At 72.5% G+C, this 57,528-nt stretch carries 50 protein-coding genes, 1 tRNA gene, 3 rRNA genes and 1 pseudogene (1 of these 55 only partly in view); 19 read left to right on the top strand and 36 right to left on the bottom strand.

Translation table 11 applies throughout. The features are described from left to right. The 3 genes in view from ATL51_RS01695 to ATL51_RS01685 are tightly spaced (each overlapping or abutting the next) and all read right to left on the bottom strand, a layout consistent with a single transcriptional unit that may run on beyond the window. On the bottom strand, positions 1–628 hold the 5' portion of the coding sequence (locus ATL51_RS01695) for a type I restriction endonuclease subunit R (RefSeq protein ID WP_208622883.1). Its footprint begins 1,673 nt before the window's first position; the window shows 628 of its 2,301 coding nt (coding positions 1–628); it begins with the start codon at positions 626–628; the stop codon falls past the left edge of the window. Then, positions 625–1,851: a restriction endonuclease subunit S gene (locus ATL51_RS01690; protein ID WP_100877427.1), complete on the bottom strand. Its 1,227-nt coding sequence runs from the start codon at positions 1,849–1,851 to the stop codon at positions 625–627. The genes ATL51_RS01695 and ATL51_RS01690 overlap by 4 nt, the downstream gene beginning before the upstream one ends. After that, positions 1,848–3,422, bottom strand: coding sequence for a type I restriction-modification system subunit M (locus ATL51_RS01685; RefSeq protein ID WP_100877426.1), 1,575 nt, complete (start codon positions 3,420–3,422; stop codon positions 1,848–1,850). Before ATL51_RS01685 ends, ATL51_RS01690 begins: the two co-directional genes overlap by 4 nt. 502 nt (positions 3,423–3,924) lie before the next feature. Here ATL51_RS01685 and ATL51_RS01680 point away from each other — a divergent pair. Then, positions 3,925–4,485, top strand: a complete 561-nt coding sequence (locus ATL51_RS01680) for an HD domain-containing protein (protein ID WP_100880405.1) — start codon at positions 3,925–3,927, stop codon at positions 4,483–4,485. Here the strand turns inward: ATL51_RS01680 and ATL51_RS01675 are convergent. Both ATL51_RS01675 and ATL51_RS01670 read right to left on the bottom strand, forming a co-directional pair. Further along, positions 4,478–4,951, bottom strand: coding sequence for an NUDIX hydrolase (locus ATL51_RS01675; protein WP_073575195.1), 474 nt, complete (start codon positions 4,949–4,951; stop codon positions 4,478–4,480). The two genes, ATL51_RS01680 and ATL51_RS01675, sit on opposite strands and share 8 nt — an antisense overlap. 20 nt (positions 4,952–4,971) lie before the next feature. After that, on the bottom strand, positions 4,972–5,715 hold the full coding sequence (locus tag ATL51_RS01670; RefSeq protein WP_100877425.1) for a helix-turn-helix domain-containing protein: 744 nt from the start codon (positions 5,713–5,715) through the stop codon (positions 4,972–4,974). 146 nt (positions 5,716–5,861) lie between these two features. On the opposite strand from ATL51_RS01670, the gene ATL51_RS01665 reads away from it, so the two are divergent. The 11 genes from ATL51_RS01665 (at position 5,862) to ATL51_RS01615 (ending at position 12,742) form a co-directional block, all read left to right on the top strand. Then, positions 5,862–6,254 (top strand): hypothetical protein, encoded by a 393-nt coding sequence (locus ATL51_RS01665; RefSeq protein ID WP_167409939.1) that lies wholly within the window; start codon positions 5,862–5,864, stop codon positions 6,252–6,254. A gap of 285 nt (positions 6,255–6,539) precedes the next feature. Next, entirely contained in the window at positions 6,540–6,728 is a 189-nt protein-coding gene (locus ATL51_RS01660) for a hypothetical protein (protein ID WP_073575198.1), read from the top strand. A 3-nt stretch (positions 6,729–6,731) separates the two neighbouring features. After that, a complete protein-coding gene (locus ATL51_RS01655) occupies positions 6,732–7,070 on the top strand; it encodes a hypothetical protein (protein ID WP_100877424.1) in 339 nt (112 codons plus the stop codon). Position 7,071: 1 nt separating this feature from the next. Continuing rightward, entirely contained in the window at positions 7,072–7,260 is a 189-nt protein-coding gene (locus tag ATL51_RS01650) for a hypothetical protein (RefSeq protein WP_100877423.1), read from the top strand. A 95-nt stretch (positions 7,261–7,355) separates the two neighbouring features. Next, a complete protein-coding gene (locus ATL51_RS01645) occupies positions 7,356–8,783 on the top strand; it encodes an FtsK/SpoIIIE domain-containing protein (protein WP_100877422.1) in 1,428 nt (475 codons plus the stop codon). Beyond that, positions 8,783–8,998 carry a hypothetical protein gene (locus tag ATL51_RS01640; RefSeq protein ID WP_100877421.1) on the top strand — a complete coding sequence of 72 codons (216 nt, stop codon included), beginning with the start codon at positions 8,783–8,785 and terminating at the stop codon, positions 8,996–8,998. Before ATL51_RS01645 ends, ATL51_RS01640 begins: the two co-directional genes overlap by 1 nt. After that, positions 8,995–9,651: a hypothetical protein gene (locus ATL51_RS01635; protein ID WP_301548842.1), complete on the top strand. Its 657-nt coding sequence runs from the start codon at positions 8,995–8,997 to the stop codon at positions 9,649–9,651. Before ATL51_RS01640 ends, ATL51_RS01635 begins: the two co-directional genes overlap by 4 nt. A 93-nt stretch (positions 9,652–9,744) precedes the next feature. Continuing rightward, positions 9,745–11,115: a replication initiator gene (locus tag ATL51_RS01630; RefSeq protein ID WP_100877419.1), complete on the top strand. Its 1,371-nt coding sequence runs from the start codon at positions 9,745–9,747 to the stop codon at positions 11,113–11,115. Beyond that, a complete protein-coding gene (locus tag ATL51_RS01625; RefSeq protein ID WP_073575205.1) occupies positions 11,112–11,321 on the top strand; it encodes a helix-turn-helix domain-containing protein in 210 nt (69 codons plus the stop codon). Before ATL51_RS01630 ends, ATL51_RS01625 begins: the two co-directional genes overlap by 4 nt. Then, positions 11,318–12,454: a site-specific integrase gene (locus tag ATL51_RS01620; protein WP_100877418.1), complete on the top strand. Its 1,137-nt coding sequence runs from the start codon at positions 11,318–11,320 to the stop codon at positions 12,452–12,454. The genes ATL51_RS01625 and ATL51_RS01620 overlap by 4 nt, the downstream gene beginning before the upstream one ends. Positions 12,455–12,511: 57 nt before the next feature. Continuing rightward, on the top strand, positions 12,512–12,742 hold the full coding sequence (locus ATL51_RS01615) for a hypothetical protein (RefSeq protein ID WP_157818188.1): 231 nt from the start codon (positions 12,512–12,514) through the stop codon (positions 12,740–12,742). Positions 12,743–12,933: 191 nt separating this feature from the next. Here the strand turns inward: ATL51_RS01615 and ATL51_RS01610 are convergent. The 18 genes and pseudogenes from ATL51_RS01610 to ATL51_RS01525 form a co-directional block, all read right to left on the bottom strand. Next, positions 12,934–13,007, bottom strand: a tRNA-Pro gene (locus ATL51_RS01610). Between the two features lie 27 nt (positions 13,008–13,034). Next, a complete protein-coding gene (locus ATL51_RS01605; protein WP_301548841.1) occupies positions 13,035–13,742 on the bottom strand; it encodes a LuxR C-terminal-related transcriptional regulator in 708 nt (235 codons plus the stop codon). 44 nt (positions 13,743–13,786) lie between these two features. Further along, positions 13,787–14,560: a DUF5995 family protein gene (locus ATL51_RS01600; protein ID WP_100877415.1), complete on the bottom strand. Its 774-nt coding sequence runs from the start codon at positions 14,558–14,560 to the stop codon at positions 13,787–13,789. Positions 14,561–14,633: 73 nt separating this feature from the next. Beyond that, positions 14,634–17,543: a helix-turn-helix transcriptional regulator gene (locus tag ATL51_RS01595; RefSeq protein ID WP_157818187.1), complete on the bottom strand. Its 2,910-nt coding sequence runs from the start codon at positions 17,541–17,543 to the stop codon at positions 14,634–14,636. A gap of 26 nt (positions 17,544–17,569) precedes the next feature. Next, a complete protein-coding gene (locus tag ATL51_RS27930) occupies positions 17,570–17,803 on the bottom strand; it encodes a hypothetical protein (protein ID WP_157818186.1) in 234 nt (77 codons plus the stop codon). 59 nt (positions 17,804–17,862) lie between these two features. After that, positions 17,863–18,837 (bottom strand): quinone oxidoreductase family protein, encoded by a 975-nt coding sequence (locus ATL51_RS01590; protein WP_301548840.1) that lies wholly within the window; start codon positions 18,835–18,837, stop codon positions 17,863–17,865. Beyond that, positions 18,837–20,249 (bottom strand): ribosome biogenesis GTPase Der, encoded by a 1,413-nt coding sequence (gene der / locus ATL51_RS01585; protein ID WP_100880403.1) that lies wholly within the window; start codon positions 20,247–20,249, stop codon positions 18,837–18,839. Before der ends, ATL51_RS01590 begins: the two co-directional genes overlap by 1 nt. 83 nt (positions 20,250–20,332) lie before the next feature. Then, on the bottom strand, positions 20,333–21,028 hold the full coding sequence (locus ATL51_RS01580) for a lysophospholipid acyltransferase family protein (protein ID WP_073575211.1): 696 nt from the start codon (positions 21,026–21,028) through the stop codon (positions 20,333–20,335). Further along, positions 21,025–21,762 (bottom strand): (d)CMP kinase, encoded by a 738-nt coding sequence (gene cmk, locus ATL51_RS01575; RefSeq protein WP_167409938.1) that lies wholly within the window; start codon positions 21,760–21,762, stop codon positions 21,025–21,027. Before cmk ends, ATL51_RS01580 begins: the two co-directional genes overlap by 4 nt. Positions 21,763–21,801: 39 nt before the next feature. Next, positions 21,802–22,164 (bottom strand): chorismate mutase, encoded by a 363-nt coding sequence (gene aroH, locus ATL51_RS01570; RefSeq protein ID WP_073575213.1) that lies wholly within the window; start codon positions 22,162–22,164, stop codon positions 21,802–21,804. Next, positions 22,164–22,925 carry a pseudouridine synthase gene (locus ATL51_RS01565; RefSeq protein WP_100877411.1) on the bottom strand — a complete coding sequence of 254 codons (762 nt, stop codon included), beginning with the start codon at positions 22,923–22,925 and terminating at the stop codon, positions 22,164–22,166. The genes aroH and ATL51_RS01565 overlap by 1 nt, the downstream gene beginning before the upstream one ends. Positions 22,926–22,930: 5 nt before the next feature. After that, a complete protein-coding gene (gene scpB / locus ATL51_RS29205; RefSeq protein WP_100880402.1) occupies positions 22,931–23,779 on the bottom strand; it encodes an SMC-Scp complex subunit ScpB in 849 nt (282 codons plus the stop codon). A 799-nt stretch (positions 23,780–24,578) separates the two neighbouring features. Next, positions 24,579–25,442: pseudogene (locus tag ATL51_RS29200) on the bottom strand (segregation and condensation protein A); the annotation flags it as partial. A 2-nt stretch (positions 25,443–25,444) separates the two neighbouring features. Continuing rightward, entirely contained in the window at positions 25,445–26,338 is an 894-nt protein-coding gene (locus ATL51_RS01545) for a ParA family protein (RefSeq protein WP_100877410.1), read from the bottom strand. A 190-nt stretch (positions 26,339–26,528) separates the two neighbouring features. Further along, positions 26,529–27,200, bottom strand: coding sequence for a DUF4097 family beta strand repeat-containing protein (locus tag ATL51_RS01540; RefSeq protein WP_157818185.1), 672 nt, complete (start codon positions 27,198–27,200; stop codon positions 26,529–26,531). 127 nt (positions 27,201–27,327) lie between these two features. After that, positions 27,328–28,197 carry a type IV toxin-antitoxin system AbiEi family antitoxin domain-containing protein gene (locus ATL51_RS01535; RefSeq protein ID WP_100877408.1) on the bottom strand — a complete coding sequence of 290 codons (870 nt, stop codon included), beginning with the start codon at positions 28,195–28,197 and terminating at the stop codon, positions 27,328–27,330. A gap of 130 nt (positions 28,198–28,327) precedes the next feature. Then, positions 28,328–29,242: a site-specific tyrosine recombinase XerD gene (locus tag ATL51_RS01530; protein WP_392567391.1), complete on the bottom strand. Its 915-nt coding sequence runs from the start codon at positions 29,240–29,242 to the stop codon at positions 28,328–28,330. A gap of 11 nt (positions 29,243–29,253) precedes the next feature. Then, positions 29,254–30,246: an LLM class F420-dependent oxidoreductase gene (locus tag ATL51_RS01525; RefSeq protein WP_100877407.1), complete on the bottom strand. Its 993-nt coding sequence runs from the start codon at positions 30,244–30,246 to the stop codon at positions 29,254–29,256. Between the two features lie 141 nt (positions 30,247–30,387). Here ATL51_RS01525 and ATL51_RS01520 point away from each other — a divergent pair, with 141 nt between their 5' ends. The 7 genes from ATL51_RS01520 to ATL51_RS01490 all read left to right on the top strand — a co-directional run bounded on the left by ATL51_RS01520 (position 30,388) and on the right by ATL51_RS01490 (position 39,303). After that, on the top strand, positions 30,388–31,725 hold the full coding sequence (locus tag ATL51_RS01520; protein WP_073575220.1) for a purine-cytosine permease family protein: 1,338 nt from the start codon (positions 30,388–30,390) through the stop codon (positions 31,723–31,725). Positions 31,726–31,793: 68 nt separating this feature from the next. After that, a complete protein-coding gene (locus ATL51_RS01515; protein ID WP_100877406.1) occupies positions 31,794–33,386 on the top strand; it encodes a hydantoinase/oxoprolinase family protein in 1,593 nt (530 codons plus the stop codon). A 5-nt stretch (positions 33,387–33,391) separates the two neighbouring features. Beyond that, a complete protein-coding gene (locus ATL51_RS01510; protein ID WP_100880401.1) occupies positions 33,392–34,459 on the top strand; it encodes a DUF917 domain-containing protein in 1,068 nt (355 codons plus the stop codon). Beyond that, entirely contained in the window at positions 34,456–35,589 is a 1,134-nt protein-coding gene (locus ATL51_RS01505) for a DUF917 domain-containing protein (RefSeq protein WP_073575223.1), read from the top strand. Before ATL51_RS01510 ends, ATL51_RS01505 begins: the two co-directional genes overlap by 4 nt. Positions 35,590–35,607: 18 nt before the next feature. After that, positions 35,608–36,747, top strand: coding sequence for a DUF917 domain-containing protein (locus tag ATL51_RS01500; protein ID WP_157818184.1), 1,140 nt, complete (start codon positions 35,608–35,610; stop codon positions 36,745–36,747). Next, positions 36,744–38,231, top strand: coding sequence for a PucR family transcriptional regulator (locus ATL51_RS01495; protein WP_100877404.1), 1,488 nt, complete (start codon positions 36,744–36,746; stop codon positions 38,229–38,231). The genes ATL51_RS01500 and ATL51_RS01495 overlap by 4 nt, the downstream gene beginning before the upstream one ends. A 19-nt stretch (positions 38,232–38,250) precedes the next feature. After that, positions 38,251–39,303, top strand: coding sequence for an NINE protein (locus ATL51_RS01490; RefSeq protein WP_100877403.1), 1,053 nt, complete (start codon positions 38,251–38,253; stop codon positions 39,301–39,303). 152 nt (positions 39,304–39,455) lie between these two features. Here the strand turns inward: ATL51_RS01490 and ATL51_RS01485 are convergent, their stop codons facing one another. The 13 genes from ATL51_RS01485 to ATL51_RS01425 all read right to left on the bottom strand — a co-directional run. Continuing rightward, entirely contained in the window at positions 39,456–40,088 is a 633-nt protein-coding gene (locus ATL51_RS01485; protein WP_073575225.1) for an NUDIX domain-containing protein, read from the bottom strand. A gap of 169 nt (positions 40,089–40,257) precedes the next feature. Further along, positions 40,258–42,036, bottom strand: coding sequence for a CTP synthase (locus ATL51_RS01480; protein WP_100877402.1), 1,779 nt, complete (start codon positions 42,034–42,036; stop codon positions 40,258–40,260). A 22-nt stretch (positions 42,037–42,058) separates the two neighbouring features. After that, on the bottom strand, positions 42,059–42,982 hold the full coding sequence (locus ATL51_RS01475) for a copper transporter (RefSeq protein ID WP_100877401.1): 924 nt from the start codon (positions 42,980–42,982) through the stop codon (positions 42,059–42,061). Then, positions 42,979–44,166 (bottom strand): putative cytokinetic ring protein SteA, encoded by a 1,188-nt coding sequence (steA, locus tag ATL51_RS01470; RefSeq protein ID WP_100877400.1) that lies wholly within the window; start codon positions 44,164–44,166, stop codon positions 42,979–42,981. Before steA ends, ATL51_RS01475 begins: the two co-directional genes overlap by 4 nt. Positions 44,167–44,339: 173 nt before the next feature. Next, positions 44,340–46,364, bottom strand: coding sequence for a DNA repair protein RecN (gene recN, locus ATL51_RS01465; protein ID WP_100877399.1), 2,025 nt, complete (start codon positions 46,362–46,364; stop codon positions 44,340–44,342). 90 nt (positions 46,365–46,454) lie between these two features. Beyond that, positions 46,455–47,381, bottom strand: coding sequence for an NAD kinase (locus ATL51_RS01460; RefSeq protein ID WP_100877398.1), 927 nt, complete (start codon positions 47,379–47,381; stop codon positions 46,455–46,457). Then, entirely contained in the window at positions 47,378–48,211 is an 834-nt protein-coding gene (locus ATL51_RS01455) for a TlyA family RNA methyltransferase (protein ID WP_100877397.1), read from the bottom strand. Before ATL51_RS01455 ends, ATL51_RS01460 begins: the two co-directional genes overlap by 4 nt. Positions 48,212–48,213: 2 nt before the next feature. Beyond that, positions 48,214–48,420, bottom strand: a complete 207-nt coding sequence (locus ATL51_RS01450; protein ID WP_062402852.1) for a hypothetical protein — start codon at positions 48,418–48,420, stop codon at positions 48,214–48,216. Between the two features lie 70 nt (positions 48,421–48,490). Further along, positions 48,491–49,498: an HAD-IIA family hydrolase gene (locus ATL51_RS01445; RefSeq protein WP_100877396.1), complete on the bottom strand. Its 1,008-nt coding sequence runs from the start codon at positions 49,496–49,498 to the stop codon at positions 48,491–48,493. Continuing rightward, positions 49,495–52,482, bottom strand: coding sequence for a hypothetical protein (locus ATL51_RS28805; protein ID WP_100877395.1), 2,988 nt, complete (start codon positions 52,480–52,482; stop codon positions 49,495–49,497). The genes ATL51_RS01445 and ATL51_RS28805 overlap by 4 nt, the downstream gene beginning before the upstream one ends. A 157-nt stretch (positions 52,483–52,639) precedes the next feature. Then, positions 52,640–52,756 (bottom strand): 5S ribosomal RNA (rrf, locus tag ATL51_RS01435). A 143-nt stretch (positions 52,757–52,899) separates the two neighbouring features. Next, positions 52,900–55,982, bottom strand: a 23S ribosomal RNA gene (locus tag ATL51_RS01430). 303 nt (positions 55,983–56,285) lie between these two features. Then, a 16S ribosomal RNA gene (locus tag ATL51_RS01425) occupies positions 56,286–57,528 on the bottom strand; the annotation flags it as partial.

Raw genomic sequence — 57,528 nt, 5'->3', positions numbered from 1 at the left:
AGAGCTGCACGTACTCGAACAGGCCTGAGCTGGCCCAGAAACTGTCACGCTGATAGCGGTCGATCTGGTTGAACGCCTCACGGATGTCGACGCCTCGCCGCTTGAGCTCGATGTGCACCAGTGGCAGGCCGTTGACGAGCACGGTCACGTCGTAGCGGTTCGAGCGCCGTGAGCCGCCCTCGCCCCGGCCGACCTCGTACTGGTTGATGACCTGGAGGCGGTTGTTGTGGATGTGCTTCTTGTCGAGCAACGAGATGTTCTTGGTGGTGCCATCGTCACGCTTCAGGATCTGGACGTGGTCCTCCTGGATACGCACCGTTTTTTCCACGATGCCCTCGTTGGTTCCGGCGATCTTCTCGGAAAAGAACTGCTTCCACTCGTTCTCTGAGAACGTAATCCGGTTCAGCAGCTCGAGTTGGGTGCGCAGGTTGGCGATGAGCTGCGCCTCGGTCGTGATAGGCAGGTAGTCATACGCCTGGTCCTGTAGGAGCTTGATGAACTCGCGTTCGAGGTCGGCCTCGGACTGATATGCCGGTTCGCGCGCCGTGTCTGGCATGAACTCTGCGACGACCGTGCTCTCGGAGGAGACGGAGATCGGCTCGTAGCGGACGGCAGAAGACTCGCTCACCCGGCGGCCTCCTTGAAGGTCAGGAGCTTGTCGCGGTAATACTCGAACTGCTGTCGGCGAGTTTCGCGCTCCGCGTCGAGGGTTTCGGCCAAGTCCTCCACCAGGGGGGCCAGGCGGTCGAGGATCCGCGCGATTCGCTCTTGCTCGGGAAGTGGAGGCAGGGGGAACGCAAGGCCGGTGACCTGCCCCTTGCTGAGATGGGTCTGGTCAGAGCCATTGTCGTACTTCAAAAGGCCCGGATTGCGATTCAGTACATGGAACAGGAATCTTGGCGCGACGCGGCCTGTGTCGCGAACTCGAATGCGCGCAATTCGTTGATTGATCGCATACGCCGCGTCTCGGTCAACGAAGAAAGTCCGAGCCAATGCGCGGCCGTTCGGCAGGTCGCTTAGCACGAGCGCTGTGTCGCCGACCGATGCGGGGGTGAGCACGTCCTTCAGTTGCACGAATCGATTCGCCTCTCCGTTGCGCGAGATAAATCGCGCAGTCACCAGAGGGACATCGCCTTCATCCGATACTAGCCGCTCGTGCGCCTTACCGTTTGTGTACTCGGCGATCTCGCCGAGAGTCGACCATTCGATGTCCTGATCAAAGCTCAGAAGCCTGTCGCGGTAGTGGCTAGCCTGGACTCTCCGTCCCTCGCGCTCTGCCTCAAGCGCAGCCCCAAGGTCGGCTTCGAGCCTCGCGAAAGCATCTAGCAACGCCGCGATCTCACGCTGTACCACGAGCGGCGGCACCGGAATCCGCCACTCGAAGAACGCCTTCGAGTTAACCGCTGCCATCGAGCCATCCGTGCGGACGCAGGCCCGGCGGATTCGCTCGCTGTCAGCCCGCAGCACCCAGAAGACATAGCGGGCGTCGATACCATCGATCGGAGTCAGCAGGCGTAGATCCTGGTTCATCGATGTGGCGATGCCGATGTACCCAATCGGCAGGAAGCGCCGCAGGACGTTCGAACGCATAACTACCGCGATCGACGGGCCAGTGACCAATCGGAGCGAGGTTTCCCTCAACGCCGCCTCACTGACTAGCCCGCGGATTTCGCTGCCACCCGTCGCGCTGATGTCCATCGAGGTCACCCACGGGACGGTGCCGCGCTCCCAATATTTTGGGTTGCCCTTCGAGGGCGTAATTCCTCCCGTCCAGGTTCCGAGTTCGGCCAGCGTCCTGTATTCAACGCCATCGGGTACGTGCTGCTTTATATAGTTGGCGAGCCGACTCACGGGCTGTCGCCCTCCACCCCGGCAATGATCACGTCGATCTGCTCCCGAAGCATTTGTTGCCGAGCCACGATCTGAGCAAGATCGGCGGTCAACGACGTGATGTCCACCGCAACCCGCGAGTCTTCGTTCGCAACAAAGGACGACACCGAGAGGTTATAGTCATTGGCCTTGATCTCTTCGTGCGAGGCCAGTTTGGCGAAGCGGTCGTTGTCATGCCTGGCACTGAAAGCGTCGAGGATCTTCTGCTGGTGGTCCACTGTGAGCTTGTTCTTGATGCCGATGCGTGTGAACTCGGCCGAAGCGTCGATGAACAGCACCGAGCTGTCCTTCTTGGACTTCTTGAGCACCAGGATGCAGGTGGCGATGGTCGTGCCGAAGAAGAGGTCCGGAGGCAACTGGATGACCGCGTCGACGTAGTTGTTGTCGATCAGGTACTGGCGGATCTTCTTCTCCGCTCCGCGCCGGTAGAGCGCTCCTGGGAACTCGACGATGGCTGCGGTACCGTTGACGGCAAGCCAACTGAGCATGTGCATCGTGAACGCCAGGTCCGCTTTGGACTTCGGCGCGAGCACACCGGCCGGCGCGTAGCGCGGGTCGTTGATCAGGAGTGGGTTGGCATCACCTTCCCACCTGACCGAGTACGGCGGGTTGGACACGATCGCTTCGAAGGGCTCGTCGTCCCAATAGGCGGGCTCAAGCAGCGTGTCGCCGTGCGCGATGTCGAACTTCTCGTAGTTCACATCGTGAAGGAACATGTTGATGCGCGCCAGGTTGTAGGTGGTCAGGTTGATCTCCTGACCGAAGAAGCCCTGGCGGACGTTGTCCTTGCCGAGCACCTTGGCGAACTTCAGCAGCAGTGAACCCGAGCCACAGGCGGGGTCGTAGACCTTGTTGACGGCGGTCTTGCCGACGACCGTTATCCGTGCCAGGAGTTCCGAGACCTCCTGCGGGGTGAAGAACTCGCCTCCGGACTTGCCGGCGCTGGAGGCGTACATGGTCATCAGGTACTCGTAGGCGTCGCCGAAGGCGTCGATCGTGTGCTCGGTGAACTCACTGCCGAGGTTGAGATCGCCAATCGCGTCGAGCAGCTTTACGAGCTTTTCGTTGCGGCGCGCCACCGTGTTGCCCAACTTGGCGCTGTTGACATCGAGGTCGTCGAACAGGCCCTTGAGGTCGTCTTCGCTCGCGGTACCCATCGCGGAGCCTTCGATGTTCTTGAACACGCGGGCTAGCGTCTCGTTCAGGTTCTCATCGGCTGCGGCACAAGCCCGAACGTTGGCGAACAGCTCGCTGGGCAGAATGTAGAAGCCCTTCTCGTCGACCGTGTCCTTGCGGCCGAACTCAGCGTCCTTATCGCCTAGCAGGCGGTAGTCGAAGTCGGCGTCCCCCGCCTCGCGCTCTAGGCGGTTGAGGTAGGCGGTGAGGTTTTCGGAGATAAAGCGGTAGAACAGGATGCCGAGGACGTAGCTCTTGAAGTCCCAGCCGTCGACGCTGCCGCGCAGGTCGTTGGCGATGCGCCAGATGGTTTTGTGGAGCTCCGCGCGCTGCGTCTCCTTGGTTGGACTCGCCATCAGCGGCGTCCTCGGCGCGCGACATCGGCATCGCTAATCAATCGTCCCTGCAGGCTGCTCATGCCGACCGTCCGTTCTGTCTTGATTCGCCCCCTGCTGGCAAGCTGAGCGCAGGGCTGTCGCGCAGGTCACTTTAGAAGCAGGCGCCGACAAGATCGGGGCTGACCCACCCTCGCACCGTGCGAGTTGGGGCACCCGTCGGCTGCCGGGCGTTCCAGGCACGTAGAAGCTGCGCTAACGGGGACGTCGGCCGTTGTCTCACTCGACGCGTGGCCACCTGATGGCGGCTCGGGAGTGCAGCCGCGCGCCGCGCGGGGACCGGCCGGAGGCCGCACGCCCCGCGCGAGCGCCTGCGGCTGCATCGGACACAGCGCCGCGCGGCGCCCGCAGGGCGCCGCCTTGATGATGCATGGAGAGTTTCGACACCGGCGCGCTTTGGCTCCAGGTCTCGGCTCGCCGAGTGGCCGAGATCGGCTGGTGGGACGGGCATAGAGTTGTCGTGATGCCTGAGACGCCGACGCCCGGTGAGGCCCGTTCCCTCGCCCGACAGCTCCTCGAACCGCTGCACCGCCGCTGGGCCCACGTCCAGGCCGTGGCGGAGAAGGCACTCGAGCTGTCTCCTGCGGTCGACGAGCAGGATCGCGAGCTGCTGGTCGTCGCGGCGTGGCTGCACGACATCGGCTACTCCCCCGACGTCCGCGACACAGGCAGCCACCAGATCGACGGCGCCGCCTACCTGGAGCGCATGGGCTACCCGGACCGCCTGTGCGCCCTTGTCGCCCACCACTCCGCGGCCTCCTACGAGGTGGCTCACCGCGGCCTCGCCGACCGCCTGGCCTACTGGGAGTGCGAGCGGTCCCCGGTCTCCGATGCGCTCTGGACCGCGGACATGACGACCGGCCCCGCTGGGCAGCGGATGGGCTACCCGGAGCGCCTGGAGGAGATCCTGGAGCGCTACGAGCCGGACTCGGTGGTGGCGCGGGCGATGACGGCGGCACGGACGTCGATCGAGATCGCGATCGACGAGACGATGATCCGGCTGGAGCGGGCCAAGTTCAGTTGATCTGAGGGGTGGGGTCGCCGCGTAGCGCGTCGTCGATCCGCCGGCGCATGGACGGGTGGATCGTGAGGCCGTCGATGTCGGCGGGCTCGACCCACTTGGCGGCCTTGGTCTCGGTGCCGTCCTCGCGCAGCGTGCCTCCGGTGGGGCGGGCGTGGAAGCACACGGAGAACTGCTGGCGGACCTCGCCGTCGTCGTAGGCCATGACGTGGCCGGGGTCGGTGTAGATCCCGACGAGCCCGGTGATCTCGACCGACAGCCCGGTCTCCTCGGCGACCTCGCGCACGGCTGCGTCGGCGATCGACTCCCCCAGGTCCATGCCGCCGCCGGGCAGGGCCCACTTGTCGTTGTCGATCTTGTGGATCATGAGCAGCCGCCCGCGGTCGTCGCGTACGGCGGCGGTGGTCGACGGGACGATGCTGTTCGCCTGCGGGGCGTCGGGGTCGTGGAAGTAGTCGATGCGGCCCATGACTCAAGCATGGCGCACGTTCACTTCTCGATGGGCGTTCCCGAGTCCCAGACCTCCTCGAACGAGCGCATGAAGTGCTCCCACATCCGTCCACCAGGGACACGGCGCAGGTGCATGACCGGGGAGTGTCCGGCCGGGGCACCGTAGGCGTGGCCGTTGACGAGCAGGTCCTGGTCGAACCGGAACAGCGAGTTGTAGAGCGTCGTGCCGTGGGTGCGGACCTCGATGCCGGGCAGCCCGACGACGTCGCGCAGGTAGCGCCGGTGGAGCTGGATGCGTCCCTCCAGGCCGCCGCTGGTGCCCTCCTCCTCGGCACGCAGGCGGACCGCGTCGGAGGTCTCGTCGCCGATCAGGAAGCGGCAGCGCACGCCCTCGCGGGACTTGGTACGCAGCACTTCGGTGATCTCGTGCTGCTCGAACAGGAACGACCCGGCGTAGGTCAGGATGTCCATCGCCTCGCGGGCGGAGCCGTAGAGCTGCTGCCAGGTGTCGTGCGGGACCGACGCCCGGGTCGGGTGGAGCTCCAGGAGCTCGGCGACGCTCGCGGACTGGGTCACCCGCTGTCCCAGGATCTCCGGCCAGAGGTACGCCTCGTCGACCTCCAGGGCGCCGGCCACCGCGACCCGGTGCGTGCGGTGCGGCAGGCGTCCCTTGGTGATCCAGCGTTCGACCGTCTTCGGGTCCACGCCGATGCGCTCAGCCAGTCCGGTGGGGTGCAGGCGGGCCGCGACGATCGAGCCACGGAGCCGTTCGTTCGTGGTCATGGGACCTCCTGGGACGGTCGACCACAGCAGGGACGATTTTAGCGTCCCTAAAACGTCCTGTCACGTCCCGTGTTGGCGGTGCCGACGTCCCCCGTGGTCCAGGTCTCATAGATCTACGCCAACGACGAGACGAAGGGGCGCAAACGATGAAGAACCTCCCGGTGGTGCTGGACGGCTACAAGCTCACGGTGGTGGAACCGCCCGCACCCAAGACGCGCGAGGACGCCAACGGCGCGCAGATCCCGGTGACCGACCGGGACGGCGTCGCGCAGTTCGTGGTGTCGCTGTTCGCCAAGCTCCAGGTCGGTCCCGGTGAGCGGTCGCCGAAGGGCGAGGAGATCAAGGTGACGCTGACGACCGACCCGGGCAACGACTTCCCGGAGGACAGCCGGGTCCAGCTCATCGACCCGCGGATCAACCCGTACTCGATCGAGTCGGGCGACGGCCGCACGGTGTCGGGCATCGCGTTCAAGGCGCTGGGGCTGCGTCCGGCGCACCCGATGCCCGTGCGGCGCGGCAAGGATAACGAGAGCGAGTAGCAGTACTCGCCGCAATTCTGAGCGGCGTAGTTCTTCCCGCCGGACCGGTTCCGGCAAATCCGAGCAATTCCGCGATGGGGACACCTGTGTCTCCGATCAGGGGTGATCGCCGGTGATGTGTGGCGAATGCAGCGGTAGCCGCGCCTGCGACGTGTGCGAGGGCTACGGCGACTCGACCGACGGTGTCGAGTGCGAGGCGTGCAGCGGCTCCGGGGCCTGCCCGGGCTGCTTCGGAGAAGGCGAGACCAGCGACGCCCGGTCGCCGGTCGGGACGGAGGCACAGCGATGAACACGACCACCACGAACCGGCCGCGGGTGACCGCGGGAGTCGGCCGACTCGTCCGGCGCCTGGAGCACGAGCGGCGGACCTGGATCCGTTCCTACGGCTCGGAGGTCGCGACCGAGCAGGCATGGCGGGCCGGTGTCGCGGAGGGCCTGCGACTGGCGCAGGTCGCGATCCGCAAGGGGGTCTGACCGATGGCGCTCAACCTCGGACCCCGCGACCGGCTCAGGACCCTGCCCAAGGTCAACCGGCGCGCACTGCGCAAGTACGGCGAGTTCTGGCGGGCGCTGCAGCTCGTCGGGGACGCCCTCGCCGACGCCGAGAAGGTCGCCGCGAAGGCCACCGACGCCAAGGCCCGAAGGAACGGCAAGGGCAGCTCGGCGAAGGCCGGCGCCGACGGACGGCACTGGTCGGTCGCCTCCCCCGACGAGATCTCCGCGTCGGCGAAGAAGGCACACAGCTCGCTGCGGGTCATGGCCTCGTCGGCGCAGAAGTGGGAGGCCGAGCTGGTCTCCCGGGAGTGGAGGAAGTGACGTGACCAAGGCAGTCGACCGGACCGTGGACGAGCTGGACGCGGCGATGCGGGAGCTGAAGCGCTCGCTGCACGGCATCCCGTACCGCACGGGCGGATTCAAGAACACCCACGACAACCTCGCCCGCGACGTCGCGCACCTGACGGTGCAGCTCGACTCGGCACGCGGCGCATTGCGCGAACAGAAATGACCACCTGGGTGGTGGGACGCCCGCCGATCTGATTCTTGGCGGAAACACCGGCGGGCGTCCCGCTACCCGACTCGAACTCGTGAGGACCGGTAGCAATGAACAAGCGTAGTAGCACTGCAACCCGCATCAACGGCCCGGCCCGCCACCACGCGGGACGCGCCACCCGTCCGCCGGGCCGCGAGGTCCAGGCCGCCGCGTGGCTGCTCCGACACCCGGGCTTCGTCCTGGCGCCGCTGCTCGGACTCGGCCTGGCCGCGACCTTCGGCCCGCTCGGCGCCGGGCTCACCGTGACTGCCGCGGCCGCCGCCGTCCTCGTGTGGTGGCGGGTCCACCCGGCGACCTTCGACCGGTTCGCCGCCCCGCGGCTGCGGTCCTCGTGGCGCCGCTGGACGGTCTACCGCGGCCGACGCTGGGCCCAGCTCATGTCCGACACGGGACTGACCCGCGAGCACCGCCACACCGGAGACCAGCTCGTCCCCCGCGTCCTGCGGGTCCGCTCCTCCTCGCCGTCGATCGACACCGTCTACGTCCGCATGGTCCGCGGTCAGGACGTCGCCTACTGGCAGGAGAAGGCATCGGTCCTCTGGGAGGCGCTGATCGCCCACCGGGTCGCGATCACCCGGCACCGGCCGGGAGTCGTCGCGATCGTCATCGAATGGGAGCTGCCGTTCACCCGCACCATCCCGGCACCCGACATCCCCGAGACCGTCGACGACGTCGACCTGCGGGCGCTGGAGATCGGCGACAACGAGCACGGCCAGCCCTTCACCGCCTCCGTCGTCGACGGGCACCGCCTGGTCGCCGGCCGCACGGGCTCGGGCAAGGGGTCGGTCTTGTGGGGCACGCTGCGCTCCCTCGGTCCGTGTCTGCGCGACGGCGTCGCCCGGGTCTGGATGGTCGACCTCAAGGGCGGGGTGGAGACCGAGCAGGGCGCCCCGCTGTTCCACCGCTACGCCACCACAATGGGCGAGGCGCTGGAGCTGCTGACCGAGTTCCGCGACGCTATGCGCGACCGGCAGGACTGGATGCGCGACAACAACATCCGCCGCTGCACCCCATCGGTCGAGACACCGGTCGAGCTGCTGGTCATCGACGAGATGGCCATGCTCACCGCCTACGGCGACCGCGCGGGCGTCCGCGACGCCCTCCGGCTGCTCGCCGAGATCATGACCCAGGGCCGGGCGTCGCTGTTCACGGTGCAGGGCTACCTCCAGGAGCCCTCCAAGGACGTCCTCGACGTCCGCGAGCTGTTCACCCAACGGATCTGCCTGGCCGTCACCGCGGCCAGCCACGTCGACATGGTCCTCGGCGAAGGTGCCCGCGAGCGCGGAGCGCTGGCCGACGAGATCCCCGGCGACGACCGGCACGCCGGTGTCGGGTTCGTCATCGACCACGGCTCCCGCCTGCCCGTCCGCTTCCGCGCCGCCTACGTCACCGACGACGACATCGCCGAGCTGGTGCAGCGCTGCGCACCCCGCGACGCGCAGGTCATCGAGCTGACCGGGGATCGGGGCGCCGCCTGATGGGCGCCACCACCGCATGGGCCCTGCGCACCTGGGCCAAGCTGACCCTGCTGTTCGCCCTGATCGTCGGCGGCACCTGGCTCTACCTCGGCACCGCCTCCGGCTGGTTCTGGATCGCCACCGGCGGAGCCGTCGTCGCCGAGTGGTACGTCATCCGCCAGCTCGCCCGCGAGTGGTCCTGGGAAGCCCGCGCCACCTGGTGGTGGTCGGCATGACCGGCACCGTGCAGGACGCGCTGTTCGGGGACCCGGTCACCGTCGAGATCGACGACCACGGCCCGGCCGCCACACAGGACCCCCGCGAGGTCGCCCGCATCGTCGCCGCCGCCCAGGAGCCCGGCTTCCTGGTCGTCGAGCGCACCGGACACGTCCTGCGCGCCGACCCGGCCCGCCCCGGCTGCGCCGACGCCGTGTCCCGCCACGACGGGGACACCGTGGTCCAGCTCCTCGACACCGGGCACCTCCGGCTCAGGGGCACCCACCACGTCCACCACAACGGCTCCGAAGGCCCGGCCCGCTCCGTGCTGGTACCGAAGGCGACCCGCGACATGGTGAGCCGCTGGGACCACCTCCGCCCGATCCCGGAGCGCGCACCGGCGGCCAAGCCGAAGAAGGCGCCGCAGCGCTCCACCGGGGTGATCGGTGTCGACGTCGTCGAACCGGGCAAGGCCCTGGTCATCCTCGGCACCACGGGCGCGGGCGGGACCGTCCTGCGCGACGACGGCCGTTACCGGGTCGAGAACGACCACGGAACCCTCGTCGGCCACGCGTCCAGCTACCGGGCCGCCGCACGGCTCCTCGCCCGCTACCACGGCTTCACGCCGGGGCCGGTCGACATCGAGCACGAGCACCGCACCTACCGCCGCTGAGCAGTCCCACGCTCCGGCCCGGCTCCGCCGCGTGAGACCAGCTCCCGGCGGGCCGGTGCCACCCCACGACCACATCCCGGGAGGGATGCCGCCATGACGGCTACCACGACCACCCAGCACGAGCACGAGCTGTCACACCTGCTCCGATCCTCCGGCTTCCAGACCTGGCGCCGCGAGGTCACCGCCATCGGCGGCTGCGCCGCCCCCATCCACCTCACCGGCTCGTCGCGGATCTACGACCGCGCCACCGGCACCGTCCTCACCGAACGCGACGGCGACATCCTCGCCCCCTGCGGCAACCGACGCGCCTCGGTCTGCCCCGCGTGCTCGGACCGCTACGCCTCCGACGCCTACCACCTCATCCGCTCCGGCATGGCAGGCGGCAAAGGCGTCCCCGACACCGCCGCCGCACACCCGCGGGTGTTCGCCACGCTCACCGCACCGTCGTTCGGTCCCGTCCACACCCGACGGATCACCGCCCGCGGGCTCGTCATCCCCTGCCGCTGCGGGGACAAGCACCACCGCGACGACCCGCGCGTCGGGACCGCGCTCGACCCCGACACCTACAACTACGTCGGCGCCGTCCTGTGGCAGGCCCACGTAGGAAAACTGTGGGACCGGTTCGCAATCCGGCTGCGCCGCACCCTCGCCGCGATGCTCGGCATCAAGGTCCGCGACTTCCGCGACCACGCCCGCCTGTCCTACGCCAAGGTCGCCGAGTACCAACGCCGCGGACTCGTCCACTTCCACGCCGTCGTCCGCCTCGACGGCCCCGACGGTCCGTGGACCACCCCACCCGCCGGCCTCACCGCCGACGGGCTCAACGCCGCGATCCGGGACGCTGCGCGCACCGTCTCACTCGTCGTCGACCGGCCCGACGGCGTCCCGCTGGCACTCGCGTGGGGCTCGCAGGTCGACGTCCGCCCCATCACCTCCACCACCGCAGCCACGCTGGAGAACGACGACGGCGAGATCACCGACTCAGCCCTGGCCGCCTACGTCGCCAAGTACGCCACCAAGGGCACCGGCAAGTCCGAAGCCACCGACCGACCCATCCGCGACATCGCCCACGTCCGCCACCTCGACATCACCGCGCACCACCGACGGCTCATCGAGACCGCGTGGGAGCTCGGCGGACGCGAGGAGTACGAGGACCTGAATCTGCGCCGGTGGGCACACATGCTCGGGTTCCGCGGCCACTTCCTCACCAAGTCCCGCGCCTACTCCACGACCTTCGGTGCGATCCGCGGCGACCGACGCACCTACCGGCTCGGGGAGACCTTGGCCGCACTCGACACCCCGGCCGAGCCCGGGTCAGTGCTGATGGTCAACGACTGGGCCGTCGTCCACATCGGACACCGCAACGACGCCGAACGAGAGATCGCACTCGGCATCGCCGAACGACGACGCGAGCAACGCCGCACCAGTAGCACCCAGCCCACCGAGTACGGGAGGACGTCATGACCGGCAAGGAACTGCACCGCGTGACCGACGCGATGGTTGTTCTCTCCCTGAGCCGCAGCGTGATCTACGAGCAGCTCCGCAGTGGCCGCCTCCGGTCTGTCCGCGTGGGGCGGACCCGGCTCATCCCGGCGTCGGCGATCGCCGAGTACATCGCTCTCCTGGAGCGTGAAGCCGCCGACACCGACGACTACCGGGCCGCGTCGTGACCGCCCGGAGGAGCCGTGGGGAGGGCGGTCTGCACTGGGACGAGTCCCGTCAACGCTGGATCGCCACCGCCACGCTCGGGTTCGACGGCAGAGGGAAGCGGATCACCCGCAAGGCCAGCGGGACCACCAAGACCGCGGCGAAGGCCAAGCTGCGCGGGATCCTGCGGGACCACGAGGACGGCACCACAGTCTCTCCCGGGAGCTACACGGTCCGGGAAGCGGTGCACGACTGGTTGGCATTCGGGCTGTCGGGCCGCGCGCCGTCGACGGTGTCGAACTACCGGACGATCGCCGAGACCCACATCGTCGGCCAGCTCGGAGCGCGACGGCTGCGCGACCTGACCGCCGACGACGTCGACCGGTGGATGCGGGCGGAAGCACGCACGGTCAGCACTCGCACGGTCCGGCTCATGCACTCGCTGCTCAACCGTGCGGTGACGCACGCGATGGCCCGGGACAAGGTGAAGCGCAACGTCGTCTCGATCTGCACTCCCCCGGCCGGTCGCACGGGCCGCCCGTCCAAGTCCCTCACCCTGGAACAGGAGACCGCGCTTCTCCAGGCCGCCGACGCCAGTCCGTTGCGGGCCTACATCGTCCTCTCGCTTCTCACCGGGGCTCGGACCGAGGAACTGCGTGCACTGCGCTGGGGAGACGTGGACCTCGACGGGGCTCCGAACGCGACTCCCCCGCTCCCGCCGTCGATCTCCGTCGTCAGATCGGTGCGGATCGGTGGGGACACCAAGACGCGGAGGTCCCGCCGTCGCCTCGGGATGCCGCAGCGCTGCGTCACCGTGCTCCGTGACCACGCGATCCGACCCGGAGCTGACAGCGCGCCCGACTCGCTGGTCTTCGCCACCAGAACCGGATCGGAGATGGACGCGCACAACGTCCGCCGATCGTTCCGCAAGGTCGCTGCCGCCGCCGGCCTGAACGCGGCCGAGTGGACCCCCCGGGAGATGCGGCACAGCTTCGTCTCGCTGCTCTCGGACTCCGGAATGCCACTGGAGCACATCTCGCGGCTGGTCGGGCACAGCGGGACTGCCATCACCGAGGCTGTCTACCGGCAGCAGCTCCGGCCCGTTCTCGAACACGGCGCTACTGCGATGGACGACATCTTCCCAGTCAGTGGCTGATTGCTGCTCCGGTCGCAGATCCCGAAAGTGTCAGAGGCGAGTGCGACGCTCCGGGTCATGAGCGATGAACCGTGGGACGGGTACCGTGTAGTCGAGGTCGGATCGGGCGCTGTCGCCTTCCGCGTGCGAGGCAGCCGGCTGATCGACGTGCAGTCGGGGCAGCCGAGTTTCCGCATCCGGGACGAACGAGTCATCGACATCCAGTCGGGGCAGTTGCGGTTTCGGATCCGGGATGAGCGCATGGTCGACGTCAGCAGCGGGCAGCTGGTCTACCGGCTCCGACATTGACGATGGCACCTCGGGGCCCGCGTCGACGGGTAGACACTCACTTAGTCACTCAGTCGAGACCGGAACATCAGGCTCACGTCCGATGAATAGCAAAGGCTAGACACGGCGGGGTGACTCCGTCCGGATAAAACTGCAGGTCAAACACATAAGGGCCGGTATCCGAAGCCTTCGGATACCGGCCCTTGTGCCTGTCGGGACGACAGGATTTGAACCTGCGACCCCTTGACCCCCAGTCAAGTGCGCTACCAAGCTGCGCCACGTCCCGGCCACCCCTCGCGGGGCACGTGGAACCTTACCGTACCCACGGCAGCGTCCCACCGGGGGTGTCGTCCGTGGCGTCGACGCTGCGTACGAGCGCGACGGCCTCCAGCTGCGACCCGACGTCGAGCTTCGCGAGCACTGCCCTGACCTGCGTACGGACCGTCGGGAGCGACACGACGAAGTGCTCGGCGATGGCGTGCGCCCGCACCCCGCCGGCGAGCAGTTCGAGGACCTCCCGCTCGCGGCGGGTCAGGGTCGCGATGCGTCCGCGGACGGCGCGCTGACGGCGGTCCCACTCGACGTAGCGCTGCACGAGCTCGTCGCGGTGGGTGGTGTGCAGCAGCGACCGCCCGACGCGGGCCTCCCGGATCGCGACGACCAGTGCGGGCATCGAGGCCGTCTTCGACACCCAGGTGAAGCCGCCCTGGTGCAGGGCCGCGCCGATCCGGGTGGGGCTGGAGCTGCCCGAGAGCACGAGAACCCGCCACCCCTGGGCGCGCAGCCCCGGGATGAGCGGGATGGTGTCGATCCGGCGGCCCTCGGCGTCGCGTCCGACGTCCAGGTCGAGGACCAGCAGTCCGGGCTCGACCCCGGCGACGGCGCGGTGCACGTCGACGTGCGAGTGCGCGGGGCGGAACGAGGCCGGTTCGCCCTCCGCGCGCAGGGCCAGCGCCAACGACGACCCGACGAGCTCGTGGTCGTCGATGATCAGCACCGTCCCGAGCGGTGCGACCGCCACCGTCCGAGGGTGTGACACCCGCCCGCCCCCCACTCGGGCGGGTGTCACGTCAGGGCTCCCAGCGTGAGCAGGCCACGCCCCAGGAGCGCGGTCCGGCGGTCGAGCGCCGCGACCTCGTTCTCGTACTCCATCGGCCGGGAGCGGAGCTCCCACAGCTCGAGGGCCTGCCGCCAGGCGACGTCACGGGCCAGCACCACCGGGACGTCGGCGACGCAGCCGAGCAGCTGCTCGGACAGCGAGGTCTCGCCGGGGTCCTTCCGGTCGAAGCCGTCGAGCAGGCGGACCATGTGCAGCGAGAACACGTCGTTCACGGCCCGGTAGTCGGCCCGCTCGGCCGGGCCGGGGGTACCGCGCCCGAGGACCGTGCAGGTACGCACGACCGCGGGCGCCAGATCGAAGTTGACGTGCGCGTTCACCCCGACCACCGCGTACTCCGCCGGGGAGATCCGGTCGTGGTGGCGGCGTTCCAGCAGCACCCCCCAGGACCGCGGCGGGGTCCCCCCGGTCGCCTCGGCGTACAGGGCCCGGAAGTAGCGGCGGGCGAACTCGACGTCGAGCCGGACCAGGAAGTCCCGGTCGGCGAACAGGTCGTCGTCGAGCTGGTCCCGGATGCCGCGGGTGATGCGCAGGTAGAGCCGGTTGAACGAGGCGACGCCGTCGCCGGGTCCGTACTCGCACTCGACGATCTCCTGGAGGTGCTCCAGGTGCGCGACGACGCCGTCGATCGTCTCCGGTGGCGTCGCGAGCAGCGTCGCGACGCGCGCCCGGCCCGCCGGGGCCGTCCCCTCGCCGGAGGGCGTCTCGATGGTGGCCGTCATCGTCGCCTCCGTGTCGCTCGATCCGGTGATCAGCCTGGTCGAGCGTGCCCGGCGACGGTATAGGGCGAATGACCTAGATGTCGGTGCGGTGCTCGCGGAGGACGGCCGCGGCGCTGGTGCGGTTGGTGACGTCGAGCTTGGCGAAGACCGAGGCGAGGTGGGCGCCGACCGTCTTCGGGGTGATGAACAGCCGGGCCGCGATCTGCTTGTTGGTGGCGCCGTCGGCGAGGACCTCCAGCACCTCCCGCTCCCGGTCGGTGAGCCGGGCCAGCGGACCGTCCACGGCGACCGGGGCGCGGCCGTCCGTCGCGACCGCGGCGAGCTCGGGCACCTCGATCCGGGCCCGGTGGGCGACCTCGGCGATCTCGGTGAGCAGCGGACCGGCCCGCAGGCCCGCGGCGAGCCGGGCGGCGCGGCGCAGGTCCGCGATGCCATCCTCGGTGCGGCGGCCCGCCAGCAGCGCCTCGGCGCTGCGCAGCCGGGCGTAGGAGCCCGGGTAGGGCTGGCCGAGGCCGTCCAGCAGGTCGGCGACGCCTCGCCAGGTGCCCGGGTCGGACCCCGCGGTGGTCCGGGCGTCCTCGGCGGAGCACATGGCCTCGTAGCCCGCGATGACCCCGCGCAGCGCGGGGGCGGAGCGGTCCCCGCGGTCGACGAGGTCGCGCCGGTGGCGGCGCAGCCGTCGCAGCCCGCTGGCGTCGGGGGGACGTCCGGCGAGGACCGCCTGGGCGTGCGCGCGGGCACCGTGCCAGAGCAGCGGCGCGACCGCGAAGACGTCGTCGACACCGGACTCGACGACGTCGAGCCCCTTCCCGACGTGGGCGAACGCCAGCTCCGGGTTGCCCCGCCACATCTCCAGCCCGGCGCGCAGGATCAGCAGCGGCAACCGCTGCTTGGGCAGGCCCGCCGACCCGGCGATCAGCTCGGCAGCGGTGAGGTCGACGTCGGAGCCGTCGAGGTCGCCACGGCCCATCCGCAGCCGGGCGCGGGCCAGGCGCAGCTCCAGCATCTGCGCCCCGGACGGGGCGGCCGACCATGCCGTCGCCACCTCCCGCTCGGCCTCGTCCCAGGCACCGGCGCGGAACAGCCCGTTCGCCGCCACCACCCGCAGCGACACCGACGAGGTCCGGCCCAGCCCCAGCCCGGCCATCCGCTCGGCTCCCGCCCGGGCCGCGGCGACGCCGTCGTCCAGGGCGTTGAGCGGGCCGGTCAGCAGCTCCGCGCGCCGGGCCAGGCACTCCCCCAGCGTCTCCGGGTCGCCGTCGGCCTCGGCGACGGCGACGGCCTCGGTCAGCGCGTCGAGTCCGGCGGCGCCGTCGCGGGAGTGCGCGGCACCGAACCCGAGCGTCGCCAGTACCGACGCCAGTGCCCGCGGCTCCCCCACCCGGCGTGCCGCGACCAGCGCGTCCTCGGCGACGGCGCGGGCACCGGCGTAGTCGGCCCGGTCGAGCAGCGCGGCCGCGTAGCCGGCGAGGACCTCGGCGCGACCGGCGACGGCGGTGTCGGCCGGGTCGTCGCCGGCGGGCAGGGTGGCGACGGCACGCCGGTGGGCCTCCTCGGCCTCGGCCAGCTGGCCCGCCGCGCCGAGGTAGCGCCCGAGCCGGGAGCGCAGCACCGCCTGCTCGGTGCCGGTGGCAGCGTCGGGCTCGCCGAGCCGTTCGGCGAGCAGCGCCACGGCCGAGTCGTGGTCGCCCGCCAGGGCCGCCGCGGACGCGGCCCGCTCCAGGTAACGGCTGCGGTCGCGGACGGCGTCGGGGACCGGCAGCGTCGCCGCCCGGAGCCAGTGCCGGTGCGCCTCGGCGTAGCCGCGCAGCCGTTCGGCCTCCTGTGCCGCCTCGAGGGTCGCCTCCAGCGCCTCGTCCGGGCGCCCGGCGAGCTGCCAGTGGTGGGCCAGGCGGGCCGCCGACCCGGGGACGCGGTGGCCGCCGTGCAGCGCGGTGGCGTAGCGGACGTGCAGCTCGACCCGCTCGGCGGGGAGCAGGTCGGCGGAGACGACCTCGGTCATCAGGCCGTGCCGCAGCGTGTAGCCGTCGGCACCAGCGACGACGACGAACCCGGCGTCGGCCGCCTCCCGCACGGCCGCGGCCAGCTCCGGCCCGTCGACGTCGACGACGGCGGCCAGCAGCGTGTGCTCGACCTCCCCGACCCCGGCCGCCACGGCCCGCACGACCTCCACCGCCCCCGTCGACAGCCCGGCGGCTCCCGCCCGCACCAGCTCGCGGACGGTCTGCGGCACGCCCCGCGGGTCCCCGTCGAGCACGGCACGCACGGTCTCGCGGGCCAGGAACACGTTCCCGCCGGAGTGTCGCCACACCAGGTCCTCGATGTCGTGGCGCCCCGGTGCCCACTGCGCGACCAGCTCGGCCAGCTCGTGCCGGGGCAGCGGTTCCACCCGGGCGAAGCGCACGCCGCGGTGGCGGCGCAGCTCCCCGGTGAGCCCGAGCAGGTCGATCGGGACGCCACCGGCCGGGTCGTCGCGGTAGGTGCCGACCAGCAGCACCGGCGACGACGACAGCGCCGCCAGCAGGTAGGCGAACAGGTCGCGGGTGGAGCGGTCGGCGCGGTGCAGGTCGTCGACGACGAGCACCACCGGACCCCGGCGGGCCGCCCGCTCGACGACGGCGGCCAGCTCGCCCAGCATCTCGACCCGTCCGGCCGGCCCGTCGGCGCGGTCCAGCCTCGACAGGGCGGCCGCGCACTCCCGGCCCAGCGCGCCGCGGGTGCGGGACTGCTCTCGCAGCGCGGACACGACAGGCCAGAACGGCGGGGCGTCGGCGATGTCGAGCGCGCGGCCGGACAGCACGACCGCGCCGCCGCTCGTCGCGGTGCGGCCGAACTCCGACACCAGCCGGGTCTTGCCGACCCCCGCGTCGCCGCCGAGGAGCACGGCCGAGGCCCCGCCGGCGACGGCGTCACGCAGCGCATCGGCGAGCAGGTCCAGCTCCGCGACTCGGCCGTGGAACACCTCGGCCGGGGTCTCCCTCACGCCCGGCCACGATAGTGACGGTGTCGTCACCGTTCCAGGGGTCCTGCGGCGAGGGTGCGCCGGGCGAGCAGGATCGACAACCAGGCGTGGATGCGGGCGTCGGGTTCGCAGCCCCGGCCGTCCCACGGGTGCAGCAGGTCGGCGTACCAGGAGGCCTCGGTGCGGGCGTCGACGACGAGCTCGTCGCCACCGCACAGGGCCAGCGCCATCTCGCAGGCGGCACGCACACGCCACACCCAGAGCCGCTCGAACACCGTCACCCCGACACCGTCACACCCGGGCACTCGTCGGGCCGGCGCCGCTGGTTACAGGCGCGGCGTCACGACCCGGCGACCTCGATCACGACCTTGCCGACCGCCCCGCCGGACCGCAGGTGTGCGACGGCGCCGGGGGCGTCGTCCAGCGACACGACCCGGTCGACGGTGGCGCGCACCCGGCCCGCGCCGACCAGGCCGAGGACCGGCGTCAGCGCGGCGGCCACGGCGGCCCGCTCCTCGGCGGTGCGGACGCTGAAGGTGGTCCCGATCAGGCGGAGCCTGCGGAAGGACAGGGTGTTCAGGTCCAGCGTCGCCGACGGCCCGGCGAGCCGGCCGATCTGCACGACGGTCCCGCCGATCCGCACGGCGGGCAGGGCGGCGGCCAGGTAATCGCCGCCGACGAGGTCCAGCACGACGTCGACGGGCCCGTCGACGTCGCCCAGCGCGTCGACCCCGACGAGCGGGACCGCCCCGGCGTCGACGAGCGCGGCGCGCTTGGCGGGCGAGGTCGTCGTCGCGAGGACCGGTGCGGCCCCCAGCGCGGCGGCGAGCCGGATCGCGACCTGCCCGACCCCCGTACTGCCGCCGAGCACCAGCACGGCGCCGCCGTCGGTGCCGAACCCGGCCTGGGTGACCAGCGCGTCGTGCGCGGTCTCCAGCGCGACCGGCAGCGCGGCGGCGTCGGTCCAGGACAGGCCGGACGGGACCGGCAGGGCGCGGCGGGCGTCGACGACGGCGTACTCGGCGAACGCGGCGGGAGCGGACGCGAACACCCGGTCCCCCGGCCCGCGGCCCGGGGCACCGGTGACGCCCGGACCGGCGTCGACGACCTCACCGGCGAGCTCCATGCCCGCGGTGAACGAGCCGTCGTCGTCGGCGTGCGGGACGGGATAGCCGCCGCCCAGCGCCAGCAGGTCGGCCCGGTTCACCCCGGCCGCCCGGACCCGCACGAGCAGCTCCCCCGGGCCCGGGACCGGGGTGTCGATCTCGTCGACCTCCCAGGTCCGGGCACCGGGACGGCCGCGCAGGGCCCGCATCACTTCTTCCGGGGGCGCTTCTCGCGGACCCGGACCGAGACGCGGATCGGCGTGCCGCCGAACCCGAACTCCTCGCGCAGCCGACGCTCGACGAAGCGCCGGTAGCCCGCCTCGAGGAACCCGCTGGTGAACAGCACGAACGTCGGCGGGCGGGTCTGCGCCTGCGTCGCGAACATGATCTTCGGCTGCTTCCCGCCGCGGACCGGCGGCGGGGTCGCGGCGACGAGGTCGTTGAGCCACTGGTTGAGCCGCCCGGTCGGCACCCGGGTGTCCCAGGACTCCAGCGCGCGGTTCAGCGCGGGCGCGATCCGCTGGGTCGACCGCCCGGTCAGCGCGGACACGTTGACCCGCTCCGCCCAGCGCACGCTGATCAGGTCGCGCTCCAGCTCACGGGTGAGCTGGTGGCGGCGCTCCTCGTCGACCTTGTCCCACTTGTTGAACAGGATCACCAGGGCGCGCCCGGACTCCACCACCATCGTCAGGACCCGCTGGTCCTGCTCGGCGATCGGTTCGGAGGCGTCGATCAGCACCAGCGCGACCTCGGCGGACTCGATCGCGGAGCTCGTCCGCAGCGAGGCGTAGTACTCCATGCCCGAGGCCATCTTGACCCGCTTGCGCAGGCCGGCGGTGTCGACGAAGCGGAACACCTGGCCGTCGAGCTCGACCAGGGAGTCGACCGGGTCGACGGTGGTGCCCGCGACGTCGTGGACGACCGACCGCTCCTCGCCCGCCAGCTTGTTCAGCAGGCTGGACTTGCCGACGTTCGGCTTGCCGACGAGCGCGACGCGGCGCGGACCGCCCCCGGAAGCGCCGAAGTCGTCACGCGGGGTCTCGGGGAGGATCTCCAGGATCGCGTCGAGCAGGTCACCCGAGCCGCGACCGTGCAGACCCGACACCGGGTGCGGCTCGCCGAGCCCGAGCCGCCACAGGTCGGCGGTGTCGGAGGTGAGCCGGTCGTCGTCGACCTTGGTGGCGCACAGCATCACCGGCACCTCGGCGCGGCGCAGGACCCGCGCGACGGCCTGGTCGGTCGCGGTGGCGCCGACCGAGGCGTCGACGACGAGCAGCACCGCGTCGGCGAGGCGCATCGCGGTCTCGGCCTGCTTCGCGACGAACCCCTGCAGGCCGGCGGCGTCGGGCTCCCAGCCACCGGTGTCCATCAGCTTGAACCGGCGGCCGTTCCACAGCGCGTCGTAGACGACGCGGTCACGGGTCACCCCCGGCACGTCCTGCACGACCGCCTCGCGACGGCCCAGCATGCGGTTGACCAGGGTCGACTTGCCGACGTTCGGGCGGCCGACGACGGCCAGGGTCGGGGTCGCCAGCGTCTCGTCGGGGTCGATCCCCGCGGTGACGACGCCCTCCTCGTCGACGGCCACGAACTCCGTCGGGTCCAGCCCGAGCCGGTCCATCTCGGCCCGGTCGGCCGCGTCACCGATCTCGACACCGCTGCGGTACGCCCCGCCGAGGCTCGTTCCGCGTTCGCTGCTCTCGCTCACTGCTCTCTCACGTCCCCGGCCGCGTCGGGCCGTGTCACTTGCCTGTGTTCGTTGTCCAGTTCGCGGACCAGTGTCCGCAGGGCCTCCGTGACCTCGGTGGTCGCGGCGGCCAGGCCGTTCCGTCCCGGCGCCGTCGGCGCCGGCAGCGGGTCGCCGACCAGCACGTCCACCCGGGGGCGGAGGCGGCGGGCCGCACCCGCCGGGCGGTGCGTGCCGCGCACCGCCACCGGGAGCAGCGGCGCCGATGCCGAGCGGGCCAGCCAGGCCGCGCCCTGCCGGGCCCTGCCGATGTCGCTGCCGACCTCGCCGGTGCCGCGGGTGCCCTCCGGGAAGACGGCGACCATGCCGCCGTCGCGCAGGACCTCCAGCAGGGTCGTCAGCGGCCGCCGGTCGACGACGTCCCGCCGCACCGGCACCTGCCCCAACCACCGCAGCAGCGTCCCCACGATCCCCGAGAACATCTCCGCCTTCACGAGGAACACCACGCGGCGCCCGAACATGCCGAACAGCAGCGGTCCGTCGACGAACGCGCTGTGGTTCGCGACGAGCACCACCGGGCCGGTCGCCGGGATCCGCTCCCGGTGCCGGATCCGCACCCGGAAGAACGGGACCCACAGCCAGGTGCCGATCCAGCGGCCGAGGTCGTGCAGCCACCCGAGAGCGTGCTCCGGCAGCGCACGCGCCCGGCTCACCCGTCCAGCCCCCGCGCGGAGACGAGCTCGCGCAGCTTCGCCAGCACGGCGTCCGCCGACAGGCGGTCGGTGTCGAGCACCAGCGCGTCCGCCGCCGCGTAGAGCGGCGAGACCCGGCGCGACGAGTCGAGCCGGTCCCGCCGTTCGACGTCGGCGAGGGTGACGTGCAGGTCGGCCTTGCGGCCCGCCTTCTCGTCCTGCCGCCCGCGCCGCGCCGCGCGGACCTCCGGCGACGCCGTCAGGTAGACCTTGAGGGGCGCGTCCGGAACCACGACGGTACCGATGTCGCGCCCCTCGACGACCATCCCGCCGCCGCCCCCGACGGCCGCGCGGATCAGGGCGTGCTGGCGGGCGACCATCTCGGCCCGGACCTGCGGCACCGCGGAGACGGCCGAGACGAACCCGGTCACCTCGGGGCCGCGGATCGGGCCGGAGACGTCCTCGCCGTCGAGGGTGATCGTCGGGGCGACCGGGTCGGTGCCCGACTCCAGACGGGCCCCGATGGCGGCGCGGGCGATCTCGTCCTCCGTCGCACCCTCGCCCAGGCCGGCGCGCAGCGCGGCCAGCGTCGCGGCGCGGTACATGGCCCCGGTGTCCAGATAGGCCGCCGAGCAGGCCTGCGCCAGCCGTCGGGAGACGGTCGACTTGCCCGTCCCGGACGGACCGTCCATCGCGACGACGCCCCGCAAGGCCACCTTGTTCCCCCACCGTGTTCGAGTTGCTGCGTCCGGCATTGTCGCCGGTCGGCCCCCGCCACGACGGGGCGGGGTGTCCTACTGGGGCAGATCGGTGCGCAGCGCCCGCGCCCCGTGCAGGTAGACGTGCCGCATCGCCGAGCGCGGCTTCGGGGTGTCGACGTGGGCGAGCAGCCGCAGCACCCGCGGCAGCGCGCCGGGCACCGCCATCTCGGTGGCGCACATCAGCGGCACGTCGGTCAGCCCGAGCAGCCGTGCCGCGTACGCCGGGAACTCGGCGGTGAGGTCCGGGGTGGCGGTGAACCAGATCGAGATGATGTCGTCGGAGCGCAGCTCGTTGCGCTCCAGGACCGCGGTGACCAGCTCGGCGGAGCGGTCGAGGATCTCCTGCCGGTCGTCGGCGTCGACCTGGGTCGCGCCCCGCAGGGCCCGCACGGCCATCAGAGACCGACCGCCTTGTACAGCGAGCCCACCTCGACGCGGTCGAGGGGCCGCAGCTTGCCGGGACGCTGGTTGCCCAGGGCGACCGAGCCGACGTGGGTCCGCACCAGACGCAGCACCGGGTGGCCGACCTCCGAGAGCATCCGACGCACGATGTGCTTGCGCCCCTCGTGCAGGACCAGCTGCACCGTGGCGCGGCCGGGGACGGCGTCGACGAGCTTGAACGCGTCGACGCGGGCGATGCCGTCCTCGAGCTCGATGCCGTCGCGCAGCCGCCGCCCGAGGTCCCGGGCGATCTTGCCCTCGATCTCGGCGAGGTAGGTCTTGGGCACCTCGTAGGACGGGTGCATCAGCCGGTGGCCGAGCTCGCCGTCGTTGGTGAGCAGCAGCAGCCCCTCGGTCTCGGCGTCGAGCCGGCCGACGTGGAACAGCCGCTGCGCGGTGTTCATGATCTCGACGCGGTCGGCGAGCAGGTCACCGATGCAGGGCCGGCCCATGTCGTCGGACATCGTGGAGTGCAGCCCGAACGGCTTGTTCAGCGCCAGGTAGACCTGGTCGTCGCGCAGGGTGACCCGGGCGCCGTCGACGTGGACGACCGCGGTGTCCGGGTCGATCCGGCGGCCCTGCTCACGGACGGTCTCGCCGTCGACCTGCACGCGTCCCTGCGCGATGAGGTCCTCGGCCGCGCGCCGGGAGGCGACGCCCGCGCGGGCCAGCACCTTCTGGAGCCGGACGCCGTCGGGGTCGTGTGTGTTGCTCATGGTGCCTAGCTTTCCAGGTCGTCGATCGCGTCGATGTCGGGCAGCAGCGGTGCCAGCGGGGGCAGCTCGGCCACCGAGGAGATCCCGAGCCGTTCGAGGAACAGCTCGGTCGTCCGGAACAGTGTCCCCCCTGTGTGTTCCTCGGTGCCGGCCTCCTCCACCAGTCCACGGGTGAGCAGGGTGCGGAGCACGCCGTCGCAGTTGACGCCGCGGACCGCGGAGACCCGTGCACGGGTGACCGGCTGGCGGTAGGCGACGACGGCGAGGGTCTCCAGCGCGGCCCGGGTCAGCCGGGCGCGCTGGCCGTCCATCAGCATCTTCTCGACGTAGGGGGCGTAGCGGTCGCGGGTGTAGAACCGCCAGCCCTCCCCCGCGCGGCGCAGGTCGATGCCGCGCCGGTCGGCGGTGTAGGCCAGCGACATCCGGTGCAGCGTCTGCCGGATCCGCGACGGCGTCTGGTGCAGCGCCGTGGCCAGGGACGGCTCGTCGACGGGGGCGTCGACGACGAGCAGCAGCGCCTCCAGGGCGTGCTCGAGCTCGGTGTCGTCGGCGAGCTCGTGGAACTCGGGCTCCTCGGGTTCCGGCTCGTCCTGGGTTCCGGGTTCCTCCGCTCGGGGGTCCTCTGCTCCGCGGGCCTTCGGCCCGTTCTCCGGCGCAGCCGAGTCGTCCGGCCCGGCAGCCGGGTCAGGATGGACGGAGTCGCGCCCACCGGGCCGCCCGGACCGGTCGTCCTGGACGTCGAGCGTTGCGGATGCGTCGTTGCGAACACCGTTGCGCGACGCTCGACCGTCGGTCGACGTGTCCGAGGGGGCGGCATCGCCGGCGGTGGGGTCACCGGACCGGTCGAGATGCACGTTTCCGCCCTCGGCGGGGCCGGAACGTGCGTCTCGATCGCCCGGCGTCGCAGGTGCGGTGGTGACGGGTCCGGAGACCGCCGGCTCGGTGCCGGCGAGCCGGGCCGCCACAGGCTCGATGTCGGCTGCGGGCCCGGCGTCCCGGGCGGGCTCCGCGGAGCGGGCGAGCTCGGCGTCGGCGGTCGTCGCCTCCTCGTCGGCCTCGTCGGCCTCGTCGGCCTCGTCGGCCCCGTCGGCCCCGTCGGCCCCGTCGGCCCCGTCGGCCGTAGCCTCCGGCTCCGGGGCGGCTCGGTCGTCCGCGCCGGCCGCGACCTGCGGCGACGCGGTGGCGTGCGGGCTGCGCGGCACCGTGCGGCCGATCAGGCGCAGCAGCTCGGACGGGTCCTCCGGGTCGTCGGAGCCCGGCCGGTCGTCCGGCTCAGTCACCGGTGGTTCCGGTCCTCTCGTCGTCGGGGTCGGGACGGTGCACGTGCAGATCGTCGAGGTCCGCGTCCGGGCCGTCCGGATCCAGATCCGCCTCGTCCGGGCGGTCGAGGTCGGAGTCCGGACCGCCGAGGTCGTCGAGGTCCGCGTCCGGGTCGTCCAGATCCGCGTCGGGGTCGTCCAGATCCGTATCCGGATCGTCCAGGCCCGCGTCCCGAGCCTCCGGGTCCGCCCCGGAATCGGAGTCGGCATCGGGAACGGAGTCGGCGTCGGGATCGGGGTCGGCGGCCGGGTCAGGGGCGGAGCCGGAGCCGGACGCGACCGACTCGTCGACGCGGTTCTTCTTCCGGCGGCGCCGGTTGCGCGCCCGCACCGCCTCCTCGGCGGCCGCGGCCTCGTCCTCCAGCGCGGCGGCGTAGGCGACCGGGTCGTCCTCGCGGTCCGCGGTCCAGGTGACCGTCAGGTCGGCGAACGCCTCCGGCTGCTCCAGGGCCACCGAGCGCTCCCGGTACAGCTCCAGCAGTGCCATGAACCGGGCGATGACCTCCAGCGTCGCGACGCAGTCGGCGGTCAGGTCGGCGAAGGTGGCCGTCCCGGCGAGCGCGAGCCGCTCCCGCAGGATCGCCGCGTGCTCGGGCACCGACACGTGCACCGCGTGCAGGTGGTCGACGCCGACCTCGTCGGGCGGGCGCGGCCGGAACACCGCGGCGGCGAGCTCGGCGAAGGCCTGCGCGTCGACGCCGAGCAGCACCTCGGGCAGCAGGTCGGCGTAGCGGTCCTCGATCGCGACCGAGCGCGGGAAGCGGCGCATCGCGCCGTTCTCCAGCTCGACGAACAGCGCCGCGGCCTCCTTGTAGGCGCGGTACTGCAGCAGCCGGGCGAACAGCAGGTCACGGGCCTCGAGCAGGGCGAGGTCGTCCTCGTCGTCGACCTCGGCGCCGGGGACGAGCCGCGCGGCCTTCAGGTCGAGCAGGGTCGCCGCGACGACCAGGAACTCGGTGATCTCGTCGAGGTCGGCGTCGTCGCCGAGGCCGGTGAGATGGGCGATGAAGTCGTCGGTGACCTTGTGCAGGGCCATCTCGGTGAGGTCGAGCTCGTGCTTGCCGATCAGCTGCAGCAGCAGGTCGAACGGGCCCTCGAAGTTGTACAGCCGGACGGTGAAACGCCGGGTCCGCGGCGCGGCGACGTCGTTGTCGTCGAGACCGTCGCCCAGACCTTCGGGAGCACCGTCGGCGAGCAGCGTCACCGGGCGATGACCTCGCGGGCGAGCATCCGGTACGCCTCCGCGGCGTACGACGTGGGCGCCCACGTCGTGATCGGCTCCCCGGCGACCGTGGTCTCCGGGAACTTGATCGTCCGGTTGATGACGGCGTCGAACACCTTGTCCCCGAACGCCTCCACCACGCGGTCGTGGACCTCGCGGGTGTGCAGCGTGCGGGTGTCGAACATCGTCGGGAGCACGCCGAGCAGGCGCAGGTCCGGGTTGAGCCGCTCGGTGACCTTGTCGATGGTGTCCATCAGCAGTGCCACGCCGCGCAGCGAGAAGAACTCGCACGCCAGCGGGATGAGGACCTCGTCGGCGCAGGCGAGCGCGTTGATCGTGAGCAGGCCCAGCGACGGCTGGCAGTCGATGAGGACGATGTCGTAGTCGGGCAGGAACCGCTTGAGGGCGCGGCCGAGTGCCTGCTCCCGGCCGACCTCGGTGACGAGCTGGACCTCGGCCGCCGACAGGTCGATGTTCGACGGCAGCAGGTCCAGGTTCTCGACGCCGGTGTCCTGGAGCACCTCGTCTGCCTCGACGCCGCGTTCCATCAACAGGTTGTAGACGGTGGACTCGAGCTGGTGGGGCTGCACGCCGAGGCCCACCGACAGCGCGCCCTGCGGGTCGAAGTCGACGAGCAGGACCCTGCGGCCGTACTCGGCGAGCGCGGCCCCGAGGTTGATCGTCGACGTCGTCTTCCCGACGCCGCCCTTCTGGTTCGCCACCGCGATCACGCGGGCCGGGCCGTGCACCGACAGCGGTGCGGGCTCGGGAGCGCGCGCGCTGGTGGTCTGGGTGCCTCGCCCGTGATCCGGCGTCGGCTCGTCGCTCGGGTCGTCGAGCCTGCCCTGGGCCTCCGGCCGCGTCGGGTTCATGCGGTCTCCGGTCTCGTCGCGGGTACCGTGCCGGGTCCCGGGTCCCGGTCAGGGCCTGAGACCGCACTGCAGGAGATGTCCCCACGTGCGGCGACGTCCCCGTCGGGCCACGTCGCGGTATGGATTTCCAGGTCACCCTACCTGCGGGCGGGCGCCGTCCGGCCGACGGTGCGCCCCGGCGTGTCGCGCCTCAGCGGGCGGGCAGGACCGAGACCCCGCCCGCGCTGCTCTTCGCGGTGATCCGGTGGTCGGCACCGGGCTGGTCGGGGACGCCGACCTCGGTCGACCCGGCGGAGGTCTCGGTGGTCACCTCGTAGGCCGGACCCACCGGGACCCGGATCTCGACGCCGCCGGCGCTGGACTCCGCGGTCACGTCCGCGGCCGCTGCGGCGAAGGTCAGCTCGACCGCGCCGGCGCTGGACCTCGCCCGCACGTCGCCCGGTCCGGCACCGGTGGCGCTGACCTCGCCCGCCGACGACGTCAGGTCCAGTTCCCCGGTCAGTCCCTGGACCTCGATGCCGCCCGCACGCAGGTCGACCAGCGCCGACGACGAGGCGGGCGCGGTCACCACGAGACCGGCCTGGCAGCGGTCGCCGCCCTGGTCCGGGCAGCGGACGGTGACCCGCAGGACGCCGCCGTCGACCTTCTGCTCGACCTGTGGGCGGGCGTCACCGGTCCACCGCAGGTCCTGCTCGACCGACGCCTTCTCCCCCGCGACGAGGCGCAGCGCCCCGGCGTCGGAGTCGACCTCGACCCGGGTGACCGTCCCGTCGACGGGCTCGTTCACCGCCTGCTGCTGCTCCTGCCCGGCGGCGGCACCACCGCATCCGGCCAGGAGGAGTCCCGCCACGACCGCCGTCACCCACGCTCCGTACCGCATGGGCCCCGGAACGTAGTCGTTCGCCGTCCCACGCCGAGCGCCGCCCCCACGATCACGGATCGGGCACCGATCCGGTCGCTCACCGACTCCGACGGTGCCGGATCCGTGATCACCCGGTGGCGAGCCGGAGTGCGCGGCGGATCTCGGCGACCACCCGCCCGGGTGCGGTGTCGAGGTCGTGCCAGGTCACCCGCAGGATCGTCCAGCCGTGGCCGGCCAGGACGTTGCCCTTGCGCCGGTCGTTGCGGAACCGCGCGACGTCGCTGTGCCACGCCCACCCGTCGAACTCGACGCCGACCCGTTCGGCCGGGAAGGCGAGGTCGAGCTCGTAGGGGCCGACCCGGTGGGCCCGTACCCACCCGGTCAGACCGGCCTCCCGCAGCACACGCATCAACCGCCGTTCGGCACCGGACCCGGCCCGGTCCCCCGCGGCGACGAGCAGCTCCCGTGCCCGGGGCGCGCCGGTGGCCCCGCTCATCCGGCACCAGGCCGCGTGCAGCGCACCGAACATCATCCCGCGCTGCAGCGCCCGGTCGAGCAGCGCGGCGCCGTCCGGCAGCGCGACGGCGGTCTCCAGCACGGTGAGTGGCCGCGCCGTCACCCCGACACCGCGGCGCACACCCCGGTCGGCCGGGTGCAGATCCCGGCGGCGCACCCGCACCCCGGGTCGCACGGCGCGACGGGTCCGCCGCGGCACCGTCACCCCGGCGACGACCGGGGCGGCGTCGAGGAACCCGTGCCACCAGGCCGCGGCCGGCCCGTGCAGCACCGCGTCCGGACCCGCCCAGAACGACACCGCGCGCAGCCGGGCCTCGGGGCCGTACGGATGCGTCCGGTCGTGGTGGACTCCGGGCAGCGGGGTCCACCAGTGGCCCGCTGCGACCCGGCGGTAGACCGACCGGGCCGGGACCCCGCAGGCCACGGCCTGCGTCGTCGTCACCACACCGGCCTGTGCACGCAGCAGCTCCCACAGCTCCATCCGGCCACCCTGTCCACCGGCGCCACCCCCCACACCGGAACCGGACCCCTCCGTCGCGAACGCGAACGCGTGATCACGGATCGGGCACCGGACGCGTCGGTGGGCGACCGGGGCGGTGCCCGATCCGTGATCACCCCCGGGCGCGGGGGTGCGCGGTGGCGTAGACCTCGCGCAACGTGTCGACGGTGACGTGGGTGTAGATCTGCGTGGTCGCGACGCTCGCGTGCCCGAGCAGCTCCTGCACCACCCGTACGTCGGCGCCGCCGGAGAGCAGGTGGGTGGCGAAGCAGTGCCGCAGGGTGTGCGGGGAGACCGCGGCGACGACGTCGCCGGGCAGCCCGGACGCCTCGGCGGCGGCGCGCAGGACGTGCCAGGCGCTCTGCCGGGACAGCCGGTTGCCGCGGGCGTTGAGCAGCAGCGCCGGGCTGCCCGTGCCCCGTCCGGCGAGGTCGGGCCGGGCCCGGACCCGGTAGGCGTCGACGGCGGCCAGCGCGGGGCGCCCGACGGGCACGATCCGCTGCTTGTTCCCCTTGCCGTGCAGCAGGATCGTCCGCGCGTCCGGGTCCAGGTCGTCGAGGTCGGCGCCGACGACCTCGGAGATCCGGGCGCCGGTGGAGTACAGCAGCTCCAGCAGGGCCCGGTCGCGCAGCCCGACCGGGCCGTCGGACACGCAACCGGCGAGAAGCTGGTCGACCTGGTCGACCGACAGCGCGGACGGCAGCCGCGAGCCCAGTGCCGGCGGCGCCACACCGGCCGCGACGTCGGTCGGGGTGAGCCCCTCGTACAGCGCGAACCGGTGCAGCCCGCGCACCGCGGCCAGCGCCCGCGCCGCCGAGGACGCGGCCAGCGGGCGCTCCCCCGTGCGCAGCGCCGTGACGAACGCGGCGACGTCGGCCTCGGCCACCTGGGTCAGCTCCGCGCGTCCCAGGTGGTCGAGGTGGTCGAGGTAGCGCCCGAGGTCGAGCCGGTAGGAGCGCAGGGTGTTCTGCGCCCGTCCCCGTTCGACGGCCAGGTGGTCGAGGTAGTCCTCGGCCACCCGGCGCACGGTCGGCACCGTCAGTCCCGCAGGGCCGGGACGACCTCGCGCTCGAACAGCTCGATGCCCGACCGGTCGTAGGCGGCCTCGGGGAAGTAGAAGATGCCGTAGCTCATGCCGACGGCCTGCAGCGCGGAGAGCTTCTCCACGATCTGCTCCGGGGTCCCGACGCCGGGCATCCCGCGGAACGCACCCAGCGCGCCCTGGGCCTTCTCCGCACCGACGATCGGCTCCAGCCGGGCGACGAGCCGGGCGAGCCGCTCCTCCACCTCGGCCTCGGTGTGCCCGATCGCGACGTTGTAGTTGGCCGAGCGGACGATGGCGTCGTAGTCGGTGCCGACGTCGCGGCAGTGGTCGGCGAGCAGCGCCGACTTGTGTCGGAAGCCGTCGAGGGTGCCGTCGAAGTTGGTGTACTGCGCGTACTTCGCGGCGATCTTGAGGGTGACCTTCTCGCCGCCGCCGGCGATCCACAGCGGGATGCCGCCGTCCTGGAGCGGGCGGGGCGCGACGATGGCGTCGTCGACGGTGTAGTGCTTCCCGTGCAGGGTGGCCCGGCCCTCGCGCCAGGCCTGGGCGAAGATCTGCACGCCCTCGTCGAGCATGCCGAGCCGCTCGCCGGGCCGGGGGAAGCCGTAGCCGTAGGCGCGCCACTCGTGCTCGTACCAGCCGCCGCCGATGCCCATCTCGACGCGGCCCTTGGAGATGACGTCGGTGGTGGCGGCGACCTTCGCCAGGTACGCGGGGTTGCGGTAGGCCATGCAGGTGCACATCTGGCCGAGCCGCACCCGCTCGGTCGTCGCGGCGAAGGCGGCCATCAGGCTCCACGCCTCGTGGCAGGCCTCGTCGGTGGGCGCGGGGACGGTGTGGAAGTGGTCGTACACCCAGACCGACTCCCAGACGTCGCCGCGGTCGGCGTGCTCGGCGAGGCCGCGCATCACGTCCCACTGGGCGGCGGGATCGATGCCGACGAGGTCGAGACGCCAGCCCTGGGGCACGAAGAGTCCGAAACGCATGCGCCGAGCCTAGGACGTCCGTCGCGCGGCGACCCGTAAGGGCAGTCTGCACAGTGGTCGGCCCCGGACCGGGCACATCGCCCCGTGACCGGGCTCTGACCTGCACCTACCGTTCTCGCAACCAGCCGAGAGGAGACCGAGATGAGCGGTGGGGTCGGTACGGACGACTACGCCCTGACCAGGGTTCCGGAGCACGCCCGGTACTCGTGGTGGAGCGTGGCGGTACAGCGGTTCGGGCAGGTGTCGGCCCTGAGCCAGTTCCTGCTCGGCTCGACACTCGGGTTCGGGATGGGGTTCTGGGACGCCTTTCTCGCCTTCACCCTCGGCGCGGTGATCCTGGAGCTGGTCTCGATCGGCGTCGGGATCATCGGCTGCAAGGAGGGCCTGAACACCTCGCTGCTGGCCCGCTGGACCGGCTTCGGCCACGGCGGCAGCGCGCTGATCGGCGTCGCGATCGGGGTGAGCCTCGTCGGCTGGTTCGGCGTGCAGTCCGGGGTCTCGGCCGAGGGCCTGGTCACGCTGATCGGCGGGCTGCCGGTCTGGGCGTGGTCGCTGGTGTTCGGCCTGGTCGTCACCATGATCGTGCTGTGGGGCTTCGGCTCGATGCAGTGGGTCGCCTACATCACCGTGCCGGCGTTCCTGGTGCTGGTCGGCTGGTCGATCGGCAGCGCCCTGCTCGGCCACGACCTCGGCGCGCTCATGGCGAGCCCGCCGCCGGGGCCGTCGATCTCGCTGGTCGAGGGCACGACGCTGGTCGCGGGCGGCTTCATCGTCGGGGCGATCATCACCCCGGACATGACCCGGTTCAACCGGACCTCCGCCGACGTGGTCAAGCAGACCGTCGTCGGGTTCACCCTCGGCGAGTACGTGATCGGCATGTCCGGTGTGCTGCTGGCGCACGCCATCCGCTCCGACGACATCATCACCATCGTCACGTCGTCGGTCGGCTGGGTCGGGACGCTGATCATCATCCTCGGCACCCTCAAGATCAACGACTGGAACCTCTACTCGTCCGGGCTGGGCGTGGTGAACTTCGCGGGAACCGTGCTCGGGCGCACTGTGAGCCGCCCGATGGTCACCCTCGCGCTCGGCGTGGTCGGCTCGCTGCTGGCCGCGGGCGGCATCCTCGACCTGTTCACCGGGTTCCTGTCGGTGCTGGGCGTGGTGTTCCCGCCGATCGCCGGGATCATGGTCGCCGAGTACTTCGTGGTGAAGCGCTGGCGCGGTGACCTGGAGGCGGCGCGGGCCACCGGTGCACTGCCCGCCACCTCACCGACCTGGGTCCCGGCGACGCTGGCCGTCTGGGCCGCGTCGGCCCTGCTCGGCGGTCTCGTCGACGCCGGGCTGCCCAGCGTGAACTCGATCGTGGCGGCCTTCGTGCTCTACGTCGTCGCCGGACGGCTCGGGCTGCTCCGCGGGATCGGTGTCAGCCGCACCGAGGCGCCGGACCGGGCCGCCACCCCCGCCGTCACGTCCTGACCCGCACTCCGCGCCGCCCGCCCGTGACGTCACGGGCGGGCGGCGCGGCACCACCGAAGGAGCACTCCATGCGTATCGGCATCGACGTCGGCGGCACCAACACCGACGCCGTCCTGCTCGACGACGCCCCGTCCGGCGGTGTCCGGGTGCTGGCCGCCGTCAAGTCCGCGACCACCGACGACGTCACCTCCGGCATCGTCGGCGCGCTCACCGGGCTGCAGGCCGACCACCCGTTCTCCCCCGGCGACGTCGACGCCGTGATGATCGGGACGACGCACTTCGTCAACGCCCTGGTCGAGGCCCGTCGGCTCGCCCCCACCGCGGCGCTGCGCCTGGGCCTGCCCGCCACCGCGGCGCTGCCCCCGATGGTCGACTGGCCGCAGCGGCTGGTCGACGCGACCGCCGGGCGCGGCTACCTCGCCCACGGCGGCCACGAGTTCGACGGCCGCCGCATCTCCCCGCTCGACCCGGACGAGCTGCGCCGCCACGCCGCGGACATGGCCGCCCACGGCGTCCGCTCGGTCGCGATCTCCTCGGTGTTCTCCCCGGTGACCAGCGAGTGCGAGCTGGCCGCCGCGGAGATCATCGCCGAGGAGCTGGGCCCGGACGTGCCGATCTCGCTCTCCCACGAGATCGGCCGGGTCGGGCTGCTGGAGCGGGAGAACGCGACGATCGTCAACGCCGCGCTGCGCGAGCTCGCCGCGCACATCGTCGACGCGCTCGCCGGGGCGGTGCAGGGCCAGGGCATCACCGCACCGCTGTACCTGTCGCAGAACGACGGCACCCTGATGGACGTCGCCTACACCCGTCGCTACCCGGTGGCGACGTTCGCCTCCGGCCCGACGAACTCGATGCGCGGCGCCGCCGTGCTGTCCGGGCTGGGCACCTGCGCGGTCGTCGACGTCGGCGGCACCACCTCCGACGTCGGCGTGCTGACCGCGGGCTTCCCGCGCGAGGCCGCCGTCGAGGTCAGCGTGGCCGGGGTGCGCACCAACTTCCGGATGCCCGACGTGCTCAGCGTCGGCATCGGCGGCGGCTCCCTGGTCCGCACCGGCTCCCCCGAACGGCCCGACGGGCCCACCGTCGGCCCGGACTCGGTCGGCTACCGGCTCACCGAGCGGGCACTGGTGTTCGGCGGCGACACCCTGACCGCGACCGACATCGCCGTCGCGGCGGGCCGGGCCGACATCGGCGACCGCTCCCTGGTCGCCGGGCTGTCCCGGGAGCTGGTGACCGCGGCGCTGGACCGGATCGCCTCCGACGTCGCCGACGTCGTGGACCGGATGCGGATCTCCGCCGACCCGCTGCCGGTGGTCGCCGTCGGCGGTGGCTCGGTGCTGCTGCCCGAGGCGTTCCCCGGGCTGGGCGCGGTGCACCGCCCGGAGAACTTCGCCGTCGCCAACGCCATCGGCGCGGCGATCGCGCAGGTCGGCGGCGAGGTCGACCGGGTGTACGCGATCGAGCCCGGCCGCCGCGACGCCGTCGTCGACGCCGCCAAGCAGGAGGCCGTGGACCGTGCCGTCGCCTCCGGCGCCGACCCCGGCTCGGTCGCGCTCGTCGACTTCGACGAGGTCCCCATCCCCTACCTGCCCGGCAACGCGACCCGCATCCGCGCGAAGGCGGTCGGCGACCTGCGCCTGGAGCGGACGGTGACCCCGTGACGGCGATGCTGACCGCCGAGGACCTGCCCGCGCTCGCCCGTGGCGCGGCGCTGCTGGGGACCGGCGGCGGCGGCGACCCGTACCTGGGACGGCTGCTGGCGCAGCGGGCGCTGCGGGAGCACGGTCCCGTGCCGCTCGTCGACCCCGCCGACCTGCCCGACGACGCCGCCGTGTTCGTCGTCGCGCAGATGGGGGCGCCGACGGTGAGCGTGGAGAAGCTGCCCGCCTACGACGAGATCGGACGCGCGGTCACCGCGCTCGCCGCGCACCTGGGGGTCACGCCCACCCACGTGGCGTGCATCGAGGCCGGTGGCATCAACTCCACGATCCCGGTGGCCGGTGCGGCGATGCTCGGGCTGCCGCTGGTCGACGGCGACGGCATGGGCCGGGCGTTCCCCGAGCTGCAGATGGTACTGCCCGGCGTCGCCGGCGTCCCCGCCACCCCGATGTCGATCACCGACGAGCAGGGCAACACCGGCGTCCTGCACTGCCCGACCGCGAAGTGGGCCGAGGCCCTCGCCCGCTGCATGACCATCACCATGGGCTGCACCGCGATCATCTCGAACTACCCGATGACCGGCGCCCGGGCGCGGGAGACGATGATCCGCGGCACCCTCGGGCTCTGCGTGCGGATCGGGCGCGCCATCGCCGGTGCCCGGGCCGGGTTCACCGACCCGGTCGCGGCGGCCGCCACCGAGGTCGGCGGACGGGTCGTGCACACCGGGAAGGTCGTCGACGTCGAGCGGCGCACCACCACCGGGTTCGCCCGCGGGACGGCGACGCTGTCCGGCGGCTGTGTCCTGCGGTTCCAGAACGAGCACCTGATCGCCGAGGTCGACGGCACGACCGTCGTCACCACCCCGGACCTGATCATGGTGCTGGACACCGCGACCGGGGAGCCGGTGACCACCGAGGCGCTGCGCTTCGGGCACCGGGTCAGCGTGCTCGCCGCCCCCGCGGACCCGCGCTGGCACACCCCGGAGGCGATCGCCGTCGTCGGACCGCGGTACTTCGGCTACGACACCGACCCCGTGCGGGTCCACGACACCGTGACGGACGGAGCACCGGTATGACCTGGACCCTGACCCCGGACGACCTGCCCGACCTCGCCCGCGGCGCCGCGCTGCTCGGCACCGGCGGCGGCGGGGACCCCTACATCGGGCGGCTCATGGTGGAGCAGGCGATGCGCGAGCACGGACCCGTCACCGTGCTCGACCCGGCCGACCCCGCCGACCTGACCGACGACCTGTTCGTCATCGCGACGGCGATGATGGGCGCGCCCACGGTGATGATCGAGAAGATCCCCCGCGGCGACGAGCCGGTTCTCGCCCTGCGCCGCCTGGAGCAGCACCTCGGGCGCACCGCCGATGCGACCATCCCGATGGAGTGCGGCGGCATCAACTCGATGATCCCGCTGCTCGTCGCGGCCCGGACCGGGCTTCCGGTCATCGACGGCGACGGCATGGGCCGGGCGTTCCCGGAGCTGCAGATGGAGACCTTCGGGGTGTACGGCGTGTCCGGGTCGCCGATGGTCGTCGCCGGGGACCACGGCGAGTCGGTGCTCATCGACACCGGCACCGACAACCACCGCATGGAGCACCTGGCGCGCGGGGCCGCCATCCGGATGGGCGGGTCGGCGCTGATCGCGGAGTACCCGATGTCCGGCGCCGACGTGCGCCGCACCGCGATCCCGCACACCCTCACCCTGGCGCTGCGGCTGGGCCGGGCGATCCGGGAGGCACGCGAGCAGCTCGGCGACCCGGTCGGGGCGATCGCCGACGCCCTCGCCCCGACCCTGTACCGGCACCTGCGGGTGCTGTTCGCCGGCAAGGTCTCCGACGTCGAGCGGCGCACCGTCGACGGGTTCGCCCGCGGCACCGCGCGGTTCACCGCGTTCGACGGCGGCTCCGAGCTCCGTACCGTCTTCCAGAACGAGACCCTGGTCGCGACCGTCGACGACACCACCGTCGCGGTCGTCCCGGACCTCATCTGCGTGCTGGAGGCCGAGTCCGGGGAGCCCATCACCACCGAGGCGCTGCGCTACGGCCAGCGCGTCGTCGTGGTGGGGATCTCGACGCCGGACATGATGCGCACGCCGGAGGCCCTCGCGGTGTTCGGGCCGGCCTGCTTCGGGCTGGACGTGCCGTTCGTGCCGCTGGAGACCGCGGTCCCGCGGGGAGCGGGCGCCGCGGACCGGGTCTGACCTGGCAGCATCCGCGTCGTGGAGGTGACCGCAGGCGACGTCGACGCCCTCGTCACCGGGGTGCTGCTGCTGGGCTCCGGCGGGGGTGGCGACGCCCGGGTGTACGCCCACGTGCTGCGCTCGGTGCTGGCGGCGGGCCCGGTCCGGCTGCACTCCCCCGCCGAGCTCGGCGACGCCCCGGTGCTGCCGGTCGGGATGCTCGGCGGCACCCGGGTGCTGGGCGAGAAACTGCCCTCGGGCGACGAGCTGCCCGCGGCCGTGCGCGCGCTGGTCCGCTGGACCGGGGTCACCCCGGCCGCGGTCATGCCGTTCGAGGCGGCCGGCCTGAACGGGGTGCTGCCGCTGCCGCTGGCCCACCAGCTGGGGCTGCCGCTGGTCGACGCCGACCTGATGGGGCGCGCGCTGCCCCGGGTCGACCAGCTGACCCGGGTCGTCGCCGGGGGTGCGGTGACGCCGATGGCGCTGGCCGAGCCGGCGGGGCAGACCGTCGTCGTCGACGGTGGGGACCCGGTGTCGACCGAGCTGACCGTGCGCGCGTTCGTCGCCCAGGCGGGCGGCTGGGCCGGGGCCGTGATGGCGCCCGCACCGGCTGCGGCCGCGCTCGGCGACGCCTGCCTGGGCACGCTGGGCCGCGCGCTGGGGCTGGGCCGCGCGCACGCCGGGCTCGGTGACACCCCGGCACCGGCCCGGGTCGCCGACGCGCTCGGCGGTCACCCGGTCGGCGGCGGCCGGGTGGTGGACGTGCGCCGCTCCCCCGTCGGCCGGTTCGGGCGGGCCGCGGTCACCGTCGACGCGCCCGGCGCCGGCGTCCTGCGGATCGAGGCGGAGAACGAGTACCTGCTCGTGCTGGCCGACGGGGAGCCGGTGGCCGCGTCGCCGGAGGTGATCGTGCTGCTGGACCGTCGCTCGGCCGCGCCGATCGCCGCCGACGCCGTCCGTTCCGGCGACGACGTGCTGGTCCTGGTGCTGCCCGCCCCGCCGTGGTGGGCGGCCCGGCCCGACGCCGCCGTCCACGTCGGCCCGCAGGCGTTCGGCCTGGGTCCTGCTGCGGCCGCCCCGCGGCCGGTCCGTCCCGCACCGGCTGCGGAGCCGCCCGCCCCGCACGCGGCGCGGTCCGCCTGCACGGCGGCCGGCACCGGACAGGAGGCACGACGGTGACCGGCGACCTGCGCCTGCCCGGGCTGCTCGCCCACCCCGACTGGGCCGCGGTGACGACCCTGGGCGGGCCCGCACCGGACGGCGCGGGCATCGAGCGGGTGGTGACCGTCGCCGACCTGCACGCCGACCCGGGCGACGCACGGGCGGCGCTGCTGACGGTCGCGGTGTCCGCTCCACGCGAGGACTGGCACCTGGACGTGCTGCTGCGCCGCGCCGTCGCCGCCGGGGCCGCCGCGGTGCTGCTCGCCGGGGACGATCCGCTGCACCCGGCGAGCCGGCTGCTCGCCGGGCGGATCGGGCTGCCGGTGCTCGGCGCCCCGGACGCGCTGGCCGCCGCGCTGACCGCGACCCGGCTGCTGCAGGAACCCGACCAGGTGGTCGCGGCACTCGTCGGGCGGACGGCGACCGTGTGCGGGGTCCCGCACGGCGGCGTCGACGACCTCGTCGCGGACCTGGCCCGGACCTGGCGACGCCCGGTGTGGCTGCTCGACCCGGGCGGCTCGGTCGTCGCGGGTGCCGACGCGACGGGCTCGAGGACTCCGCCGCCCGTTCCCGGGGCGGCACTGCTGGAGGTGGCGTTCGGGTCGGGCCCGCCGGACGGCCGCCTGGCCGTCGCGGAGCCGGAGGGGGTGCCCGCCGAGACCGCCGCGCTGCGGGCGGCGCTGGCGGTCGCCGCGAACTCGGTGCGGCAGCGCCTCGCCGAGCAGCGGCTCGCCGTGGAGCGCGACGCGCGGCTGCGGACGGCGCTGCTCGCCGAGATCCTGCAGGCCGGGGATCCGGTGCCCGGCGGGCTGCGGCGCCGCGCGCTCGACGCCGGCTGGTCGCTGGACGGCTGGCACGCGGGCCTGCGGATCGACGTGCCGTCCTCGGTGGACGTCGTCGCCGCCCGGGAGCAGGTGCTGCGGGCGGTGGAGACGGCGCGGCTGCGGGCGGTCGTCGTCGAGCAGGGGCCGGGGTGGAGCGCCTGGACGACGTTCGACCACCAGCCCACCGCCGGTGAGCTGCAGCAGCACGCGACGGCCGCGCGGCGCACCCAGTGGCTGCTGCGCGAGTCCCTGCCGACCTCGACGGGGGTGGGGCGGGTGCACCGCGGGGCGGGCGGGCTGGCCCGCACCCTCGGCGAGGCCGGGGACGCGGCCCGGCTCGCGGCCGAACGCACCACCAGCGGCCGGTTCGTCCACGTCGACCGGCTCGGGCTGGGGGCGCTGCTGCTGGCCTGGACCCGCACCGACACGTTCCTGCCCGCCGCCCGGTCGATGCTGGAACCGTTGCAGGGCAGACCCGGGGACCTGCTGACGACGCTGACCGCCTACCTGGACGCCGAGTCGTCGCTGACCGAGACCGCGGCGGTGCTCGGGGTGCACCGCAACACCGTCGCGACCCGGATCGAACGGGTACGCCACGTGCTCGGCGTCGACCTCGCCGACCCGGACGAGCGCCTCGCCCTGCATCTCGCGTGTCGCAGCGTGCTGTTCCACAGCTGATCGCGGCTACGGTCGGGGTATGAGCGCGGACCCGATCGGCTACGCCGAGCAGGAGGAGACGGTGCGGGCGCTGTCCCGCCACTACACGGGCGGGGCGCTGGACGTCGACGCGTTCGACGCGCGGGTGCGCCGGGCCCGGGCGGCGACGACGCGGTCGCAGCTGGCGGCCCTGTTCACCGATCTGCCCGAGCCGCACCCGGCGTCGCTCACCGGGGTGGCGCCGTCGTTGTCCGCGGCCGGCGCCGACCCGAGCGGCGGTCCCGCCGGTGCGGATCCCGCGACCACCGGCCCCGCCAGCACCGGTCCCACCGCCGCGGATGCCGCCGCCGCGGATGCCGCCGCCGCAGATCCGGCCACCACCGGCGCGACCGCGCGCGCCGGCACGTCCACCGGCACGGGCTCCCCGGGCGCCCACGACGACGGGCACAGCGGTGACGCCGAGCGCACCGCGCGCTTCGCGGTCCCCGGCCCGACCCGGGCCACCCCGTACCCGGATCCGTCGGGCCACCCCGCGGCGGGCCCCTACCCGGACCCGTCGCCGACGACCGCCGGCCCCCGCCCCCCGTGGCCGGCCCCCGGGGCGCCCGGCTACCCGGGCGCGGGGTACCCCGGCGGGACGTACCCGTCCGGGACGTACCCGTCCGGGCCGTACCCCGACGGCGGCCCCGCGGGCTTGTCCCCCGGCGGCGGGTTCCCCGGCGGGCCGGCGTGGGCCGCCGGTGCGCCGGGCTGGGCGTCCGGGCAGCAGCAGTACCCGGGCGCGGCCTACCCACCGCACCCCGGGCCCCCGTCCTACGGCCCCTACGGATACGACCCGTCCGCGCCGTACGGCCGCGAGCCCTACTCGGGGCTGCCGTACTCCGACAAGCAGAAGATCGTGGCGGGGCTGCTGCAGCTGTTCCTGCCGTTCGGCATCGGCCGGTTCTACTCGGGCCACACCGGTCTGGCCGTCGCGCAGCTGCTGGTCACGTTCCTGACCTTCGGGATCGGCGCGATCTGGTCGTTCGTCGACGGGATCGTGGTGCTCGCCGGGTCGCCCCGGGACCCGGAGGGTCGTCCGTTGCGGCCCTGACCACCGCCCGGCGCGGTCACCGTGGGCGCGGCCGGGCGGACACCCGTCGGCGCGGCAGGCCGTCACCCGGAGACCCGGCGCGGTCACGCGTCGCCGCGGCCCGCGGTCACCCGTCGCCGCGGCCCGCGGTCACCCGTCGGCGCGGCGGAGGATCACTCGTCGGCGCGGCGGGCGAAGCGGAACGGGCGGTCGGCCCACTCGGCGTCGACCGGGCGGGGGTCGAACTCCCCGGCCAGCACCGCGCGGGCCGCGAGCAGCCCGGCGCAGGACACCGCGTTGACGATCTCGCCGGAGAACACCATCCCGACGGCCTCGGCGATCGGGATCCAGCGCAGCTCCAGGTCGGCCTCCTCGTCGTCGCCCAGGTCGGGGCGGGGCTTCTCGACGAGCTCGCGCGCGAGGAAGATGCGGACCGACTCGTCGGAGAACCCGGGCGAGGGCACGACGTCGAGCAGCACCGACCAGTCCGACGCCGACAGCCCGGCCTCCTCGGTCAGCTCCCGGTCGGCGGTGACCGCGGGGTCCTCCCCCGCCACGTCGAGCAGGCCGGCGGGGAGCTCCCACAGCCGTCGCCGGACGGCGTGGCGGTACTGGTGCAGCATCCGGACCCGCCCGGCCTCGTCCACCGCGACGACGGCGACCGCCCCCGGGTGCTCCAGGATCTCGCGGGTCGCGACCCGGCCGCCGGGCATGACGACGCGGTCCGACCGCAGCGCCATCACGCGGCCGGAGTAGATGTCGGTGGCCGAGCGGACCGGGAAGTCGTGCTCGCCGGGGCGGGTCACCGGGTCACCGCCCGGCGGGTGCGCAGTTCGATCACCCGTCGGACAGTAGCCGTCGGGCCCGGCCCGTGCGGGGCGCGCGGGCCGTGTGGGCCGCGTGCCGCGCCCGGCGGCACGGCCCCGGGCCGCCGTGCCGGGCCGGGCCACCGTCGGCGGCCCGGCCCGGTCGGGGTCAGCGGGCGGAGGTGCTCTCGGCCCGGGCCACGCCGTTGCCGCCCGCGCCGACGGCGACGTCGTCGCCCTCGACCGTCTCGGCGTCGTCGGCGTCGGTGTTGTCCCGGCCGGGCAGGTGCACCGGCAGCCGGTCCTCGGCCCGGTAGCGCAGCGCCGCCTTCACGAACGCCGCGAACAACGGGTGCGGCCGGGTCGGGCGGCTCTTGAGCTCGGGGTGCGCCTGGGTCCCGACGAAGAACGGGTGCTGCGACGACGGCAGCTCCACGAACTCCACCAGCGTCCCGTCCGGGGAGGTCCCGAACACCAGGCCCGCCTCGGTGAGCTGCTGCCGGTAGGCGTTGTTGACCTCGAAGCGGTGCCGGTGCCGCTCGGAGATCTCGCGCGCCCCGTAGGCCTTCGCCGCGACCGAGCCGGGCTGCAGCACCGCCGGGTAGGCACCCAGGCGCATGGTCCCGCCCATGTCCCGCTCGCCCGCGACGACGTCGCGCTGGGTCGCCATCGTCGAGATCACCGGGTGCGCGGTCTCCGGGTCGAACTCGGTCGAGCTCGCGTCCTCCAGGCCGGCGACGGTGCGCGCGGTCTCGATGACCATGCACTGCAGGCCCAGGCACAGCCCCAGGGTGGGGATGCGCCGGGTGCGGGCGTGGGTGATCGCGCCGAGCTTGCCCTCGATGCCGCGGATGCCGAAGCCGCCGGGGACGAGCACCCCGTCGACGCCGTCGAGCGCCTCGGCCGCGCCGGCCGGGGTCTCGCAGGAGTCCGACGGCACCCAGCGGATCGCCACCTTGGCGTGGTGGGCGAAGCCGCCGGCCCGCAGCGCCTCGGTGACCGAGAGGTAGGCGTCGGGCAGGTCGACGTACTTGCCGACCAGTGCGATCGTCGCGGTCTCCCGCGGGTGGTGGACGCGGTCGAGCAGGTCGCCCCACACGGTCCAGTCGACGTCGCGGAACGGCAGCCCGAGCCGGCGCACGACGTAGGCGTCGAGGCCCTCGCCGTGCAGCACCTTCGGGATGTCGTAGATCGACGGGGCGTCCGGGCACGCGGCGACGCCGTCGAGTTCGATGTCGCACATCAGCGAGATCTTGCGCTTCATGCCCTCGGGGATCTCCCGGTCGGCGCGCAGCACCACCGCGTCGGGCTGGATGCCGATGTTGCGCAGCGCCGCGACGGAGTGCTGGGTCGGCTTGGTCTTCAGCTCGCCCGACGGCGCCAGGTACGGCACCAGCGACACGTGCAGGAAGAAGCAGTTGTCCCGGCCGACCTCGTGACGGACCTGGCGGGCGGCCTCGACGAACGGCAGCGACTCGATGTCGCCGATGGTGCCGCCGACCTCGGTGATGACGACGTCGGGGGCCAGGCCCTCGGCGTCGGGCTCGGCCATCGCGAGGACGCGGTCCTTGATCTCGTTGGTGATGTGCGGGATGACCTGGACGGTGTCGCCGAGGTACTCGCCGCGACGCTCCTTGGCGATGACCTCGGAGTAGACCTGGCCGGTGGTGACGTTGGCCCGCCCGGCGAGGTCGCGGTCCAGGAACCGCTCGTAGTGGCCGACGTCGAGGTCGGTCTCGGCACCGTCCTCGGTGACGAACACCTCGCCGTGCTGGAACGGGTTCATCGTCCCGGGGTCGACGTTCAAGTAGGGGTCGAGCTTCTGCATGGTGACGCGAAGCCCGCGCGCGGTGAGCAACTGACCGAGACTGGAGGCGGTCAGGCCCTTACCCAGCGAGGACGCGACCCCACCGGTGACGAAGAGATGACGGGTGGCGCGAGTCTGCACGGAGTTTCAGCCTACCGATCGGTCATGGGGCGGCGGGAACCGGCCCCACCGTTCCGGCCCCGGAACCGTAGCGGCCGGTGCCTCCTGCCTGTCGTTCGGCGAGCGCGAGCACGGTCGCGACCCGCCCGGCCCCGGTACCGACGCCGTCGACGGTGGCGAGCCGGCCCATCGGACCGGCCCCGGACGCGCGGGCGGCGGCGACGGCCGAGCCGTCCGCGGCGTCCCGCCCGGCCAGCACGGCTCCCGCGCCACGACGGTCGAGCTCCGCGGCCAGTGCCGCGGCGGTGGACGCCGAGGCGCCGGCGTCCACGCCGGAGTACGCGGCACCGGTGACGACGACGGCCACCCGTCCGGCCGCGGGACTGCCCTGCGGTGCCTCGGCGAAGCCGCCGCCGGCGAGCCCGGCGAGCACCGCGCCGGCACCGTCCGGGTCGGGTGCGGGGCCGTCGGGCGGGGCCAGCAGCGCGGAGCCGAGCAGGCCCCCGGCGAGCGCACCGGCGTCGGTGGCGGTGGGGAGCTGGGCCCCCGACGGCAGCAGCCGTGCGGACAGGTCGCGCAGCTGGTCGGCGCGGGCCGGGTCGGTGACGGCCGGGGTGAGCACGACCTCCCCCGCGACGCTGCCCCCCGCGGCGACGACGAGCTCGGCGACCGCGCGCGTGTCGGACGGGTCGGCACCGAGCGCGACGACGGTCACGGGCACCCCGGTGAGCTTCCCGCGCACCAGGTCCGGTCCGACGCGGCCGGCGAACTCGTCACTGGCGTGCAGCTGCGCGGCCAGGGTGTCGCGTTCGACGCTCAGCCGGGCGGTCTCGCCCGTGTCCGTCCGCGAGGCCGCGACGTCGGCGATGCGCTGCGGGAGCCCGACGACGGCGAGGACGAACCCGGCCGCCAGGGCCAGCACGAACACCGCGACCAGGGCGATGCGGTGGTGGCGCCGCGAGATCACGCCGGGAACCATCCGGCGACCAGGGCCCGCAGGCTCTCCAGCACGCCACGCAGCCACTCCAGCACCGCGGGGCCGCCGCCGGACACGAGCACGGCGACGACGACCGCGACCACCGCGGCCGCGACGAGCAGCAGCAGCGGGGCGAACGAGGTCCGGCTCCGGTACATCTGGGCGATCATCGCGCCGTCGACGACGCCGCCCCCCGCCTGCAGCCGGGTCAGGAACGTCGAGGCGTTGCTGCCCGACCGCCCGCGGTCGAGGAACTCCCCCATCGACGCCGACAACCCGACCGTGACGATCATCGAGGCGCCGCGGTGGTGGGCGAGCAGCAGGGCGAGGTCCTCGGGGTTGGCCATCGACGGGAACGTGACGGCGCTGGCGCCCAGGTCCTGCACCCGGTGCAGCCCCGGGGCGTGCCCGTCGGGGAAGGCCGGGACGACGACGTCGGCGCCGCTGGTCAGCGCCTGGTTCGACACCTCGGACGGGTCGGCGACGATGAGGTCCGGGCGGTGGCGCGCGTTGAGCAGCGCGTCCGCGCCCGCCCCGACGCCGACGAGTACCGGCCGGTACTCCTTGATGTAGGCCTTGAGTCGCTTCAGCACGGCGAGGTGCTCGAACCCGGCGGCGACGACGAGCACCGGCCGCCCGTCGAGGGCGACGTCGACCTCGGGGACGCCGTGCCCGTCGAGGAGCAGCGAGCGCTCGCGGCGCATGAACTCGATGGTGTTCGCGGCGAACGCCTCGAGCTGGTGGGTCAGGCCCTGCTTGGCCTCGTCCAGGGCGTCGGCGACGGTGTCCTCGGTCTGCTCCCGGCCCTCGCACAGCGGCTGCTCGCCGGTGTAGAGCACGCCGTCGTGCAGCCGCACCCGGATGCCGTCCTTGACCGCGCGCAGGGTGTCGGGACCGCAGTCGTCGACGAGCGGGATGCCCGCCTCGACGAGCACCTGCGGGCCGAGGTTCGGGAACCGGCCGGAGATCGACGGGGCGGCGTTGACGACCGCGGCGACCCGGGCGGCGACGAGCGCGTCCGCGGTCGCCCGGTCCAGGTCGACCTGGTCGATCACGGCGATGTCGCCGGGGCGCAGGCGCCGGAGCACCGACTCGATACGACGGTCGGCGCGGGCCGGGCCGGTCAGGCCCGGCAGCTCCGGTCGGGAACGGTGCAGCAGGCCGGACAGCTTCATGTGGCGCACTGTGACAGGTGGGGCGTCCGTGACCACGCAGGCACGCCGCGCGAGACCGCGACGTCACCGGCCCGGACGATCCCCCCGTCGCTCCCCGGGTGGCGACGCCCGGACCACGCGCCGCTCACCCACAGCGACGGCGCGCCGCTCGGGCTGCCGTCGGCCGGGCCCGCTCAGCCGGCCCGGCGCCGCCGCGACGCGGCGGCGGGACGGCCCGCGGCGCGGTCCGGGTCGATGCTGCGGGAGTCGGTGCCGCGGGAGTCGGTGCCGCAGGGGTCGGTGCCGCAGGGGTCGGTGCCGCGGGGGTCGGTGCCGCGGGAGTCGGTGCCGCGCGGCCCGGGGACCGCACCCTCCACCGGCGCGGTCGCGACGCCGGTGTCCGTGTCCCGCGCGGTCCGGCCGCGCCGGGACTGCGCGCGACGCGACCGGGCCTCGGCCAGGTCCGCGGGCCGTGCCGCCGCGCGGTCGGCCTCCCGGTGCGCGGTCGCGGCGCTGAGCAGCTCCTCGGCGTGCGCGCGGCCGGTGTCGGTGTCGTCCATCCCGGCCAGCATCCGTGCCAGCTCCCCGGTGCGCTCCTCCTCGGTGAGCCGCCGCACGCTGGAGCGGGTGACGCCCGCCCCGGACGCCTTCTGCACCACGAGGTGCCGGTCGGCGTACGCCGCGACCTGCGGCAGGTGTGTGACGACGATGACCTGGTGGCGGGCCGCGAGCTGCGCGAGCCGGCGGCCGATCTCCACCGCGGCCCGGCCGCCGACGCCGGCGTCGACCTCGTCGAACACCATGGTCGGCACCGGGTCGGCGCCGGCGAGCGCGACCTCCAGGGCCAGCATGACCCGGGACAGCTCGCCACCGGAGGCGCCCTTGTGCAGCGGCTGTGCCACCGCCCCGGCGTGCGGGACGAGCCGGATCTCGACCTCGTCGACGCCGCTCGACCCGGCCTGGCAGCGCCGCCCGCCGACCTCGAGCACCGGCCCGGTGTCGGCGGCGGGCCGCGGCTGCACGCCGACCTGCAACGTCGCGTCCTTCATGGCGAGCCCGGCGAGTTCCGCCGTCGTCGCCTCGGCCAGCCGGGACGCGGCGGCGGTGCGCGCCGCGGTGATCGCGGCGGCGTGACCGGCCAGCTCACCGGCGAGTGCGTCACGGCGGGCCGACAGCTCGGCGAGCGCCTCGTCGGAGGTGTCGAGCCCGGACAGTCGGTCGCGGGCGGTGTCCGCCCAGGCCAGCACGCCGTCGGTGTCCGCGGCGTACTTGCGGGTGAGTGCCTTGAGCTCGGCCTGGCGGGTCAGGACGCGGGACAGCAGCTCGGGGTCGGCGTCGAGCCGGTCGAGGTAGCCGCTCAGCTCGGCCGCGGCGTCGGCGAGGACCGCGATGGCCTCGGTGAGGCGCGGGCCGAGCTCCTCCAGCGCGGGGTCGCCACTGCCCTCGGCGAGCCCCTTGGCCTGCCCGGCGAGCCCGACGGCGCCGGGGGCCTCGCCGTCGTCCGAGCCGGACAGTGCGAGGTGTGCGCTCTCGGCGGCGGCTCGCAGGTCGTCGGCCTCGGCCATCCGGCGGGCCTGTTCGACGAGCTCGCGGTCCTCACCGGGCTGCGGGTCGGCGGCCTCGATCTCGGCGAGACCGTGGCGCAGCAGGTCCGCCTCCTGGGCGAGCCGGCGGGCGTTGTCCCGCCGCTCGGCGAGCTCGGTGACCACCTGCAGCCACTCGGCGCGCACCGTCCGGTAGGCGGTCAGCGGGACCGCGACGGGGTCCCCGGCGAAGCGGTCGAGCAGGGCCCGCTGGTCGGAGCCCCGCAGCAGCCGCAGCTGGTCGTTCTGCCCGTGCACGGCGAGCTGGGTCTCGGCGAGCCTGCCCAGCACCCCGTTGGGCACCGACCGCCCGCCCAGGTGGGCCCGGGAGCGCCCGTCGGCCGACACGGTGCGGGCCGCGATCAGCGCCCCGTCGTCGTCGGCCTCGGCGCCCACCTCCTCGGCCAGTTCCAGCGCCCCCGGCGAGGCCGCGAAGCGGCCCTCGACGACGGCGCGCCTCGCCCCGGCCGACACCCGCGAGGACTCCGCGCGGCCACCGCCGAGGAGGTTCAGCCCGGTCACGACCATGGTCTTCCCGGCGCCGGTCTCGCCGGTCAGCACGGTCAGGCCCGGGTCGAGCTCCAGGGTCGCGTCGTCGATCACGCCGAGGCCCTGGATCCGCATCTCGGACAACATGCGTGGGACCATACGTTCGAACACCGACAGCGTTCGAGCCCCGACACGCGAACGGCACCGAACGGATGTTCCCGTGCGCCGAGCGGTCGATCAGGCGTTCGAACCCGGTGGTTGGGTCCGGGCCCCGCGCCAGCCCCGGACGGGCAGGTCGAACTTGCGGACGAGCCGGTCGGCGAAGGGCTGCGCGGCCAGGCGCACCATCCGCACGGGCTCCGACGCACGCCGCAGCTCCACCCGGGCCCCGGGCGGCACCGCGACGGTGCGACGGCCGTCGCAGTCCAGCACGGCGGACGGGCCGTCGGCGGACACCTCGATCGCGACGGTGCTCTCCGGCGCGATCACCATCGGCCGGGCGAACAGGGCGTGTGCGTTGCTGGGGACCACCAGCAGTGCCTGCACCTGCGGCCAGATCAGCGGCCCGCCCGCGGAGAAGGCGTAGGCGGTGGAACCGGTCGGGGTGGAGCAGAGCACCCCGTCGCAGCCGAAGGAGGACACCGGGCGGCCGTCGACCTCGAGGACGACCTCGAGGATGCGGCCGCGGGTGGTCTTCTCGACGACGGCCTCGTTCAGCGCCCACGCCCGGCCGAGCACCTGCCCGGCGGCGGTGACGACGGCCTCGAGGGTGGTCCGTTCCTCGACCTCGTAGTCGCCGTCGGCGAGCTTCTGCAGCGCCTCGGGCAGGGTGTCCTCCTCGGCCTCGGCGAGGAAGCCGACGTGGCCGAGGTTGACGCCCAGCAGGGGCACGCCGGCGTGGCGGGCGAGGTCGGCGGCGCGCAGCAGGGTGCCGTCACCGCCGAGGACCAGGACCGCCTCGGCGCCGCGGGCGCACTCCGGGCTCCCGGGGACCGGGACCGGCTCGTAGCCCGCCGGGACGTCGGGGTCCGCGGCGAGCTCGGCCCACTCGTCGGCGAGCACCCGGGTGCGCAGGCCGAGCCGCCCGAGCTCGCCCATCACGTGCAGCGCGGTCTTGCGGTTGGTGGGCCGCCCGGTGTGCAGGACCAGCAGGACGTCCCTCATGCGGGGCCGTCCGCGACCGCGGCGGCCAGCATCGGCGCGAGCTCGGGCTGCTCGGGGGCGACGCCGGCCGGGCCGTCGACGGGCCGGCGCAGGTGCAGGAAGTACTCGACGTTGCCCGACGGGCCGGGCAGCGGGCTCGCGGTCGCGCCGAGGACGTGCAGCCCGGCCGCGGCGGCGGCGGTCGCGACCCCGTGCAGTGCCTCGATGCGCAGACCCGGGTCCCGTACGACCCCGCCGGAGCCGAGCCGGTCCTTCCCGACCTCGAACTGTGGTTTCACCATGGGTAGCAGGTCGCCTCCGGGCGCGGTGCAGGCGGCGAGGGCCGGCAGCACGGTGCGCAGCGAGATGAACGACAGGTCGGCGACGGTCAGGTCGACCGTCCCGCCGATCTGCTCCGGTTCGAGGGCCCGGACGTTGGTGCGGTCGTGCACGTGGACGCGCTCGTCGGACTGCAGCCGCCACACCAGCTGGCCGTACCCGACGTCGACGGCGACGACCTCGGCCGCCCCGCGGGTGAGCAGCACGTCGGTGAAGCCGCCGGTGGAGGCGCCCGCGTCGAGGCAGCGCCGTCCGGCGGGGTCGACGTCGGTGAACGCGTCGAGGGCGCCGAGCAGCTTCTTGGCGCCGCGGGAGGCCCAGTCGGGTTCGCCGTCGTCGTCCGGGCGGACGAGCACGGGTGCGTCCCGGTCCACCACGGTGGCGGGCTTCGCCGCCGGCATGCCGTTGACGACGACCCGGCCTGCGGCGATCAGCTCGGCGGCCTGGCCGCGGGAGCGGGCGAGCTTGCGGCGGACGAGCTCGGCGTCCAGGCGGGCGCGGGTGGGGCCCATCGTCACTCCCGTTCCGAGCCGGCGCTCAGCGCGCGGCCGAGCGCGGCGTGCACCCGCTCGAACGCGGCCGGGTGCTCGGAGACCGGACGGTCGTCCAGCGCGTCGAGCGCCGCGACGGCCGCGTCGACCTCGGCACGCAGGGCCGCGACGGGGCGGTCCTGCTCGGGCCGCGGGTCGCCCGGACGGGGTCCGGGTGCGGGAACGCTCATGGATGATCTCCGGGTACGGGGTTCTGACGCCACGGTAGCCGACGGTCCCGACCGCGGCCGCGACGCGGCGTCACCGCCCTGGCCGCTCCGCCAGGCCGAGGTCGGCCAGTGCCGCGGCGGCGGCCGCACCGTCGGAGCGGACGTCGTGGACGCCCTGCTCCCAGGCCACCGCGCACAGGGCACGCAGCGCGTCCACCGTGGGTTCGGGCCCGTCCCCGTCGCCGGACAGGACGAGCGTGCCGCCGTCGGCGCGGACGTCCCAGCCGGGCCGCGGCCCGGGGGCCAGCTCGTCCGGTGGGCGGGTGAGCGCGGCGAGGTCGGCGCCGATGTGGGTGGGCCGCAGCTCCGGGGCGGCGGCGAGCAGCTCCGCGGCGCCGCTGACCCCGGTCAGGACCATCAGCGACGGGGCGCCCATGGCGTTGGCACCCTCGATGTCGGTGTCGAGCCGGTCCCCGATGACGAGCGGGGCCTGCGCGTCGCCACACCCCTCGCGGAGCAGCCGGGCGGCGGGCTTGCCCGCCACCTGCGGCCGTGCGCCGGTCGCCGTCCGCACGACCTGGACCATCGAACCGTTGCCGGGCAGCGGCCCGCGCTCGGTGGGAAGGGTGGGATCGACGTTGGAGGCGACCCACAACGCTCCGGCCCGGACGGCGACGACCGCCTCGGCCAGGATCCGCCACCCGGTGTCGGGCGAGTGCCCCTGGACGACGGCGTCCGCGCCCTCGGCGTCACCGACGACGGCGAGCCCGCGGGCCCGGACCTCGTCGGCCAGCGCCGACGTGCCGACGACCAGCACCCGCGCGCCCGGCGGGAGCTGCTCGGCCAGCATCGCGGCAGCGGCCTGTGAGCTGGTGCGGACGTGCTCGACGCGGGCCGGGAAGCCGAGCTCGGCGAGGTGCGCCGCGACGTCGGCGGGGCTGCGCGAGGCGTTGTTGGTGACGTACACCGTGGGCACGCCGCGGTCCGCCGCCCCGCGCACCGCCTCGACGGCCCCCGGGACGACCTCGGGGCCCTGGTAGAGGGTGCCGTCGAGGTCGGCCAGGAGGACGTCGTGGCGGGACAGCAGGTCGTCGGTCACCGGTCGCCGGCCCCGGTGTCGCGGCCCTGCTGCTGGTCCGCGGAGGGAGCCGCCCCGGAGGCGTCCGGCCTCTCGACCACGGCGCCTCCGTCGGTGTCGCCGCGGACCTCGTCCGGCCCGCCCTCCTCCGTCCCGCCCGCGTCGCTCCCGTCGGCGCCCGGGACTGCGGTCCCGGACGCGTCGTCGTCGCCGGGGTCGGCTGCGTCGTCGGCTGCGTCGTCGGCTGCGTCGTCGGCTGCGTCGCCGGCTGCGTCGTCGGCATCGCCGGCGTCGACCCGACCGGACGGTGCCGGGGCGTCGGTGTGCGGCGCCTCGACGTGGTCGTCGGCGGCCGGGGGCACGTCCTCCCAGCCGACGGAGAGCTCGTCGTCGGCGCCCTCGAGCTCGTCACCGGTCAGCTCGGCGATGCGCGCGGCGGCGTCGGTCTCCCGGTGCCGGTCGGCGTCGTGGGCGTGGACGAACCACTGCACGGCCTCCGACTCCCGGCCGGCGGCGAGCAGGTTGTCGGCGTAGGCGTAGAACAGCCGCGCGCTCCACGGGTCGCGGCGGACCGCGTCGAGCTCGGGGACCTGGAGCCCGACGACGGCGGCGTCGGCCTCGCCCAGGTCGCGCCGGGCTCCCGCAGCGACGATGAGCAGCTCGATCCGCTCCTCGTGGCCGAGGTCCCGGGCCTCCGGGCTGCGGGCCAGGTCGAGAGCACGCTCGGGACGGCCGAGGGCGCGCTCGATGTCGGCCATGACGTGCACGTGCCCCGGTCCGCCGCCCATCCGGCGGGCGGCGCGGAACTCGCCGAGGGCCTCGTTCCACTCCCCCGCGTGGTAGGCGACGATGCCGGCGGCCTCCCGGACGACCGCGATCCGCGACGCCCGGCGCCTCGCGTAGCGCACGTGCTCGAGCGCCTGCACGGCGTCCTCGTCGACGAGCAGCCCCGCCGCGACGAGGTGCCGCGCCACCACCTCGGCGGTCTCCTTCTGGAGGCCGCGCAGGTCCCGGCGCACGCTCGGGTCGAGCTCGGCGGCCGTCACCGAGTCCGGCAGGTCCGGCTCGGCGACGAAGGTCCGCTCGGCCGACTCCGGGATCGCCCGTCGCGAACGGGCGTCGCGGTCACGGCGGTCGTCGCGGCCACGGTCGTCGCGGCCACGGTCGTTCCGGCCCCGGTCGTCGCGCCTGCGGTCGTCACGGCCGGAGCGCGGGCCCCGGTCGTCCCGGCCGCCACGCGGGCCACGGTCGTCACGCTCCCGGCGCGGGCCACGGTCGTCACGGTCACGGAGCGGGCGACGCTCGTCGCGCCCGATGGGGCGCTCGGCACGGTCGGTGCGCGGACCGTCGACGGTGTCGGCGTCCGATCCGGTCGTGCCCGGGGCGGTCCCGGCGCGGTCGACGGCGTCGGCCCCGGTACCGGCCCCGCGGGCGTCGGTCACGGGGGTGTCGGTCCGCTCCCCGCTGTCGGACCGGGGGCCGTCGGACGCGGTGCTGCCCGTGCTGACCGCGTCGTCGGTGCGCTCGTCGCGGGTGACCGGCGCGTCGGCCGCCTCCGCGGGCGAGGTCTCCGGAACCCGGGTAGCGGTGTCGGAGGCGGTCGCGCCGGTCGGCGTGGCCGCCTCCCGCGTGTCGGTCGTCGACGGCGTCACGGCAGGCACGTCACCGGCCGGCTCGGCCTGCACCGCGGCCGGCTGCGCGACGTCCTGGGGCTCGACGGCCGCGGACCGCTCGGACGGGCGGTCGTGCGACGGGCGCTCCTGACGGGCGCGGTACGGGCGGTCCTCCCGGTCGCGGGACGGGCTGCGCCGGTCCTCGTCACGGTCGTCGCGACCGCGGGGCGCGCGGTCGTCACGGTTCCGGTAGGGACGGGCACCACGGTCGTCCTCGCGCTGGGGACGGGGGCCACGGTCGTCACGGTTACCGAAGGGTCGGCCGCCGCGGTCGTCACGGTCCCGGGACGGGCGGCCGGCCCGGTCGTCGCGATCGCGGAACGAACGGCCGCCACGGTCGTCGCCGCGCTGCGGACGGGCGCCACGCTCGTCGCGGTCCCGGAAGGAACGGGCACCGCGGTCACCGGACGGACGTCCCCCGCGGTCGTCACGGTCGCGGAACGAACGGCCGCCGCGGTCGTCGTCGCGCTGCGGACGAGGGGCCCGGTCGTCACGGCCACCGAAGGAACGGCCGCCGCGGTCGTCACGGTCACGGAACGAGCGGGCACCGCGGTCGTCACGGTCCCCGGACGGGCGACCGCCCCGGTCGTCGCCGCCGCGGAACGGACGGCCGCCGCGGTCGTCACGGTCACGGGCGGGACGGCGGTCGTCACGGCCGCCGGAGGAGCGACCGTCACGGCCCCCGGACGGACGTCCCCCGCGGTCGTCGCGACCGGGGAAGGAACGACCGCCACGGTCGTCGCGACCGGAGAACGAGCGGCCATCACGGTCGTCACGGCCGGAGAACGAGCGGCCATCACGGTCGTCACGGCCGGAGGAGGGACGACCGGCGCGGTCCCGGAACGAGCGCCCGCCGCGGTCGTCGTCGCGCTGCGGACGGGCGCCACGGTCGTCGCGGTCACGGTAGGGACGGCGGTCCTCACGGCCCGCGGAGGGCCGGCCACCGCGTTCGTCACGGCCACCCCGGAACGAGTCGCGCCGGCCGGTGCCACCGGAACGGCGGTCGTCGTCACGGGCGGGGCGACGGTCGTCGTCGCGACGCGGCCCGCGGTCGGAGCGGTCCTCGTCGCGGAAGCCGCTGTCGCGCCGGCCGGTGTCGCGTCCACCCCGGTCGGACCAGGAGCGGCCCTCGGTGCGGCGCTCGCCCGGACGTCCCCGGTCGTCGCGCGCGCGGTCGCCGCCGCTGCGGTTGCCCCGGTCGTCGCGACGCGTGCGGTCGTCGCCGTCGCGGCGCCGTCCCCGCTGGTCATCGCCGCGCGACCACCCCGACCCGCTGCGCGAACCGCGCTCCTCGCCTGCCCGGCCGTTGCCGGGACGTTCCCCGTCCGTCACGTGGTCAGGGTACAAACGAACACCGTCACTTCCGCGGTCGGCGACCGCACTGGGCGAACCGGTCCGCGCAGAGAGGCGGACACGGCTGCAGACATACGAAAAAGGGGAGTCCACAGCGGCTACTACACCGTTGCGGACTCCCCTTTCAGAGGTTGAATGTCGGCGGCGACCTACTCTCCCACACCCTGGCGAGTGCAGTACCATCGGCGCTGGAAGGCTTAGCTACCGGGTTCGGAATGGGACCGGGCGTTTCCCTACCGCAATGACCACCGACAACACTATCCAACTATCACCCCACCCCCCAGAAAACCCCGAGAGGCGGGGGTCGAGCACACAAACCGAACCCACGATCCCCGGATCACCGGGAACATGGACGGTTGTGGACTCAGGGTCACACAGTGGATGCGAACAACTCGTTGTGGCAAGCCCTCGGCCTATTAGTACCGGTCAACTCCACCCCTCACAGGGCTTCCATCTCCGGCCTATCAACCCAGTCATCTACTGGGAGCCTTACCCACTCGAAGGTGGTGGGAGACCTCATCTTGGAACAGGCTTCCCGCTTAGATGCCTTCAGCGGTTATCCCTCCCGAACATAGCCAACCAGCCGTGCCCCTGGCGGGACAACTGGCACACCAGAGGTTCGTCCGTCCCGGTCCTCTCGTACTAGGGACAGCCTTCCTCAAGTCTCCAACGCGCGCGGCGGATAGGGACCGAACTGTCTCACGACGTTCTAAACCCAGCTCGCGTACCGCTTTAATGGGCGAACAGCCCAACCCTTGGGACCTACTCCAGCCCCAGGATGCGACGAGCCGACATCGAGGTGCCAAACCATGCCGTCGATATGGACTCTTGGGCAAGATCAGCCTGTTATCCCCGGGGTACCTTTTATCCGTTGAGCGACACCCCTTCCACAAGGTGGTGCCGGATCACTAGTCCCGACTTTCGTCCCTGCTCGACCCGTCAGTCTCACAGTCAAGCTCCCTTGTGCACTTACACTCAACACCTGATTGCCAACCAGGCTGAGGGAACCTTTGGGCGCCTCCGTTACTCTTTGGGAGGCAACCGCCCCAGTTAAACTACCCACCAGGCACTGTCCCTGAACCAGATCATGGCCCGAGGTTGAGACACCCAATTCGACCAGAGTGGTATTTCAACAACGACTCCACCACCACTGGCGTGATAGCTTCACAGTCTCCCACCTATCCTACACAAGCCGAACCAAGCATCAATACCAAGCTATAGTAAAGGTCCCGGGGTCTTTCCGTCCTGCCGCGCGTAACGAGCATCTTTACTCGTAGTGCAATTTCGCCGAGTCTGTGGTCGAGACAGCGCCCAAGTCGTTACGCCATTCGTGCAGGTCGGAACTTACCCGACAAGGAATTTCGCTACCTTAGGATGGTTATAGTTACCACCGCCGTTTACTGGCGCTTAAATTCTCCGCTTCGCCCCGAAGAGCTAACAGGTCCTCTTAACGTTCCAGCACCGGGCAGGCGTCAGTCCGTATACATCGTCTTGCGACTTCGCACGGACCTGTGTTTTTAGTAAACAGTCGCTTGGGCCTGGTCTCTGCGACCGGCCGTCCCTAGCCCGCAAGGAGCCTCAAGACAACCGGCCCTCCTTCTCCCGAAGTTACGGAGGTATTTTGCCGAATTCCTTAACCACAGTTCGCTCGATCGCCTCGGTATTCTCTACCTGACCACCTGTGTCGGTTTGGGGTACGGGCCGCAACAGCACTCGCTAGAGGCTTTTCTCGACAGCATGGGATCACTCTCTTCGCCTCAATCGGCTACGCATCACCTCTCACCCTTTAATGAGCCCCGGATTTACCTAGGACTCGGGCTACAGGCTTACACCACGACAACCACCGCGTGGCGGAGCTACCCTCCTGCGTCACCCCATCACTTGCCTACTACCAGATCGGATCCCACGCTCCCCCACAAACAACACTCCCGAAGGAGCGAAGGTGGGTTCGGATGGTTAGCATCACCAGCCTCGGCATGGACGCACTATCACGAGCACGGGAATATCAACCCGTTGTCCATCGACTACGCCTGACGGCCTCGCCTTAGGTCCCGGCTCACCCTGGGCGGAACAACCTGGCCCAGGAACCCTTGGTCATCCGGCGGCAGAGATTCTCACTCTGCATTCGCTACTCATGCCTGCATTCTCACTCCCACACCCTCCACCCGTAAATCACTCCCGGGCTTCACCAGATGCAGGACGCTCCCCTACCCAACAACACCAAAGTGTCATTGCCACGGCTTCGGCGGTGCGCTTGAGCCCCGCTACATTGTCGGCGCAGGACCACTTGACCAGTGAGCTATTACGCACTCTTTCAAGGGTGGCTGCTTCTAAGCCAACCTCCTGGTTGTCCGGGCGATCCCACATCCTTTCCCACTTAGCGCACGCTTAGGGGCCTTAGCCGGTGATCTGGGCTGTTTCCCTCTCGACCACGAAGCTTATCCCCCGCAGTCTCACTGCCGCGCTCTCACTCACCGGCATTCGGAGTTTGGCTGACTTCGGTAAGCTTGTCGGCCCCCTAGGCCATCCAGTGCTCTACCTCCGGTGAGAAACACACGACGCTGCACCTAAATGCATTTCGGGGAGAACCAGCTATCACGAAGTTTGATTGGCCTTTCACCCCTACCCACAGCTCATCCCCCAGGTTTTCAACCCTGGTGGGTTCGGGCCTCCACGACGTCTTACCGACGCTTCACCCTGGCCATGGGTAGATCACTCCGCTTCGGGTCTACACCCCGCGACTCAGACGCCCTATTCGGACTCGCTTTCGCTACGGCTACCCCACACAGGTTAACCTCGCCACGAAGCATAACTCGCAGGCTCATTCTTCAAAAGGCACGCCATCACCCCGAAAGGCTCTGACGGCTTGTAAGCACACGGTTTCAGGTACTATTTCACTCCCCTCCCGGGGTACTTTTCACCTTTCCCTCACGGTACTTGTCCGCTATCGGTCATCAGGTAGTATTTAGGCTTGACGGGTGGTCCCGCCAGATTCACAGCGAATTTCACGGGCTCGCTGCTACTCGAGAACACGCCCACAACAGAACCCAGTGTTTTCGCGTACGGGGCTATCACCCACTACGGCCGACCATCCCAGAGTCGTTCCGCTAACACAGGCACTTGCTGTCCCATCCTCGGCAGAAGATGAACGACACGTCTCACAACCCCGCACCCGCAACGCCTGCCGGCTTGACACGGACACGGTTTAGCCTCTTCCGCTTTCGCTCGCCACTACTCACGGAATCACTATTGTTTTCTCTTCCTGTGGGTACTGAGATGTTTCACTTCCCCACGTTCCCTCCACGCACCCTATGAATTCAGGTACGGGTAACGCCCCATGACGGGCGCTGGGTTTCCCCATTCGGACACCCTCGGATCACAGCTCGGTTGACAGCTCCCCGAGGCCTATCGCGGCCTCCCACGTCCTTCATCGGCTCCTGATGCCCAGGCATCCACCATGTGCTCTTAACAACTTGACCACAACAAGATGCTCGCATCCACTATGCAACACTCAACCCACAACCACACCAGACCAAGAAGAAACCACCACACCCGGAACCAACCGGGGCGTTAGGACAACCCTCAACCTGAGCGGCCAAAGAAAACAACCCACAGGGCGTCTTCTCAGGACCCAACAGTGTGCCAAGCCAAACGGTTCGACGTGCTGCGTTCCACCCAACGCACCCGACCCACGAACGGGGCCGCAAATGCGATTCAATGAAGGAACCACAGACACCCAATAAAGAGCGTGTGGTGCCCCATCACATGATGGGACTCCTTAGAAAGGAGGTGATCCAGCCGCACCTTCCGGTACGGCTACCTTGTTACGACTTCGTCCCAATCGCCAGTCCCACCTTCGACAGCTCCCTCCACAAGGGTTGGGCCGCCGGCTTCGGGTGTTACCAACTTTCGTGACGTGACGGGCGGTGTGTACAAGGCCCGGGAACGTATTCACCGCAGCGTTGCTGATCTGCGATTACTAGCGACTCCAACTTCACGGGGTCGAGTTGCAGACCCCGATCCGAACTGAGACTCACTTTAAGGGATTCGCTCCACCTCACGGTCTCGCAGCCCTCTGTATGAGCCATTGTAGCATGTGTGAAGCCCTGGACATAAGGGGCATGATGACTTGACGTCATCCCCACCTTCCTCCGAGTTGACCCCGGCAGTCTCCCATGAGTCCCCACCATTACGTGCTGGCAACATGGAACAAGGGTTGCGCTCGTTGCGGGACTTAACCCAACATCTCACGACACGAGCTGACGACAGCCATGCACCACCTGCACACCAACCACAAGGGAAGCCCTATCTCTAGGGATGTCTGGTGCATGTCAAACCCAGGTAAGGTTCTTCGCGTTGCATCGAATTAATCCACATGCTCCGCCGCTTGTGCGGGCCCCCGTCAATTCCTTTGAGTTTTAGCCTTGCGGCCGTACTCCCCAGGCGGGGCGCTTAATGCGTTAGCTGCGGCACAGAAACCGTGGAATGGTCCCCACACCTAGCGCCCAACGTTTACGGCGTGGACTACCAGGGTATCTAATCCTGTTCGCTCCCCACGCTTTCGCTCCTCAGCGTCAGTATCGGCCCAGAGACCCGCCTTCGCCACCGGTGTTCCTCCTGATATCTGCGCATTTCACCGCTACACCAGGAATTCCAGTCTCCCCTGCCGAACTCAAGTGATGCCCGTATCGACCGCACGCTCAGAGTTAAGCCCCAAGTTTTCACGGCCGACGCGACACACCGCCTACGAGCTCTTTACGCCCAATAATTCCGGACAACGCTCGCACCCTACGTGTTACCGCGGCTGCTGGCACGTAGTTGGCCGGTGCTTCTTCTCCAGGTACCGTCAATTGCTCTTCGTCCCTGGCGAAAGAGGTTTACAACCCGAAGGCCGTCATCCCCCACGCGGCGTCGCTGCGTCAGGCTTCCGCCCATTGCGCAATATTCCCCACTGCTGCCTCCCGTAGGAGTCTGGGCCGTGTCTCAGTCCCAGTGTGGCCGGTCGCCCTCTCAGGCCGGCTACCC

It is taken from the genome of Pseudonocardia alni (assembly GCF_002813375.1).
Lineage (GTDB): Bacteria > Actinomycetota > Actinomycetes > Mycobacteriales > Pseudonocardiaceae > Pseudonocardia > Pseudonocardia alni.
Note: the sequence above shows the minus strand (reverse complement) of the source record. Positions and strands in the feature narration are given on the sequence as shown.

Coding starts and splice junctions, on each gene's coding strand:
- ATL51_RS01685 (WP_100877426.1), bottom strand. CDS start 3,422: ATGGCGAGTCCAACCAAGGAGACGCAGCGCGCGGAGCTCCACAAAACC.
- ATL51_RS01680 (WP_100880405.1), top strand. CDS start 3,925: ATGCCTGAGACGCCGACGCCCGGTGAGGCCCGTTCCCTCGCCCGACAG.
- ATL51_RS01675 (WP_073575195.1), bottom strand. CDS start 4,951: ATGGGCCGCATCGACTACTTCCACGACCCCGACGCCCCGCAGGCGAAC.
- ATL51_RS01670 (WP_100877425.1), bottom strand. CDS start 5,715: ATGACCACGAACGAACGGCTCCGTGGCTCGATCGTCGCGGCCCGCCTG.
- ATL51_RS01665 (WP_167409939.1), top strand. CDS start 5,862: ATGAAGAACCTCCCGGTGGTGCTGGACGGCTACAAGCTCACGGTGGTG.
- ATL51_RS01660 (WP_073575198.1), top strand. CDS start 6,540: ATGAACACGACCACCACGAACCGGCCGCGGGTGACCGCGGGAGTCGGC.
- ATL51_RS01655 (WP_100877424.1), top strand. CDS start 6,732: ATGGCGCTCAACCTCGGACCCCGCGACCGGCTCAGGACCCTGCCCAAG.
- ATL51_RS01645 (WP_100877422.1), top strand. CDS start 7,356: ATGAACAAGCGTAGTAGCACTGCAACCCGCATCAACGGCCCGGCCCGC.
- ATL51_RS01640 (WP_100877421.1), top strand. CDS start 8,783: ATGGGCGCCACCACCGCATGGGCCCTGCGCACCTGGGCCAAGCTGACC.
- ATL51_RS01635 (WP_301548842.1), top strand. CDS start 8,995: ATGACCGGCACCGTGCAGGACGCGCTGTTCGGGGACCCGGTCACCGTC.
- ATL51_RS01630 (WP_100877419.1), top strand. CDS start 9,745: ATGACGGCTACCACGACCACCCAGCACGAGCACGAGCTGTCACACCTG.
- ATL51_RS01625 (WP_073575205.1), top strand. CDS start 11,112: ATGACCGGCAAGGAACTGCACCGCGTGACCGACGCGATGGTTGTTCTC.
- ATL51_RS01615 (WP_157818188.1), top strand. CDS start 12,512: ATGAGCGATGAACCGTGGGACGGGTACCGTGTAGTCGAGGTCGGATCG.
- ATL51_RS01600 (WP_100877415.1), bottom strand. CDS start 14,560: ATGACGGCCACCATCGAGACGCCCTCCGGCGAGGGGACGGCCCCGGCG.
- ATL51_RS01590 (WP_301548840.1), bottom strand. CDS start 18,837: ATGCGGGCCCTGCGCGGCCGTCCCGGTGCCCGGACCTGGGAGGTCGAC.
- der (WP_100880403.1), bottom strand. CDS start 20,249: ATGGACCGGCTCGGGCTGGACCCGACGGAGTTCGTGGCCGTCGACGAG.
- cmk (WP_167409938.1), bottom strand. CDS start 21,762: ATGCCGGACGCAGCAACTCGAACACGGTGGGGGAACAAGGTGGCCTTG.
- aroH (WP_073575213.1), bottom strand. CDS start 22,164: ATGGCCGTGCGGGCCCTGCGGGGCGCGACCCAGGTCGACGCCGACGAC.
- ATL51_RS01565 (WP_100877411.1), bottom strand. CDS start 22,925: ATGAGCAACACACACGACCCCGACGGCGTCCGGCTCCAGAAGGTGCTG.
- ATL51_RS01545 (WP_100877410.1), bottom strand. CDS start 26,338: ATGAACCCGACGCGGCCGGAGGCCCAGGGCAGGCTCGACGACCCGAGC.
- ATL51_RS01535 (WP_100877408.1), bottom strand. CDS start 28,197: ATGGAGCTGTGGGAGCTGCTGCGTGCACAGGCCGGTGTGGTGACGACG.
- ATL51_RS01525 (WP_100877407.1), bottom strand. CDS start 30,246: ATGCGTTTCGGACTCTTCGTGCCCCAGGGCTGGCGTCTCGACCTCGTC.
- ATL51_RS01520 (WP_073575220.1), top strand. CDS start 30,388: ATGAGCGGTGGGGTCGGTACGGACGACTACGCCCTGACCAGGGTTCCG.
- ATL51_RS01515 (WP_100877406.1), top strand. CDS start 31,794: ATGCGTATCGGCATCGACGTCGGCGGCACCAACACCGACGCCGTCCTG.
- ATL51_RS01510 (WP_100880401.1), top strand. CDS start 33,392: ATGCTGACCGCCGAGGACCTGCCCGCGCTCGCCCGTGGCGCGGCGCTG.
- ATL51_RS01505 (WP_073575223.1), top strand. CDS start 34,456: ATGACCTGGACCCTGACCCCGGACGACCTGCCCGACCTCGCCCGCGGC.
- ATL51_RS01490 (WP_100877403.1), top strand. CDS start 38,251: ATGAGCGCGGACCCGATCGGCTACGCCGAGCAGGAGGAGACGGTGCGG.
- steA (WP_100877400.1), bottom strand. CDS start 44,166: ATGAAGCTGTCCGGCCTGCTGCACCGTTCCCGACCGGAGCTGCCGGGC.
- recN (WP_100877399.1), bottom strand. CDS start 46,364: ATGTTGTCCGAGATGCGGATCCAGGGCCTCGGCGTGATCGACGACGCG.
- ATL51_RS01460 (WP_100877398.1), bottom strand. CDS start 47,381: ATGAGGGACGTCCTGCTGGTCCTGCACACCGGGCGGCCCACCAACCGC.
- ATL51_RS01455 (WP_100877397.1), bottom strand. CDS start 48,211: ATGGGCCCCACCCGCGCCCGCCTGGACGCCGAGCTCGTCCGCCGCAAG.
- ATL51_RS01450 (WP_062402852.1), bottom strand. CDS start 48,420: ATGAGCGTTCCCGCACCCGGACCCCGTCCGGGCGACCCGCGGCCCGAG.